We start from the raw sequence: 54953 nt of genomic DNA, 5'->3' as shown, positions 1-54953 counted from the left end.
TCGCAGTCCGGCGGAGTGCCTGCTCGCGGTCGGGGTCCGCGGCGTCGCCGTTCTGGACGCCGACGCGGTAGTCGTAGAGCGCGCGCAGGTCGTCGCTTACGGCCGTCGCCGCTTCCTGTACCTCGCCGTCGACGTCGAGATCGGCGTATTCGTCCGCCAAGTCCTTCAGGCGCTCGGTCTGCTCCGGAGTCGCCGTACCGCCGACCGTGTCCTGTGCGAAGAAGGCCTCGAGTTCGGTGTCGACGGCGGCCACGCTCTGGCACTGCAGGAGATCGGGACCACCGGTGCAGCCGGACAGGAGGAGAACGCCGAGGAGCCCGCACGAGACAGTGAACCGCTTCATGCCTGCACCGTATCGGGTGCCGGACCGCCTCCGTTCGGAGGCCGCGCAGGGGGTGTGGATAACTCCGCGGGCCGGGAGCTGATCGTTGCGAGGATGCAGGGATGGAGCAGCCCGCGTCGATCATCGCCGACCTCGTTCGGCGTCGGCTGCGGACCGAGGGTGTGGATCCGGCGATCGACCCGGAGCGGGCGCGGGAGGTTGCAAGGGCGGAGGTGCGGCGCCACGACGATCGGGCTCTCGCGCGGAGCGGCGTGCTCGTGGAGGACGAGGCGGCGTGCGTGCGGGACGTTCTCGCGGCGGTGAGTGGATTCGGCGCTCTGCAGCCCCTGCTCGACGACCCCGGCATCGAGGAGGTGTGGGTCAACGGCGATGGGGCCGTGCATACCGCGCGGGGTGGTGTGGCGGAGCGGACAGCGCTGCGGCTGGACGAGGCGACGGTGCGGGATTTGGTGGAGCGCATGCTGCAGGCGACGGGGCGGCGCGTGGACATAGGGCAGCCGTTCGTCGATGCCTCGCTGCCGGACGGTTCGCGGCTGCACGTGGCGATCGCCGATGTCGTCCGCGGGTCGTGGGTGGTCAACATCCGCAAGTTCCTTCCCGGGCACCGCTCGCTCGACGCGCTGACGGCGCAGGGCGCGCTGACTCCTGATGCCGCGCATGCCCTGGGTGAGGCGATGCGGGCAGGTGCGTCCGTGATCGTGTCCGGGGCGACCCACGCGGGAAAGACGACCATGCTCAAGGCGTTGCTCGCCGCCTGCGCGGCGGACCAGCGCATCATCACGGTGGAGGAGACGTTCGAGCTCGCGGTGGACGGCCCCGATGTGGTCGCGCTGCAGGGGCGTCAGCCGAGCCTCGAGGGCACGGGGGAGATCACGCTGCGGCGGTTGGTGAAGGAAGCGCTGCGGATGCGGCCGGACCGGCTCGTAGTGGGGGAGGTGCGTGACGCGGAAGCGCTCGACCTCGTGCTGGCGCTCAACACCGGCGTCCCCGGCGCCTGCACGGTCCACGCCAACTCCGCTGCGGAGGCGCTCGACAAGCTGTGCCTGCTGCCGCTCCTCGCCGGGCGGAACATCGACCGCGGCTTCGTCGCTCCGGCGATCGCGTCGTCGGTCGATCTCGTCGTCCACTGCGCGCGCGATGCGGCAGGCCGACGATACGTCGAGGAGATCGTCGCCCCGACGGGTGAAGTGGTCCAGGGACGGGTGCTCAGCACTCCGGTCTTCGGCGCCGCCCCACACCGGCCGCTGCGGTCGACCTCGGTCGGTTCGGGGGTCCTCGCATGACGATCCTCCTCGGCGCGACGCTTGCGGCCGGCGTGCTCCTGACCCTGTCGCCATGGCTGTGGCCGACGGGAGAGCGCTCCACCTCCACGCCGCACCGCGGACGCCTGGTGCGTCTGGCGGGTGAGGCGGGGTTCCCGTCCCTGCAGACCCGCTCCCTCGTGATCGGCATCGCCGGCGCCGCCCTCGGTGCGGCGTCCCTCGTCTGGCTCGTCACGGCGAGTGCCGCGCTCGCGGTCCTCGCCGGGATCGCCGGCGGGACTGCGCCGATCGCCTACCTGCGCGGCCGACGACTGCGGCTGCGGCGTCTGCGCCGGCAACTCTGGCCCGATGTCTGTGACCTGCTGATCGCCGCGATCCGCGTCGGCCTGTCGCTTCCGGATGCGGTGGCCACCCTCGCCGAGTCGGCGCCCCCGGCGCTCCGCCCCGCATTCGGCGTGTTCGCCCGAGACCTGCGGAGCAGCGGACGGTTCGACGCGAGTCTCGACCGGTTGAAGGTCGTCCTCGCCGATCCGCTCGGGGATCGGATCATCGAGACGCTGCGGATGGCGCGGCAGGTCGGCGGCACCGAGCTCATCGGCGTGCTGCGGGCGTTGTCCTCATCCGTCCGTGCTGACGCGGCGCTCCGCGGCGAGGTCGAGGCGCGGCAGTCGTGGATCCGGGGAGCCGCCGTCCTCGGAGCCGTGGCGCCGTGGGTCATCCTCACCCTCCTGATCCTCCGTCCGGAGGGGGCGAAGGCGTACAGCACACCGGAGGGCATCGTCGTGATCGTCGTGGGCGCGGTCGTGTCGGTCGTCGCGTTCCGCCTCATGATCCGGATCGGTCGGCTGCCCGAGCCCCGTCGGTGGTTCGGGTGAGCGGGCTCTCCGCGCTGGCCGTGGCCGTGCTGCTCGGCGGCGGCTTCGCGGCGGGGGTCCTGGCGCTTCTCTCCGGCCTGCCGCGGTGGCGCGCTGCGTCCCTCGCTTCACGGATCGCGCCGTACATCCGCGACGTCGTCGACGATGACGTGCTGCCGCGGGAGGCTCTTCCCCGGGCCGGCGCGTTGCCTGCCGGTGGATTCCGCCTGGGAACCCTCGGTGGGGAGATGATCGACCGCGTCCTCGGCGGGAGCGAGGGACTCCGACGACGACTCGCGCAGGCGGGCTCGCCCCTCGATCCCGTCGCCTTCCGTGGACGCCAGCTCGCCTCAGGTGTGGTCGCGCTCGTCTGCGGAGCGCTCGCCGTCATCGTCCTCGTGCTGATCGGTCGGTGGTCCGTTCCCGTCGGTGCCATCCCGCTCCTGGCGGGAGCGGCGGGCGCCGTCGGCTACGACATGCGACTCTCTGCGCGGGTGCGGGCACGGAAGGTGCGCCTCACCGAGGAGTTGCCGACGACCCTGGAGTTCCTGGCCCTCTGCCTCTCTGCGGGCGAGGGCTTCCTCGACGCCGTGAAGCGCGTGGCCGGCGTGGGGTCGGGGGAGCTCACGGTCGAGCTGCGTCGCGTGATCGTGGAGGTCGGGACGGGGTCGTCCCTCGCCGACGCGCTGGCCGCCATGGCGGGTCGGCTGGAGCTTCCGGGGCTGACCCGAGCCGCGGACCAGATCGTCGCCGCGCTCGAGCACGGCGCACCCCTCGCCGCGGTGCTGCGCGCACAGGCCGATGACACCAGGGAGGAGGCCAAGCGCACGCTCATCGAGCAGGCCGGACGGAAGGAGATACTCATGCTCCTGCCGTTGGTGTTCCTCATCCTCCCGTTGTCCGTCGTGTTCGCGATCTACCCTGGCCTGTTCATCCTGCGGCTCGGCATCGGATGAGTGGTCGTCGGGGGAGGCCGTGGGGGCTTACCTTTTGTCTATGGGAAGTCTCGAGTACAACAGCTCTCGTCCGCCGATCGAGGTCGACGACACCGTGCTGGCGCATCTGAAGATCGTGATCTCCACGAAGCTCCGGCGCCAGGAGAGCTTCATGATGACGTGGCCGTCGGGGAAGAAGAGCCCTGGCCGACTGTCCGCGTGGATGCACCCGGCGATCCCGCTGGTGCTCGAGTTCGACGCCGAGCCGCCGCCGGCGATCGATCCGGCCCGGGTCAGTCACATGATGGAGCGGCTGAGCGCCCGCGGTGAGCTCGTCATCGACGAGTTCACCTCCTGATCCCGCGGCGGCTCTCCGCGGCGCTCAGACGTCCCAATCCGGCAGTCCGCCGAGGTCTGAGGCGAGGCTCCCCTCGTCGGAGGCCTTGACCTGGAAGAGGAAAACCCGCGAGGTCGGGTGGACGAGCACGCTCGCCAGGCCGTCCGACGTGGCGAACGAGACGAAGGTGGGTTCAGCGCGCGCGGCGGCCTCGATCCTCTCTCGGAGGGCGGCGACATCGGTGCCGCGGGGCAGGGGATAGGTGAGCCCGTCGATCTCGACTCTGGCCCGCATCTCATCGTCAGGTCCAGGGCGCATGCGTGACAGGCTATCCCTCGTCCGGACGACCGGACCCGGGGTTGTGCGATTCGCGTGACGGGAGTACAGGGCCTCGCCGCTTCGCCCTCCGCGCGCCGATGACGATGACGATGACGGCGACGAGGATCACCACGCCGACGACGATCGCGATCAGCACCGGAATCGACGGCAGCAGGGGGTTGGGCTCCATAGGCGGGAGCCTATTGCGTTCCGGCGGTTCCGATAGGCAGTGACGCACTCCGCCCGGATGTACCGTCTCGGCATGAGCGGCCTTACCTCGAGATCCACCTCACACCGTCGATGTCGGGCGGTAACCGAGTTGCAGCGTTCGTCTCGAGCTCTTCTACCAGGGGAATGAGGACTTCCCAGAGCGCCCAATGCTGCGGTGTACCCGTTTCTCCTGGTGTCTTGTTCTTACTGCGCATATGGGCCGGAAGTGGCGTACGCCAACCGAAGCGCGACCCGGCGGAGTCTGTAACGTGCAGCGTCAACGACTCGCCGTCGGCTTCCAGATGCGTCAACTCGAGTTCCGCCGGCACCACGATCGTCCCGTGCGCCTTATCCCATTCTTCGCGGACCGCTGAGAGAAAGGTCTCTGCATTCACGTCGCTACCCATGCGTAATGCTGCCCTTCATCCCGCAACGTTAATGACCCACTGGGGGCACACCGTGACGCCCATACAGTATGCCGTGATAAGTCCCTTTTGCTTGCCGTCGCTCATGCGGGCGTTCTCGATCACCACTTTCACTGTCATCGAGCGCTTCGGCTTGCAGGAACCGATCCAGCACTCCCATTCGATCGCGTCCGTCAAGTAAATGATGGAGGTGCCTTGAGTGACGCGGCCGCCGGTCGGCCTCGGGAACTTTGTGGTCTTCTTGATCATGTTGAGGTTGACATGATGCTTGTTCTGAACCTTGGTGAGACCCCACGTGGTTCCGTTGCCCGCGCGAGCAACGACCGGCTTTGCAATGTTATCGGTCCACGTCGAGACGATCCGATAGGCCGTGTCACCCGCGGCCATCGCTGCGCGGTCTTTTGCTGACCCACTCGGCATCTTGCTCGAGTCGTAAGGGGCAGCCAATGGAGTGTCCGAGGCCTCGAGGGATTCCACCTCGGCGATCTGGGCTTCTACGTCGGTTTGCGCGGCCGTGCCAGCGCTGTCTGTCGGCACGAAGCCGAATGTAGTGATCGTCGTCCGCTCGGACTCGTCGGGTGCTTTAGCCGCTGCCGGCGCGACGCCTGTTCCCAGCATCGCGACGATAGCAACCAACGCCATCCCTGCACGCCATCCCCACATCTCCGAACCCCCATCATCGCTATATGGCTCGCACCTGCGGGCCAGCGTCACAGTAACCTCGGAGCGATGAGGTGTCTGTCCCTTTTTGGGGGACACAAGACAAAAGACACAAGATGAGCCACTATGTGGCAGTCCATGAGGATCTGTCGGCGAGCACGTCATCGCGTCCGGGCGTGGACGTGTGGCGCCTCCGTGGCTAGGCGAGCTTCGGCATGGCGCGAGATGCACGCGAACAACACGGGTGCGCTCGGTGACTTCTGGCACGATCTGGCAAGCCGGCTCCGGCTCGGACAAAGACCGCCTCGAACTGGTGTCGCCGCGTGAGGGCGCGGGTCACCCGCACGGCCCTGTGGATAATGTCCGCGCCGCGGCAGGTCTTCGATGCACACTGGCCGCATGATCTCTCGTGCGCGCTCGATGCTCCGTGCCTTCCACGACGACGAACGGGGAGATGTCCCCGGCTGGGTCCTCGTCACCCTGATGACCGCGGGCCTCGTCGTGCTCATCTGGGCGGTCGCCGGGCCTGCGCTCACCTCCCTCTTCGAGCAGGCCATCCAGCGGGTCTCGGGGCTCTGACATGCGTGCGTCTGCGGGGATGACGGATGACCGCGGATCGAACCCGGTGGAGTTCGTGCTCGTCGGCACCCTGCTCACCGCGCTGACCCTCGCTGAGCTGCAGCTGGCGTTCGCGATCTACGTGCGCAACGTCGTCCACGATGCGGCCGTCGAAGGCGCGTACTACGCGGCGCTCGCCGACACGACCGCCAAGGAGGGGGAGGAACGGGCGCGCGAGGTCATCCGTCGCGCGATCGGCCCCTCCTACGCCGACGACATCACGGTCGCCTCGACGCGGCGGGAGGGACAGGAGACCGTGGAGGTCCGGGTCCGGACGACCCTCCCGGTGGTCGGCCTCATCGGTGTCCCTGCAGCCCTGCAGGTCGAAGCCTCCGCACCGGCGGAGTCGTTCGATGCGCGATGACGCAGGATCGAGCTCGCTGGAGTTCATCACGGTCGGGGTGATCCTGCTCGTGCCGCTGCTGTACCTCGTGATCGCTGTGGGTTCGGTGCAGGAGCAGTCGCTCGGCGTCGAGGCCGCGGCGCGGCAGGCCGCACGTGCCATCGCCTCGACACCTGACGTCGCAGGGGCCGCAGTCCGCGGGGAGCAGGTGCTGGACGGGATCGTCGCGGAGTACGGCATCGATCGCGGAGCGGTCGACGTCGCGGTGTCGTGTCGCCCCCGGGCATCGGCCTGTCCGGCGGCGGGAGCGACGGTGGTCGTCACGGTCTCGACGCGCGTGCCGCTGCCGCTCGTGCCGGGAGTGCTCGGACTCGACCAGGCGACGTCCGTCCCTGTGGAAGCCGTGTCGGTGCAGAAGGTCTCGCGACGCTGGAGCGGCGGATGAGCCGGCGCAGGCGCGACGGGGACAAGGACGGAAGGGGCGACGACGAGGGGAGCGTGCTGCTCCTCGTCCTCGGCTACCTGATCCTCGCGCTCGCCGTGCTGTTCGTGTGTGTCTGCGCCACCGACCTCTACCTCACCCAGAAGCGCCTGGACGGGCTCGCGGATGCGGCCGCGCTCGCCGGGGCGGACGGCTTCACGCTGCAGGTGGAGGGGGAGGTGCCGCGTGCGACGCTCACCGACGCGGGGGTGGCCGAGCAGGCGATGCCGCTCGTCCGTGACGCGGGGCTCGAGGCGACCGTCGTCGACGCGGGCACCCCGGACGGCGTGAGCGCGCGCGTCACCGTCGCGGCGATCTGGCATCCGCCGCTGCTCTCGCCGTTCGTGCCCGAGGGGGTGCCGCTGCAGGCGACGGCGACGAGCCGCACGGCGCTGCGCTAGCGACCGGGCGCTCAGTCCTCGGACGGGTCCGGCGTGCTCGGCGGCGTCCGGGGGACGAACCGGGGGATCCAGCGGAGGAACCCGGCGGCGCCGACGAGTCCGATCAGACCCATGGCCCCGGCCGCGAACGACAGGGAGGCGACCGCGGTGATGCCCGAGACGAGGAGCGGGGCGACCGCGCCACCGGCATCGGTCAGCGTGCGCCACGACCCGAGGAACGCGGCGGGGTCGTGCTTCGGGGCGACATCCGCTCCGAGGGTGAGGAGGATGCCGCTGGACAGCCCGTTGCCGACGCCGAGGACCGCGGCGAACATACCGAACCAGAGCACCGCGGAGTCGACGTCGTGCGTGACCGACAGGGCGAGGAACCCGGCACCCATCAACACCATCGCGGGCATCGCCGCCCAGAGCCGGCCGAAGCGGTCCATCACCTGGCCGCTGGCGTAGAAGAGGGCGAAGTCGATGGCTCCGGAGACGCCGACGACGAGGGCGATGGTCGAAGCGTCGAGGCCCAGCGAGAGTCCCCACAGCGGGAGGACGACCTGCCGTGCCGACCGCACCGCCGAGAGCGAGGCCGCGGCGAGTCCGAGCCGACCGAGCACTCCGCGCTGCCGCCACATCGTCTGGAAGATCCCGACCCGCTCGATGGTCGGGATCGACCCGCTCACGGCCTCGCCGCTGTCCTCCGCGAACCGGACGGTGGTCCGCAGCGGGGCGACGGTCTTCTCCGGATCCGGTCCGAAGAGCACGAGCACGACCATCACCACGAGGCAGGCGAGGAAGAACCAGATCGCGGCAGCCTCCGTGCCGAAGAGCTGCAGGAGGCCGGCGGAGACGAACGGGCCGATGAAGATGCCCAGGCGGAAGCTGCCGCCCAGCAGGGAGAGCGAGCGGGCGCGGAACGCCAGCGGCACCCGCGTGGTCATGAACGCGTGCCGGGCCAGCCCGAAGGCGGCTGCGCACAGGCCGAGGAGGAACACCGACGCCGCGAGGACCCCGAGTGACGGCGCGAAGACCATGCCGACGGCGGCGAGGATGGCGATGACGCCCGCGATGACCATCGTGAACCGCTCGCCGATGCGCCCCACGGCCCACCCGGCCGGGAGGTTGCCGCAGAGCTGGCCGACCACGAGCGCCGAGGCGACGAGGGCCGCGAAGGCGACGTCGGCACCCATCGACGCAGCGATGACCGGGATGAGCGGGATGACCGCACCTTCGCCGAGGGAGAAGAGGACGGTCGGCAGGTACACCATCGGCCCGAACTGGCGGAGGACCGTGGATGCGCTGCTCACGTCCCTCACGCTACTCCGGTCGGCGCGAAGGGCCGGACACGCCCGTCCCCGCGCGCGCGGGCGGCACGTTAGGCTGAGGTGTCATGCTCGAACTAGATCTCTCCGCCGAAATCCAGGCGCTCAGGCACACCTTCGGCGACATCAGCGAGGTCGTCGATGTCAACCGTCTCCGCGAGGACATCGCGCGTCTCAGCGAGGAGGCCGGCGCGCCCGACCTCTGGGACGACACCGAGAACGCCCAGAAGGTCACCAGCGCCCTGAGCCACCGCCAGTCGGAGCTCGCCCGCATCACCGGCATCGCCCAGCGCCTCGACGACCTCGAGGTGCTCGTCGACCTGGCGAACGAGATGGGCGACGAGGAGTCGGCGATCGAGGCGCGCAAGGAGCTGCAGACGCTCACCGACCTCATCAACCAGCTCGAGGTGCAGACGCTGCTCGACGGCGAGTACGACGAGCGCAGCGCGATCGTCACCATCCGCTCTGGCGCCGGCGGCGACGACGCCACCGACTTCGCCGAGATGCTCATGCGCATGTACCTGCGCTGGGCGGAGCGTCACAAGTACCCCGTCAAGGTGATGGACACCTCGTACGCGGAGGGCGCCGGTATCAAGTCGGCGACCTTCGAGATCGACGCGCCCTACGCCTTCGGCACGATCTCGGTCGAGGCCGGCACGCACCGCCTCGCGCGCATCAGCCCGTTCGGATCCGCGGACAAGCGCCAGACGTCTTTCGCCGCCGTCGAGGTCATCCCGCTCATGGAGGAGGCGACCGAGGTCGACATCCCCGAGAACGACATCCGGGTCGACGTCTTCCGCTCCTCCGGCCCCGGTGGACAGTCCGTCAACACGACCGACTCCGCCGTGCGCATCACCCACCTCCCGACCGGCATCGTCGTGTCGATGCAGAACGAGAAGTCGCAGATCCAGAACCGCGCCGCGGCCATGCGGGTGCTGCAGAACCGTCTCCTGCTGCTGCAGAAGGAGCAGGAGGCCGCCAAGAAGAAGGAGCTCGCCGGCAACATCACCGCGAGCTGGGGCGACCAGATGCGCTCCTACTTCCTCTACGGCCAGCAGCTCGTCAAGGACCTCCGCACGGGCCAGGAGTCCGGCAACCCCGCCGCCGTGTTCGACGGCGACCTCGACGACTTCATCTCGGCGGGCATCCGCTGGCGCAAGCGCAAAGACGAGGACTGACCCACACGACGAAGGCCCCGGGAGCTCCCGGGGCCTTCGTCGTGTGGTGCGGAAGGATCAGCGTGCCGACGCCTCGACGGTCACGCGGGCGACCTCCTGCAGCATCTCGTCCGTGATGACGATCACGTAGGACGGGCTTTCGGCGACGTCGAACGAGACGGTGCCCTCCGCCGTCGTCCCGGCGTTCTGCTCCGTGGACTCGAGCGTCGCGTCGCCGAAGATGTCGTAGTCGCCCTCGACGCCGTCGGCCGTCTCGACGGAGAAGTAGAGCGGGTTGACGTAGGTCGTCCCGTCGAGCGTCTCCCAGGCCACGTCGATCAACAGATAGCCGCCGTTGGCGGCCTCGAAGTCCGTGCCGTTGGTCGGTCCGAACGTGGCGGAACGGATGGTGACCTCGGCCGTGCCCTCGAGCTGCGGCACGGCGACCGGCTCGCCCAGCGTGCCCTCGGCGACCTCACCCGTACCCGCGTCGCCGGTGTCGTCGGTCTCCGGCGCCGGGCTCTGGCTCGTGCCGTCGTCGTAGTCGGGAAGCGTGACCGGGCGCACGGTGTTCGCGACGGCCAGCACGAAGAAGATGCTCACGACGATCGCGACGATGCCGCCGAGCACCGACACCCCGAGGCCGGTGATCCCCGGCCACTTGGTGCCCTTCAGGAACAGGGAGATGAGCGAGACGATGAACCCGGCCGCCAGGAGGAACCAGGCGAACGGGAGCGTCAGGGGGATGAACGCGAGGATGAGGCCGAGCGCGGCGATCCCGAGACCGACGAGGCCGAGCACCGACATCTTCTTCGGGCCGTCGGTGGCCGGTGCCTGGCCCGGATAGGCGGCCTGTCCGGGGTACGCGCCCTGTCCGGGGTACGCGCCCTGTCCGCCCGGTACCTGTCCCGGGTAGCCGCCGCCACTCTGCGAGCCCGGGTACGCACCCTGCGCCGGGTATCCGCCCTGGCCCTGATACGGCTTCTGGTCGGGGGAGAACGGTGCCGCGGGGGGATAGGCCGCCGTGCCGCCGTCGGTACCGGCCGGAGGGACGATCGGTGCCGCGCCGGGGAGGTCGTGCGCGCCGCTGGCGGGCGCCGTCCAGTCCTGCGCGGGCTCGGGAGCGACGATGAAGTCGGTCGCGGGCTCGTCCGGAGCGATCTCCCGTTCGGCGGCGACGGGTTCGGGTGTGGAGGGCTCCGCTGCGGCGGTCGGTTCCTCCGCCGGGGGAGCGCCGTCGGAAGTCGCCGCGGAGGCGCTCTCCGCGGAAGTGCTGTCCGCGCCCGCGTCCTCAGCCGCCGCAGCGGTGGTGTCCTCGGGCGTCGCGGTGGTCTCCGGCGCGAAGTGTTCGGTCCACTGCTGGCCGTCCCACCAGCGCAGGCGCCCGGAACCGTCGTCGTACCAGCCGGCAGGTGTCGTCATGGGGGTCCCCTCCGTGTGTGCGCTCGCGTGGTGGACGCGAATCGACACTCCATGTATAGCAGCGGGCGCGGACCTCGGTGGGCCGACGGGGGAGGAGGAAGAGCGGCACGGCGTGCCGCGCGGCGGGGTGTCGTGCCGGGGCGACGCCCGTGCCGCGCTTAGGCTCGAATCGCCATGATTCGGTTCGAGAACGTCACGAAACGCTACCGCGGGACGTCGAAGCCCGCCCTGTCCGGTGTCGACTTCGAGGTGCAGCGCGGGGAGTTCGTCTTCCTGGTCGGCGCCTCCGGGTCCGGCAAGTCCTCCTGTCTGCGCCTCATCCTCCGCGAGGACGTGCCGACGACGGGCCGTGTCGCCGTCCTCGGCCGCGACCTGAGGGCTCTGGCGAACCGTAAGGTGCCCTACTTCCGTCGGCACATCGGCTCGGTGTTCCAGGACTTCCGCCTGCTCCCGTCCAAGACCGTCCATCAGAACGTCGCCTTCACGCTGCAGGTCACCGGCTCGTCCCGGGGCTTCATCCAGCAGGCGGTTCCCGAGGCGCTCGCCCTCGTCGGGCTCGACGGCAAGGAGAAGCGCATGCCGCACGAGCTCTCCGGCGGCGAGCAGCAGCGCGTCGCGATCGCCAGGGCGCTCGTCAACCGTCCTCAGGTGCTGCTCGCCGACGAGCCCACCGGAAACCTCGACCCGGCGACCTCCGTCGACATCATGCAGCTGCTCGCCCGGATCAACGCGGGTGGCACGACAGTGCTCATGGCGACCCACGAGGCCGGGTTCGTCGACCAGATGCGCCGCCGCGTGATCGAGCTCCGTGACGGCGAGATGGTCCGCGACGAGGTGCACGGCGGATACGGCGACACCTCGAACATCCCGCGCCTGGTGCCGGAGGAGGTCCGCGGTGCCGCGGCCGCCGCAGCCCTCACGGCCGTGCAGGAGGTGCAGCGCCAGACCGCCGACCTCTCCGTGGTCCGCGCAGCCCTGGCGGAGGAGCTGGACGCCCAGCGCCGTGCCGCCGCCGCGTCTCCCGCGGTCACCAAGCCCGCCGCCGAACCCGCTCCGCAGGTGGTCGAGCCGCCGGAGCCCTCACGGGAGCCCGGCGTGGTCGAACCACCGGACGTCGTGCAGCCGCCGGCCGCGCCGCAGCCCGCTGCCGAGCGTCTCGCGCCCGCCGGTCCGCGCACGCATCCGATCGTGATCCCGGAGGTGGACGTCGCCGAGCTCGGCGTCGCCGACCGCCTCGGGCTGTCCGACCAGGACGACGAGGAAGTGGGCCCGACCTCATGAGAATCGGCCTGATCCTGACCGAGGCCCTCGTCGGCCTGCGGCGCAACATCTCGATGGTCATCTCCGTCGTGCTCGTCACCTTCGTGTCGCTGACGTTCATCGGCGCCGCGATCCTCATGCAGTCCCAGATCGGCGTCATGCGCGGCTACTGGGCCGAGCGCGCCCAGGTGGCCGTCTACATGTGCTCCGCGGTGTCGGAGTCGGACACCTGCGTCGACGGCGCGGCGAGCGAGGAGCAGGTCGCCGCCGTGCGCGCCCAGCTCGAGGGCGACGCATTGTCGCCGCTCATCAGCTCCATGACCTTCGACACGAAGGAGGAGACCTACGCCAAGCTCGTCGAGCAGGTCGGGGAGGAGCAGGCCAGCGTGCTCTCGCCCGATCAGGCGTTCGAGGTCTTCTTCGTCACGATGAAGGACCCGGGCCAGTCGCAGGTCCTCGCCGAGGCGTTCAACGGCCAAGCCGGAGTGGAACAGGTCCAGGACCAGCTCCAATACCTCGAACCGCTGTTCTCCGCGCTCACCGTGGCGACCTACATCGCCGTCGGCATCGCCGTCCTCATGCTCATCGCCGCGACGCTTCTGATCGCCACCACCATCCGCTTGTCCGCCTATGCGCGGCGGAAGGAGATCGGGATCATGCGCCTGGTCGGCGCCTCGAACCGCTTCATCCAGACGCCGTTCGTGCTGGAGGGCGTCTTCGCCGCGTTGCTGGGCTCGGCTCTCGCGAGCGCGGCGGTCGTCGCCGGCATGCACTTCGGCGTGAACGGCTATCTCCGCGGACGGGTGCCGTTCATCACGACGTGGGTGACCATGCAGGACGCGATCCTCGTGGTGCCGGTCCTCGTCGGGATCGGCGTCGTGCTCGCGGCGCTCTCGGCCGGCTTCGCGATCCGGCGTTGGCTGCGCACCTGATACCCTGAAAGGCTGCTCGACCGATCCGCTGTCGAGCCGTCCACAGCACCACAGCACAGGAGATCATCATGCCCAGGGAACGCGGGGAGAAGGTCATCGCGACCAATCGTCGCGCGCGTCACGACTACAACATCGAGAAGTCGTACGAGGCGGGGATGGTGCTCACCGGCACCGAGGTGAAGTCGCTCCGTCAGGGGCGCGCGAACCTCAGCGACGGGTACGCGTTCGTGAAGGGCAACGAGGTCTTCCTCGATGCCGTGCACATCCCGGAGTACTCGCAGGGGCACTGGACGAACCACTCGGCCAAGCGCATCCGCAAGCTGCTCCTGCACCGGGAGGAGATCGCGAAGCTCGCTCACGCCGTCTCCGCGGGCGGGTACACGCTCATCCCGCTCAAGCTGTACTTCTCGGACGGTCGCGCCAAGGTCGAGATCGCCCTCGCGAAGGGCAAGCGCGAGTACGACAAGCGCCAGACCCTCCGTGAGCGTCAGGACACCCGCGAGGCCGAGCGCGCGATGCGCCTGCGCAACAGGGTCGGCGAGTAGCCCGAGCCGGCTCAGAGGCTCGGCGTGAAGCCGAACACCCGGCCGAGGAACGCGAGCTCCCGCTCCAGCGCGTCGACGATGGTCTCCGCGCTGCGGAACCCGTGGCCCTCGCCCGGGTACAGCACGTAGTCGTGGTCGATGCCGTTCGCCGCCAGAGCGTCGCGGATGGCCTCGGACTGGGACGGCGGCACGACGCGGTCCTCCTCGCCCTGCAGCAGCAGCACCGGAACGTCGATGCGGTCGGCGTGCGTCAGGGGCGAGCGCTCGATGTAGACGTCCTCGGCCGCGGGGAGCGGACCCACGAGGCCGTCGAGGTACGACGCCTCGAAGTCGTGGGTCTCGGCGGCGAGCAGCCGGAGATCCGCGACACCGTAGCGGCTGATGCCGGCCGCGAACGTGCCGCCCCGGACGAGTGCGGAGAGCACCGTCCAGCCGCCGGCCGAGCCCCCGCGGATGGCGATGCGGGTGGAGTCTGCCAACCCGGCGTCCGCGAGGCCGCGGGCCGCCGCGATCACGTCGTCCACGTCGACGATGCCCCACTGTCCCTGCAGACGGTCGCGGTAGGCGCGTCCATATCCCGTCGATCCGCCGTAGTTGACGTCGAGGACCCCGATGCCCCGGCTCGTGAAGAACGCGATGGAGGCGGAGGCCGCACCGGTGACATGGGCGGTCGGACCGCCGTGCACGAGCACGATGTAGGGCGGCAGCTCCCCGTCGGCGCCGCGGGGGTCTCCGGGCGCGGCGGGCGGATACGCGAACGCGTGCACGGGGCCGTGTGCCCCTTCCACGACGATCTGCTGCGCCCCCGGCATCCAGTCCTCGTCGACCGGAGCGCCACCGGTGATGGTCTCGACGGTCCCACTGTCGACATCGACGCACCAGATGCCTGAGGTCACGCGCGAGCCGTCTCCGCTGAGCAGCACGCGGGAGCCGGCGACGTCGTCCACGCTGAGGTGCCCGTCGCCCGGCACCGTGATCGCCCGGGTCTCGCCGTCCGCGGACACGAGCTGCACCTCGTCGCGTCCATTCGTGCGCACCGCCACGAGGCGCCCGTCGGCCAGGACCTGGAACCAGCGGTTGCCGAGCACCCAGAGGCCGTATCCGGTATCCGCGTCCGACGAGCTCAGCGCGCGCGAGGCGCCGAGCCGGAGGCCGTCCAGTGCGAGGTGCTGGAGCTGCCAGCGCCCTGAAGCGTCGTCGGCGAACACGAGCGCGTCGTCGCCGCGCCACTCCGGCTGCAGGGCCGCGGAGGTGGGGACGCGGGTGACGGTCCCGCCGTCCACCGCCCCGATGGCGAGGGCGGCACTCTCCCACGGCATGCTGTCCGCCTGCCACTCGACCCAGGCCACCCGGCTGCCGTCCGGCGAGAGAGCGGGGTGGGCGAAGAATCCGGTGCCCTCCGCGATCACGCGCACCGCAGCCGCTTCGTCGGCGGCCGAGCCGTCCACGGGGATCTCCACGATCGCGCGGCGGTGCGGGGCGGCCGAGAGGTCTTCGCGGACCGCAAGCAGGCGGCCGCTCTGCACGCGCAGCCCGCCGTACGACGGGCCGGCGGCGGTGAGGGGGCGCGGCTCCGCGCCGCGGTCCATGCGGTGCACACGCTGGTCGGCGCCGGAGACGAAGTACAGGGTGTCGCCGTCGACGGTCCAGGCACCGCCCCCGTACTCGTGCACGCGGGAGCGGGCGCTCCAGGGTGCCGGGAGGATCTCCGCCCCCGTCGAGCTGCGCACCGTGACGCGTCCGCCCTCGGCGGGCACGGACTCGGCCCACCACACCTCATCGCCGACGAAGCGTGCTCCGTCGATGCGGGGAGCCGCTCCGGCGACGGCGGCGGCGGTGAAGGGGGAAGCCCAGGAGCCGAACGGTGAGGACATGCGTCGAGCCTACGGGCGGTGACACACGACGTCACACTCGTGCGGCGGGCCGAGGGCGTGTTCTAGGTTTCTGGAAACGCCCGGTTGATCCCGGACGTGGAGCGACAGCCGAGCCCGGCACCCGCCCGCGAACGACGTGCTCTTCGTCGTGCGCGGACCCCGGCCCCTGTCCCCAGGAGAGAAGATGTCTTCCCCGTTCGACGCCTCCCGCGCCTCCCGCGTGCCGTTCTCCTTCGAGCTGTATCCGCCCCGCTCGGAGTCGAGCGAGGAGGCCCTGCACGAGACCGTCCGTCACCTCGCCGCGGCCGGACCCGCGTTCCTCTCGGTGACCTATGGCGCCGGCGGCTCGACCGGGGGACGCTCGCTCGACGTGCTGCGGTTCATCCGCGAGCACACCGACGTCGAGCCCCTCGCCCATCTCACGTGCGTCGGCAACACCTATGCCGGGGCCACGGCGCTCATCCGGGAGTTCCTCGACGCCGGGATCCTCCGCTTCCTCGCCCTCCGCGGCGATCCGCCCGCGGGCCGGACGGAGCCCTTCCTCGGCGACCTGGAGAGCGCGGCTCAGCTCGTGCAGCTCATCGATCGCGTCCAGGCCGAACGCGCTCCGTACCAGGAGTCCCCGGTCCCCGGCCTTCCCGGAGCCGCGCTGGTGGGCCCCCGGCAGAAGGTCGACATCGCGGTCGCGGCCTTCCCGAAGGGGCACCCGCGGGCCACGCACCGCACCCAGGACGTGGAGGCTCTGCTCGCCAAGCAGGCGGCGGGGGCGACCTTCGCCATCACCCAGCTCTTCTTCCACCCGGACGACTACCTCGCCTTCGTGGAGCGAGCTCGAGCGGGCGGCGTCACCATCCCGATCCTTCCCGGCATCATGCCGATCACCTCACCTGCCCGGCTGGCCCGGGTGCTGGAGCTCACGGGGGAGGACCTGCCGAGCGAGCTCTCGGTCGCCCTCGACGTCGAGCCCACCGCCGAGGGGCGCCGGGAGATCGGGATCTCGTGGGCCGCGCGCCTCGCCGCCGACGTCGTCGCCGGCGGCGCCCCCGGCGTCCACCTGTACGCCTTCAACCAGCACGAGACCGTCCTGACCGTCCTCGCCGAAGCCGGCATCGTCCCGGCGCTCCGGCACTAGTCCCCGCCGAAAGGAAACATCATGACCGCATTCCCCGAGGGCACCATCCTCGGCTATCCCCGCATCGGCCGCCGCCGCGAGCTCAAGAAGGCCGTCGAGGCGTTCTGGGCGGGCCGCATCGACGAGCAGGAGCTGGAGCGGACGGCAGCGGACCTGCGCGCGGCGACCCGTGAACGCCTGGCCGCCCTCGGCCTCGGTCGCACGGACTCGTCGATCCCGGAGTCCTTCTCGTTCTACGACCAGGTCCTCGACGCCGCCGCCACGGTCGGCGCCATCCCCGCGCGCTTCGACGACCTGCGGGAGGCGGACGGGACGATCGGACTCTCCGCACTGTTCACCGTCGCCCGCGGCGAGGGGGAGCGCGCGCCGCTGGAGATGACGAAGTGGTTCGATTCGAACTACCACTACCTCGTGCCGGAGATCGGCCCGGAGACGGTGTTCTCCCTCGCCAGCGACCGGCTGGTGCGCGAGGTCGCCGAGGCCGCGGCCGCCGGATTCGTCACGCGTCCCGTGGTCGTCGGACCGGTCACGCTGCTGGCGCTCGCGAAGGCGTCGGACGACGCGCCGGAGGGCTTCGAGCCGCTCTCGCGTCTGGAGGACGTGCTGCCGGTCTACGTCGATCTGCTCGCCCGCCTGCGCGCCGCGGGTGCCGAGTGGGTGCAGCTCGACGAGCCCGCGCTCGTCAGCGAGTCGCTGCCGGCCACGACCGCCCAGCTCGCCTCGGCGGCGGAGCGCGCGCTCGCGGTGCTGGGCAGCGCCGAGGAACGCCCCTCGATCCTCGTCGCGGCCCCGTATGCGAGCCTCGGCGAGACGTTCGGGACCGTGGCCGCGGCCCCCATCGAGGCGATCGCCGTCGATCTCGTGCGCGGTGCCGTCCCGGAGGCGGTGCCTGGCCTCGAGGGCAAGACCCTCGTCGGCGGTGTGATCGACGGTCACAACATCTGGCGTGGCGACCTCTCCGCGGCGTTCGACTCCCTGGCGGCGCTCCGCGCGCTCGGTGCTCCGGTGTCCGCGGCCACCTCGACCTCGCTGCTGCACGTGCCGCACGACGTGCAGGACGAGACCGCGCTCGACGAGCGCCTGGTGTCCTGGCTCGCGTTCGCGGACCAGAAGGTGCAGCAGGTCGTGACCCTCGCCCGCGGTCTGTCCGAAGGGCGCACGGCGATCGCGACCGAGCTGGACGCCGCGACCGCTGCGCTGCAGGATCGCCTGAGCGCTCCCGGCGTGCGCGACGGTGCGGTGCGTTCCCGTGCGCTGACCGACGCCGACTTCGCCCGTGCTCCGTACGCGGAGCGGGAAGAGGCGCAGAATGTCCTCGGCCTGCCGGTGCTGCCCCTGACGACGATCGGCTCCTTCCCGCAGACCGGAGACATCCGCCGCGCACGCGCGCAGTTCCTCCGCGGCGAGATCCCCGAGGACGACTACGAGGAGTTCCTCCGCCGTGAGGTCGCCGCGGTCGTCTCCCTGCAGGAGGACCTCGGCCTCGACGTCCTCGTGCACGGCGAACCCGAGCGGAACGACATGGTGCAGTACTTCGCCGAGCACCTCGACGGCTTCGCGGTCACGCAGCACGGCTGGGTGCAGTCGTACGGCTCGCGAGCCACGCGTCCGTCGATCCTCTGGGGCGATGTCTCCCGCCCGGCGCCCATCACGGTCGCCTGGTCGGCATACGCCCAGTCGCTCACCGCGAAGCACATGAAGGGGATGCTCACGGGGCCGGTCACCATCCTCGCGTGGTCCTTCGTCCGCGACGACCAGCCTCTGGGGGAGACCGCGAACCAGGTCGCGCTCGCCCTCCGCGACGAGATCGCCGATCTGGAGGCCGCGGGCATCCAGGTGATCCAGGTCGACGAGCCGGCGCTGCGCGAGCTGCTGCCGCTGAAGCAGACCGACCAGCCCACGTACCTGGACTGGTCCGTCGCCTCGTTCCGTCTGGCGACGGGCGGTGCCGCGGCGGCCACGCAGGTGCACACCCACCTCTGTTACTCGGAGTTCGGCGTCGTGATCGACGCGATCCGTGCGCTCGACGCCGACGTGACGTCGATCGAGGCGGCCCGCAGCCGCATGGAGGTCGTCGCGGACATCGCCGAGGTCGGCTTCGACCACGGCATCGGCCCCGGTGTCTACGACATCCACTCGCCGCGTGTGCCGACGGTCGAGGAGGTCGAGTCCCTGCTGCGTCGCGCGGTCGAGGAGATCCCGCTCCGTCAGCTCTGGGTGAACCCGGACTGCGGCCTGAAGACCCGCGGCTACGCCGAGACCACGGCATCGCTGCGGAACATCGTCGAGGCCACCCGCCGGGTGCGCGAGGACGTGGTGGTCACCGCCTGACACTCCTGCTCAGCGAGACGACGAAGGCCCTCCCGGTGCACCGGGAGGGCCTTCGTCGTGTGTCTCAGACGGCGCGCATGACCGCGACGACCTTGCCGAGCACGACGGCTTCGTCGCCCAGGATCGGCTCGAACGCGGAGTTGCGGGGGAGCAGCCAGGTGTGGCCGTCGCGACGACGAAGCACCTTGACGGTGGCCTCGCCGTCGAGCATGGCGGCGACGATCTCACCGTTCTCCGCGGTGTTCTGCGACCGGACCACGACCCAGTCCCCGTCGCAGATCGCGGCGTCGATCATCGACTCGCCGGAGACCTTGAGCATGAAGAGGTCGCCTTTGCCGACGAGCTGCCGGGGGAGCGGGAAGATCTCCTCCACCTGCTGATCGGCGGTGATGGGCACGCCGGCGGCGATGCGGCCGACCAGCGGGACCAGGGCGGCGTCGCCGACCGGGGTCGCCACATCCGCGGGGTTCTCCGCACCGGTGCCGGGAAGGTCGATGAGGACCTCCATGGCGCGCGTCTTGCCCGGGTCGCGCCGCAGGTAGCCGCTGAGCTCGAGCTGACCGAGCTGGTGCGTGACGCTGGACAGCGACTTGAGTCCGACGGCATCGCCGATCTCGCGCATGCTCGGCGGGTAGCCGTTCTGTGCGATGGAGCCCTGGATGACCTCGAGGATCGCCATCTGCTTCGGACTGAGGCTCTTGCGACGGCGGGTGCGCGGCGCCTCGGACTCGAGGGCTGAGGTGTCGCTCATGGTGCTCCTTCACTGCGTGATCCGACGTGCCGCTTCGAATGTCGGTGGCCCGTGGTGGGGTGTCCTTATCGAAACCGTATCCGAGAAAAGCGCGGATCTGGAAGATCTGTTCGAGCGTGTCGGGCGATTCGCGGGCCGCGGTTTCGAAGACAGCTTGACAGATGTTCGAACTCGAAGATATCTTCGGAACGTAGCTTCGCATCCACGGCTCCCGGCCGAGGCGCGGATGCGAAAGCTACGCCAACCTCCCCGGGCTCCGGCGCCGGGACAGTAAGGAGCAGACATGAGCAGCATCAGCCTCAGCACCGCGACCGCCTTCCCGGCATCGGCCCGTCCGGCCACCCGGCTGCGGATCACGGCACGCGGTCGCCGCGCTCTGCTCGCGCTCGCCTCGGTCCCGCTCGCGGCGGGCATCGCCTTCGCCGCCATCAGCGGGGGTAGTGCGATCGCCTCCGGCGCGGACGCACCGGCCGTCTCCGTCGAGACCGTCACGGTCATGCCCGGCGACACCCTCTGGTCGATCGCGAGCAGCATCGCCCCCGAGGCCGACCCACGCGAGGTCATCGGTGAGATCAGCCGCATGAATCTCCTGCGCGGCGGCGAGCTGCAGGTCGGTCAGGAGCTCGCGCTCCCGGCCCGCTACACCGACTGACGCGGAGCCCGAGTCTTCCGATCCGGTCGTCACGATGACCTCGGCTCTCCGTGCTCCTCTTAAGATGGGAAGGGTGACCTTCTCCCTCAACGATCTCCCGCTCCGCGACGATCTGCGCGGACTCACCCCGTACGGCGCGCCCCAGGCCCCGCTGCCGGTGGCTCTGAACGTGAACGAGAACACGCATCCCGTTCCCGACGAGGTCGCGAGCGACATCCTCGATGACATCGCCGTGGCGATCCGGGACGTGAACCGGTACCCGGATCGTGAGTTCACGACGCTGCGGGAGGCCTTCGCCGACTACCTGGGTCACGGCCTCACGCCGGAGCAGATCTGGGCGGGAAACGGCTCCAACGAGGTGCTGCAGCACATCTTCCAGGCTTTCGGCGGTCCGGACCGCACGGCATTCGGCTTCGGCCCGACGTACTCGATGTACCCGCTCATCGCGAAGGGCACAGGGGCGTCGTGGATCGCCGGCACCCGGCAGCCGGACTACACCGTCACCGCGGAGGAGGCGGCGGAGCAGGTCCGTGCGGCCGACCCGGACATCGTGATCCTCTGCTCGCCGAACAATCCGACGGGCACGCCGCTGGGGCTCGACGTGGTGGAGGCCGTCTACGACGCCGCCCGTGGCGTGGTGATCGTCGACGAGGCCTATCAGGAGTTCGCGCCGCGCGATGCCCCGTCTGCACTGACTCTGCTGGAGGGCCGGCCGCGGCTGGCGGTCTCCCGCACCATGAGCAAGGCCTTCGCCTTCGCCGGTGCCCGCGTCGGCTACCTCGCCGCCGACCCCGCGTTCATCGACGCGCTGCGTCTGGTGCGCCTGCCCTACCACCTGAGCGCCCTGACGCAGGCGGCGGCCGTCGCCGCGCTCCGCAATGCCGACGTCATGCTCGGGATGGTGCAGGAGATCGTGGAGCAGCGCGACCGGATCACGGCCACGCTGGAGGCCCTCGGCTACACGCCCCACCTCTCGTGGTCCAACTTCGTGCTGTTCGGCGGCGTCGCGGACCCGCAGGCCACCTGGCAGCAGCTCTACGATCGCGGCGTGCTCGTCCGTGACGTCGGCATCCCCGGTCACCTGCGGGTGAGTGCCGGTACGGAGGCGGAGACCACGGCGTTCCTGGACGCCCTGGCCTCGATAGGATCGGCATCATGACCATCCCCGCGCCCACCGCACGCACCGCGAGCCGCGTGCGCAGCACGTCGGAGTCCACCGTCGAGGTCGAGCTCAACCTGGACGGTACCGGCGCGAGCCGCATCGACACCTCGGTGCCGTTCTTCGACCACATGCTCACGGCGTTCGCGAAGCACTCGCTGACGGATCTCACCGTGCGGGCGTCCGGCGACACCCACATCGACGCGCACCACACCGTGGAAGACGTCTCGATCGTGCTCGGTCAGGCGATCCTCGCCGCGCTCGGGGACAAGTCCGGCATCTCCCGCTACGGCGACGCCCTCGTCCCCCTGGACGAGGCGCTCGCGCAGGCGGTCGTCGACATCTCCGGTCGCCCGTACCTCGTGCACGAGGGTGAACCCGCGGGCTTCGAGCACCACCTGATCGGCGGGCACTTCACCGGATCGCTCGTCCGGCACGTCTTCGAAGCCATCACCTTCAACGCCGCCCTCACCGTGCACGTCCGGGTCCTGGGCGGGCGCGACCCGCACCACATCGCCGAGGCCGAGTTCAAGGCGTTCGCGCGGGCGTTCCGTCAGGCGAAGGCGCTGGATCCCCTCGTCGACGGCATCCCGTCCACCAAGGGAGCCTTGTGAGCGCCGCGCCCCGGGTCGCCGTCTTCGACTACGAATCCGGCAACGTCCACTCCGCGGTCAAGGCGCTCGTCGCCGCGGGAGCCGACGCCGTCCTCACGCGCGACCGCACCGAGGCGCTCGAGGCCGACGGGTTCGTCGTGCCCGGCGTCGGAGCCTTCCAGGCCGTGCGGGACGCCCTGCAGGCTCACGGCGGTGACGAGATCATCGGCCGTCGTCTCGCGGGCGGTCGACCGGTGCTGGGTATCTGCGTCGGCATGCAGGTGCTCTTCGAGCACGGCGTCGAGCGCGGGCACGACGCCGCGGGCCTCGGCGAGTGGCCGGGCGCCGTGACGGAGCTCAACGCCCCTGTCCTGCCGCACATGGGCTGGAACACCGTGGAACCGGGGGAGGACACCGTCCTGTTCCGCGGGATCGAGCAGGAGCGCTTCTACTTCGTGCACTCCTATGCGGCGCAGTCCTGGGAGCTCGATGTGATCCCGCCGTTCCCCCAGCCCGTGCTCACCTGGGCGACCTACGGCGGTCCCTTCCTCGCGGCCGTGGAGAACGGCCCGCTCTCGGCGACGCAGTTCCACCCCGAGAAGTCCGGAGACGCCGGCATCCAGCTGCTCCGGAACTGGGTGCAGAGCCTCTGATCCGGGGCCGCGTCGGCGCCGGGCGTCATGCGGTTTGTCCCGCGCCCCGCGGCGGACTACCCTCGTCTCTCGTGCCCTCTCGGGCCGCAGACCCACCCGAACCAAGGACCCCATGAACGACTTCGCGCAGTCCCCCTCGCTCACGCTCCTCCCCGCGGTCGACGTCGCCGGCGGCAAGGCGGTCCGTCTGACCCAGGGGGAGGCGGGCACGGAGACGAGCTACGGCGACCCGCTCGACGCCGCGGGGGAGTGGGTCTCGCAGGGGGCCTCCTGGATCCACCTCGTCGACCTCGACGCGGCGTTCGGACGCGGCAGCAACGCCCCGATCCTGCGCAAGGTCATCAAGCAGTTCAAGAACGTCAACGTCGAGCTCTCCGGCGGCATCCGGGACGACGCGAGCCTGGAGGCGGCTCTGGAGAGCGGCGCCGCCCGCATCAACCTCGGCACCGCCGCCCTGGAGAACCCGGAGTGGGCCGCCGACGTGATCAGCCGCTTCGGCGAGGCGATCGCCGTCGGCCTCGACGTGCGCGGCACGACGCTCGCGGCGCGGGGCTGGACGAAGGAGGGCGGCGACCTCTGGGAGGTGCTCGAGCGCCTCGAGGACGCCGGCTGCAGCCGCTACGTCGTCACCGACGTGACCAAGGACGGTACGCTGCGCGGTCCGAACCTGGAGCTCCTGCGCGAGGTCACCTCGCGCACCCCGAAGCCGGTCGTCGCGTCGGGCGGCATCTCGAACCTCGACGACATCGCCGCCCTGCGCGACCTCGTGCCGCTGGGCGTCGAGGGCGCCATCGTCGGCAAGGCCCTGTACGCGGGCGCCTTCACGCTGGCGGAGGCCCTGGATGTCGCCGGAGACTGACCCCCACGCCTGCGGGCCGGAGTCGCACAACCGGGCCGACTCGGCCGGGGTCCCCTGGGAGGGGCGCAGCTTCGAGTCGAATCCGCACGCCGCGGACGACGGCTCGGCGGACCCTGCTCTTCTCGCCGCCCTGCTCCGCTTCCGCGCGGGGGAGGGGAGTCAGACGGAGGTCGTCGACGCGTTCCGCTCCGCGCGGGTGCTCATCCCGCTGATCGCCGAGAAGGGTGAGGAGGGTGTGGCCCCCAGCGGCCTCGCGGTGGACAAGACGCAGGAGCTGTCGATCGTCACCGTCGCCGCACCGGACGGGCGCCGCGTCCAGCCGGTGTTCTCGTCGGTCGAGACGATGCAGCGCTGGGACCCGTCGGCGCGACCCATCCCTGTCGAGGCCGTCCGCGCCGCGCTGGCCGCATCGTCGGAGGACACCGACCTCATCGTGCTCGACCCGACCTCGGACACGGAGTTCGTGATCCGGCGACCCGCCGTCTGGGCCGTGGCGCAGGGGCACGCGTGGGAACCGAGCTTCCTCTCGCCGGAGGTGGTCACCGCGCTCCGGGAGAGCATCGCCCATGAACTCGCCGTGATCGACGTCGCGGTCGCGCCCGGTGACCCGGATGCGCGGCTGCGCGGGCCGGAGCTCATCGTGGTGCTGGAGCTCGTCGACGGCCTGGAGCGCGAGGTCCTGGATGCGGTGCTCGCGCGCCTCGCCCAGCGGTGGGCGGCGGATGACCGCATCGCCGTCCTCGCCGACTCGCTGACGGTCAAGCTCCGCCGCAGCGTCTGAGGGGGCGCCGACCGGATCAGGTGACGGGGCCGGTCCACTTCTCGCCGGGGCCCTTGCCGATCGGGTCCGGGATGGTCGAGGCCTCGCGGAAGGCGAGCTGCAGCGAACGGAGGCCGTCACGCAACGAGCGGGCGTGCATGTCGCTGATCTCGGGGGCGCCGGCGGTGATGAGTCCCGCCAGCGCGTTGATGAGCTTGCGCGCCTCGTCCAGGTCGAGCTGAGCCGCGGCCTCCGGGTCGTCCGCCAGGCCGAGCTTGACGGCGGCAGCACTCATGAGGTGCACGGCGGCGGTGGTGATCACCTCGACGGCCGGGACGTCGGCGATGTCGCGGACGGCCGAGGAGGCCGCTTCTTCCTGCCGAGCCCATCGCTCCTCGCGCTCGCGGGCCGCCTCGTCCGATGCCTGGTTCGTCACTTCGCCTTGCTTTCTGTTAGACTTTGGCGGGCTCCGGAGCGTCATGCTCCGGAACGAAAGAGGATTCACTTCCCACCCGCGCTTGCCGTTCCAGGCTACCGGGTCTTGCGCTCCGCCGGCTCCGCTCGTCACGAGGGGGCCGGTAGACAGGGTGCGGAGCCGGCGTCTGAGAGCCGGCGGGTGGGGGACGACTCCGATTTCGCCCGAGATGCAGACAGCATCACGGTGGCCGAATCACATCGTCTAAGGAGCTCCGCATCAGCGATCCCCGTACCAATGAGCGCATCCGCGTCCCCGAGGTCCGCCTCGTCGGCCCCGCGGGTGAGCAGATCGGCGTTGTCCGCATCGAGGCAGCGCTGCGTCTCGCACAGGAAGCCGATCTCGACCTCGTCGAGGTCGCCCCGAACTCGAAGCCGCCCGTCGTCAAGATCATGGACTACGGCAAGTTCAAGTACGAGGCCGCGCAGAAGGAAAAGGAAGCGCGTCGCAACCAGGCGAACACGATCCTCAAGGAAGTCCGCTTCCGTCTGAAGATCGAGGCGCACGACTACACGACGAAGCTCAAGCGCGCCGAGGGCTTCCTCAAGGCCGGTGACAAGGTCAAGGCCATGATCCTCTTCCGCGGTCGCGAGCAGTCGCGTCCCGAGCAGGGTGTGCGTCTGCTGCGCAAGTTCGCCGAGGACGTCGCCGAGTTCGGCACCGTCGAGTCGAACCCGACCATCGACGGCCGCAACATGGTCATGGTCGTCGCGCCGCACAAGAGCAAGTCCGAGGCGAAGCAGGAGCAGAACGCCGTGCGCGCCGCGAACAAGCAGGCCGCGCGCGATGCGAAGAACGACGCGGACGCTTCCGCGGACGCCCCGGCGGAGTAGATCCGCCCCCAGAACTCCCGCACCGCGGGTTGACACCGTCGCCTGAGAAGGCGCCATACGAAGGAAGAGAAGATGCCGAAGCAGAAGACCCACTCGGGTGCTAAGAAGCGCTTCAAGATCACCGGCAGCGGCAAGCTGAAGAAGCAGCAGGCCGGGATGCGCCACAACCTCGAGCACAAGTCGAGCCGTCGCACCCGCCGTCTGAACCAGGACCAGGTGCTCGCGAAGGCGGACTTCAAGGTCGCGAAGAAGCTTCTCGGTCGCTGACGCGCCGAACGCACGATAGGAACACAGGAAAATGGCAAGAGTCAAGCGGGCGGTCAACGCCCACAAGAAGCGTCGGGTCATCCTCGAGCGCGCCTCCGGCTACCGCGGTCAGCGTTCGCGCCTCTACCGGAAGGCCAAGGAGCAGGTCATCCACTCCCTGGTCTACTCGTACCGGGACCGTCGCAAGCGCAAGGGCGACTTCCGTCGTCTCTGGATCCAGCGCATCAACGCCGCTGCCCGCCAGAACGGCATGACGTACAACCGCTTCATCCAGGGCCTCAACCTCGCGGGTGTCACGGTCGACCGTCGTATGCTCGCCGACCTCGCGGTGAACGATGCCGCGACGTTCACGACGCTGGTCGAGACGGCGAAGAAGGCTCTGCCCTCCGACGTCAACGCGCCGAAGTCGGTCGCGTAAGCATCTCGCTTCCGAACGGGCGTCTTCCTCCGGGAAGGCGCCCGTTCCGCGTATCCGGGCGGTGGCGGGCTGACCGTAGACTGAGTCCGTGCTGGAGAACCCCCGTTCCCCCCGAGTCCGTGCCGTCGCCAAGCTGACCAAGCGCAGCGCGCGTACCGCGACCGGGCTGTTCCTGTTGGAAGGTCCGCAGTCCGTCCGTGAGGCGCTGACGTACCGTCCGGAGGCGATCATCGAGCTGTTCGCGACCCCCCACGGGTGGGAGAGGCACGCGGACATCCGTGCCGCGGCGGCGGAGGCGGACGTCGAGGCCGAGTACGTGAGCGAGGACGTGCTCAACGCGATGGCCGACACGGTGACGCCGCAGGGGCTGGTCGCCGTCGTCCGGCAGACGCCGACCTCCGTGCGCGACATCTTCGATGCCGCACCGCGTCTGGTCGCCATCTGCGAGGAGGTGCGCGACCCCGGCAACCTCGGCACCATCATCCGGGCCGCCGACGCCGCCGGCGCCGACGCCGTCGTGCTCACGGGCCGCACGGTCGATCCTTACAACCCCAAGGTCGTGCGGGCGACGACGGGCTCGCTCTTCCACCTTCCGGTCTCCGTGGGTGGGGACCTCGACGAGGTCGTGCGACGTGCGCACGATGCGGGCCTGCAGATCCTCGCGGCCGACGTGAAGGGGGATGACCTCCTCGCAGCCCGCGCCGACGGTGTGCTCGGCGAGCCGACCGCCTGGCTGTTCGGCAATGAGGCGCGCGGACTCGAGGACGATGCGCTGACACGGGCCGACCGGGTCCTGCGGCTGCCGATCTTCGGACGTGCGGAGTCGCTCAACCTGGCCACCGCGGCGAGCGTGTGCCTGTACGAGAGCGCGTTCGCCCAACGCGCCGCCGCCACCGGCTGACCGGCGACGGACGGAACGCAGGATGCGGATTCTCATCGTCGAGGACGACGAGCGGGTGGCGGGGGCCTTGCAGGCCTTCCTCGCGCGCTCGGGCTATGCCACCGTGCACGCCGCCGACGGGGCGACCGCGCTGGAGCACCTCGACGCCGACACCGAGGTGGTGCTGCTGGACCTCGGGCTGCCGGACGTCGACGGGATCGACCTCTGCCGTCGCATCCGGGGGCGGTCCGACGTCCCGATCGTGATCGTCACCGCGCGCAACCAGGTCGCCGAGCGCATCAAGGGGCTGCGGGCCGGGGCCGATGACTTCGTGGTGAAGCCGTACGACGTGCACGAACTCCTGGCGCGGATCGAGGCGGTCACCCGGCGATCACGGCCGCTGCGCACGGAACCGGATACCCGGGTGCTGCTGCACGACGGGGCGGTGCAGATCGACCTCGTGGCGCGGGAGGTGCAGGTCGGCGGGGTGCCGCTGGCGCTCACCCGCAAGGAGTTCGACATCGTGGGCGTGCTCGCCCGGTATCCGGGTGTGGCGGTGCCGAAGGAGCGCCTCATCCGCGAGGTCTGGAACACCGATTGGCGCGGCTTCGGCCACTCGCTCGAGGTGCACGTGGCGGCCATCCGGAAGAAGAGCGGGGACCGCGCGTTCATCGAGACGGTGCGCGGCGTCGGCTATCGGCTCGCGGGGTCCTGAGGCGTGCGCCGCCGCCTGACCGTGGTCTTCCTCGTGCCGTTGATCGTCGTGCTCGTCGCGCTGGGCGGCGTGACCGGGTGGAGCGCGGCGCGCAGCGTCCAGCAGTCGTTCTACGCGGAGCAGCTCGGCGACCTCGGCTACTTCGCGACGAGCGCCAGGCAGGCGCTCCGCTCCGGGAGCCCGGCGGTGATGGACGCCGAAGTCCGCCGCTTCCAGGAGGTGTACGGGATCGAGGTGACCGTGTTCGATCTCACCGGCAGCCCGTGGGCGGCGGGGGATCACGGCGACACGGTCCTGTCGGAGGAGGACGCGCAGCGGGTGCGGCTGGCGCTCTCCGGACGCCGCGCCGAACAGCCGACCTCCTCCGCATGGGTCGTGTCCGACGCGGCGCTCGTGGAGCCGGTGTTCGACGACGGCGACGTGATCGGCGCCGTGCTCGTGAGCGGAGGAACGGAGACGCCGCAGACCGTCATACTGCGCCAGACGCTCGTGCTCGGCGTGATCGTCGTGCTGCTCAGCGCGCTCGGCATCCTCCTGGTCGCCGGGCTCGCGCGCTGGGTGCTCTCCCCGGTGCGCCGCCTCGACGAGACGATGGCGGCGATCGAGCGGGGGGAGATGGACGCCCGGGTGGCCGAGGGCACCGGGCCGCCCGAGCTGCGGCGCATGACGCGGGTGTTCAACGGCATGGCCGATGAGATCGAGCGCGTCATGACCCGGCAGCAGGAGTTCGCGCTGAACGCCTCGCACGAGCTGCGGAATCCGCTCAACGCGCTGCTGCTGCGCGTCGAGCACCTCGCGACGGGTCTGGGACGCGAGTGGGACCACGACGTCGAGGAGACGAGGGAGGAGGGCCGGCGGATGACCCGCATCCTGGAGACCCTCCTCGGACTCGCCCGCGGCGGTCGCACCGACTCCACGATGTCCGCGGTCGATCTGGCCGCTGTCGCAGCCCGCCGGGTGGAGGCCTGGCAGGAGGTGGCGGCGCAGCGGGCCATCGGGCTGCGCCCCACGGGGGAGCCGTCGGTCATGACGATCACCGACCGCACCATCGTGGAGAGCGCGCTCGATGCCGCGATCGACAACGCGGTGAAGTACTCGCCGGAGGGCTCGTCCATCGAGGTCGGCGCGCGGCGCGTGGGCGGCGAATGCCACCTCACCGTGCGCGACCACGGCCCTGGTCTGTCTCCGGAGGACGCCTCGTCGGCGGCGGACCGCTTCTGGCGGAGCGCGGACAGCGGCGACATGCCGGGGACCGGGCTCGGGCTCGCGATCGCGACCGACCTCCTCGCGACGGTCGGGGGCGAGCTGCGGGTGCGCGGCGCCGATGGCGGCGGGCTCCTCGTGGCCCTCGTTCTCCCCGCGGAGGCGGCGGCATGAGCGGGCGGGGACGGCGTGTCATGGCCGGGATGCTCGCGCTCGTGACGGCGGTCGCGTTGAGCGCCTGCAGTCCGCGTTCCGAGGGATGGACGGACACCGTCGCCGTGATCGCCGCGGGCAGCCCCACCGGGGTCTACCACGACTACGGCAGTCGCCTGGCGGCCGAGCTGTCGCGCGAGCTGGACGTCGACCTCACGGCGGAGGAGACCGCCGGATCGGTCGACAACCTGCTGCGGGTGAGTGCGGGGGAGGCGCTCCTTGGCTTCGCGCAGGGCGATGCGGCGGCCGACGCCGTGGCCGGGACGGGAGCCTTCGCCGAGCCACTGGACGTGCAGGCGGTCGCCCGCCTGTACGACGAGTATCTGCAGATCGTCGTGCGCGACGACTCGGCCCTCGACGACCTCGCGGACCTCGCCGGGGGGACGATCTCCCTCGGGGCCGAGAACTCGGGGGTGAACGTGATCGCGACCCGGGTGCTGCACGCCGCCGGCGTGGCCGCGGATACGATCGACGATCCGCAGCTCGACCTCGGCGGGTCCATCGCCGCCATGGAGCGCGGGGAGATCGACGGCTTCTTCTGGGTGGGCGGACTGCCGACGCCCGGCATCACCGATCTGGCCGAGACCGTCGACGTCCGTCTGCTCCCGGTCGAGCAGGACTGGGTCAATGCGGTCAACGAGCGGTACTCCCATGCGTATCGGCCCGCCGACGTGCCCGCGGGCACCTACGGCCTCGATGCCTCCGTGATGACGTTGGCGGTGCCGAACTACCTCGTCACCGCCGGAAGCACCCCGCCCGGCGTCGTCCATGATCTCGTCGCGGGCCTGTTCGCGGCGCGCACCACGTTGGCCGCCGACGTCCCGGCGGCAGCGTTGCTGGACCGGCGGTCCGCGATCTTCACCGGGCCGGTGCCCCTGCACCCCGGTGCGGAGGAGTACTACCGCGGCCTGCGCCGGTGACGGGCGCCCCCTCAAGAAATCCTCAAGATCCCTGACAGGCGTCGGCGCGCTCTGCCAAGGTGAGGTCGATCGCACACGATCGGACACCTGCTGCCTGCTGTCGCTGGGAGCGTGGCAGCAGGGCGATCCCGCGGCCCGAGGGGGCGGGCCGTGGGGCGCCCCTGCGAGGATGCATTGGCGCTGCGATCAGGTGATTACGAACGTGTAAACCTCACCGTGGTGCCTGGAACCGCGCGCATCGCGTGGCTAGTTTGGAGAAATGATGACCTCTGAAACCCCGCTCGTCGTCGTCGAGAACGTCCAGAAGCACTACGGCGAGTTCCAGGCGCTCAGCGACATCGACCTGACCGTCAACGCGGGGGAGGTCGTCGTCGTGATCGGCCCCTCCGGCTCGGGCAAGTCGACGCTCTGCCGCACGATCAACCGCCTGGAGACCATCACCAGCGGCTCCATCCGCATCGACGGCAAGGAGCTGCCCGCGGAGGGCAAGGCTCTCGCGCACCTGCGGGCCGACGTCGGCATGGTCTTCCAGTCCTTCAACCTCTTCGCGCACCTCACGATCCTCGAGAACGTGACGCTCGGCCCGATCAAGGTCCGTGGCCTGAAGAAGTCCGACGCCGAGGCCGAGGCGATGATGCTCCTCAAGCGGGTCGGCGTCGCGCAGCAGGCGAACAAGCTCCCTGCGCAGCTCTCCGGCGGCCAGCAGCAGCGCGTCGCGATCGCACGGGCCCTGGCCATGCAGCCGAAGGTCATGCTCTTCGACGAGCCCACGAGCGCGCTCGACCCCGAGATGATCAACGAGGTCCTCGACGTCATGGTCGAGCTCGCCCAGGAGGGCATGACCATGATCGTCGTCACCCACGAGATGGGCTTCGCCCGCAAGGCGGCCGACCGCGTCGTCTTCATGGCGGACGGCCGGATCGTCGAGGAGGCCACGCCCGAGGAGTTCTTCACGAACCCGAAGAGCGACCGCGCCAAGGACTTCCTCTCGAAGCTCCTCACGCACTGACTTCCCAGACCCAGCACCCACAGCACAGCACACGAAGGAGACGCACATGCGACGCACACGGACACTGGCCGGATTCGGGATCGCCACGGTGGCGCTGCTCGCGCTCACGGCCTGCAACAGCGGCACGCCGTCGAGCACCGGCACGTCGGGCAGCGACGAGGGCGACGCCTCGAGCAGCACGCCCTGGACCATCGAGGAGGATGTCACGATCGAGGGGAGCCCCACGTTCGACCGCATCTCCTCGTCGGGCACCGTCAAGGTGGGCGTCAAGGAGGACCAGCCCGGTCTCGGCTACCTCGACCCGGTGACGAACGAGCGCACCGGCTTCGACGTCGACATCGCCCGCTGGATGGCGGCATCCCTCGGTGTCGACCCGGAGAAGATCGAGTTCCAGGCGATCGCCTCCGCGAACCGCGAGCAGGCCATCGTCAACGGCGACATCGACTACTACGTCGGCACCTACTCGATCACGGACAAGCGCAAGGAGCAGATCGCCTTCGCCGGTCCCTACTTCGTCACCGGCCAGGGCCTCCTCGTCGCGGCCGACAGTGACATCGCGAGCGTCGACGACCTCGACTCCTCCACGACGGTCTGCTCGGCGACGGGTTCGACGCCGATCCAGAACATCAAGGAGAACTACCCCGAGGTGAAGACGAAGGAGTACGACACGTACTCCAAGTGCGTCGAGGACCTCAAGAACGGCCAGGTCGACGCCGTCACGACCGACGAGGCGATCCTCATCGGCTACGCGGCCCAGGACCCCGACAACCTCAAGGTCGTCGGCGAGCCGTTCAGCGAGGAGCGCTACGGCATCGGTGTGGCGAAGGGCGACGACGCGCTCGTCGAGTACTTCAACACCCAGCTCACCGACGGTGGTGACATCTGGCAGCAGATCTTCGACAACAACCTCGGCGCCTCCGGTGTGAAGGCCGAGCAGCCCGAGGTCGACCCGGTCGGTTGATCTCGCGGGGGCGGTCGGTCCGACCGGCCGCCCCCGTCCTCCTCGGCGTCGACCTGACGCGGAAACGAACCGAAAGGCACAGCAGTGGGAGTGATCTCGGACCACCTCGACCTCTGGGGTGAAGCGCTGTGGGGAACCATCGCGCTGTTCCTCGGCGGTGGCCTCATCGCCGTGGTGCTCGGACTCATCGTCGGAGCGGCCCGCGTGTCCCCGGTCCCGATCGCGCGCGGCGTCGGCGCCGTGTACGTGAACTGGATCCGGAACACCCCGCTCACGCTGGTGATGTTCTTCTTCGCGTTCTGCCTTCCGATCCTGCTCGGGGAGCGGGTCAACTCCCTGCTGCTCGCCACGATCGCGCTCGGCATCTACACGGCCACCTACGTCGCTGAGGCGATCCGCGCCGGCATCAACACGGTGCCGGTCGGACAGGCGGAGGCGGCACGGGCCATCGGCCTCAACTTCGGCCAGGTCATGCGCTTCGTCGTGCTGCCCCAGGCCACGCGGTCCGTGGTCCCGCCGCTCATGAGCGTGCTCATCGCCCTCATGAAGAACACCACGGTGGCCGCCGGCTTCTCGGTGGTCAACCTCGGCACGATCCGAGCGGCACTCAGCGAGCGGGGCGAGAACGCCCTCGTCGTGCTGCTCTGGGTCATGGTCATCTTCGTCGTGCTCGTGCTGCTCCTGAGCTGGGTGCAGCGCGTACTCGAGAACAAGTGGAGGATCGCGCGATGAGTTCCGTCCTGTTCGACGTCCCCGGGCCTCGCGCCGTCGCCCGCAACCGGATCATCGGCGCCGTCACGATCCTCGTCGTCCTCGCCGTGCTCGGCTGGGTGGTCTGGCGCCTGTACGCCACCGGCCAGTTCTCCGCGGAGAAGTGGAACATCTTCACGTACTCGGCGGTCTGGGTGCGCTTCGGGGAGGGGCTGCTCAGCACGCTCTCCGCCTTCGCGGTCGCCGGTGTCGGTTCGATCGTGCTGGGCTTCGTCCTCGGCATCGGCCGCCTCTCCGAGCACGCCTGGGTGCGGGAACCGGTGCGGTGGATCATCGAGATCATGCGGGCGATCCCCGTCCTGATCCTCATGATGCTCCTGTACTACGGCCTCCCGGTGATCGGTATCCGGATGCCCCCGTACTACGCGGTCGTCATCGCGCTCATCGTCTACAACGGCTCCGTGCTGGCGGAGGTGCTCCGCGCCGGGATCGAGTCGCTGCCGCGCGGGCAGAAGGAAGCCGGCTACGCGATCGGCCTGCGCAAGACCGGGGTCATGTACTTCATCCTGATCCCGCAGGCCGTCCGGGCGATGATGCCCGTGATCATCGCGCAGCTCGTGGTGGCACTGAAGGACACCGCGCTCGGCTTCATCATCACGTACCAGGAGCTGCTCTACGTCATCAACCAGATCGGCAACCAGGCGCCCTACGGGTCGCCGCTGATCCCCGCCGCGATCGTCGGCGGCTCGATGTACGTCGCGGTCTGTCTGGTGCTCTCCTACGTCGCCTACCGCCTGCAGCGCCGCGCCAAGCGCTCGGCCAAGGCCGGTCCCGTGGAGCCGGACCCCCGCCAGCACGACGGCGAGACGAACACGTCGCTCATCGTGATGCAGCGGGGTCTCGGTAAGCACGACAGCAACAACTCCGGCGGACTGGCGGTGTGAGCCACGACCGGCGCGGGACGCCTGTCCCGCGCCGGTAGACTCGACTCCCGTGTCAGAGTCTCCGGAAATCACCCCCGAAGCGGTCGAAGCCGCTGTCGCCGACGCCCTCGCGGCGATCGAGGCGGCCGCCGACACCGCCGCGCTGAAAGCCGCCCGTGCGGCGCACGTCGCGGAGGGATCGCCGCTCGCGGTCCTGAACGCCTCGATGCGCCAGGTCGCCCCCGAGAACAAGGCCGCGTTCGGCAAGCTCGTCGGTCAGGGCCGCGGTCGTGTGAACCAGGCGCTCGCGGCGAAGGAGGCCGAGCTGGCCGCCGCCGAGGTCGCCGCGCGTCTGGAGGCCGAGCGCGTCGACATCACCGCCGTCCCGTCGCGGACGCGCGTGGGCGCCCGCCACCCGCTGGCCCTCCTGCAGGACCACGTCGAGGACATCTTCGTCGGCATGGGGTGGGAGATCGCGGAGGGGCCGGAGCTCGAGCACGAGTGGTTCAACTTCGACGCCCTGAACTTCGACGTCGATCACCCCGCCCGTCAGGAGCAGGACACCTTCTACGTCGACCCGACGTCGCGCCACCTCGTCATGCGTACGCACACGAGCCCCGTGCAGGTGCGGTCGATGCTCGACCGCGAGGTCCCGATCTACGTGCTGTGCCCGGGCCGCGTGTACCGCACCGACGAGTTCGACGCCACGCACCTCCCGGTCTTCACGCAGTTCGAGGGCCTGGTCGTCGACAAGGGCATCACGATGGCGCACCTCAAAGGCACGCTCGACCACTTCGCGAAGCAGCTCTTCGGTCCGGAGGCCAAGACCCGCTTCCGCACGAACTACTTCCCCTTCACCGAGCCCTCCGCCGAGCTCGACCTGTGGCACCCGACCTTCAAGGGTGGCGCGCGCTGGATCGAGTGGGGCGGCTGCGGCATGGTCAACCCGAACGTGCTGCGCGCGGCCGGGATCGACCCGGAGGTGTACAGCGGCTTCGCGTTCGGCATGGGCATCGAGCGGGGCCTGATGTTCCGCAGCGATGTGCAGGACATGCGCGACATGGCCGAGGGTGATGTCCGTTTCAGCGAGCAGTTCGGGATGGTGGTGTGATGCGCGTCCCGCTTTCGTGGCTGCGTGAGTACGTCGATCTGGCAGCGGATGCCACGCCCGAGGACGTCCTCGCGGCACTGGTGACCGTCGGCTTCGAAGAGGAGGACGTGCACCGGTTCGACATCACGGGTCCCGTGGTGGTCGGCCAGGTCGTCTCCCTCGAGCCGGAACCCCAGTCGAACGGCAAGACGATCAACTGGTGCCAGGTGGACGTCGGCCCCGAGCACGGCGGCGTCCGTGGGATCGTCTGCGGCGCGCACAACTTCGTCGTCGGAGACAAGGTCGTCGTGACCCTGCCCGGCGCTGTCCTCCCCGGCCCGTTCCCCATCGCCGCCCGCAAGACCTACGGCCACGTGTCCGACGGCATGATCGCCTCGGCGCGCGAGCTGGGGCTCGGCGACGAGCACAACGGCATCGTCGTGCTGAGCGACCTCGGCATCGATGCGCCCGTGGGCACGGACGCGATCGCGCTGCTGGGCCTCGACGACGTCGCGGTGGAGATCAATGTCACGCCGGACCGCGGCTACGCGTTCTCGGTGCGCGGTGTCGCCCGTGAGTACTCCCACGCCACGGGGGCGGCGTTCCGCGACCCGGCCGAGCGTGACTTCGCCGAGCTGCAGCCCGGCTCCGGACACACCGCCGTGGTGGACGACCAGGCGCCGGTGCGGGGCAAGGTCGGCGCGAGCGAGTTCGTCACCCGGGTCGTGCGCGACGTCGATCCGTCGCGGCCGACTCCGCCGTGGATGATCGCGCGCCTCAGCCTCGCCGGCATGCGGTCGCTGGGTGTGCTCATCGACATCACGAACTACGTCATGCTCGAGCTCGGGCAGCCGCTGCACGGCTACGACCTGGACAAGCTCACGGGCGGCATCACCGTCCGGCGCGCGACGCCGGGGGAGAAGATGACCACGCTCGACGGCGTGGAGCGGAAGCTGCACGTCGAAGACCTCCTCATCACCGACGACTCCGGTCCCATCGGCCTCGCCGGCGTCATGGGCGGCGGCACCACCGAGATGAGCGACACCACGCGGAACGTCCTCATCGAGGCGGCGACCTTCGACGCGACGACCATCGCCCGCACGGCCCGTCGGCACAAGCTCCCGAGCGAGGCGTCCAAGCGCTTCGAGCGCGGCGTCGACCCGCTGATCCCCTTCGTCGCGGCCCGGCGTGCAGCCGACCTCATGGTCGAGCTCGCCGGCGGCACGCTCACGGAGGAGGGCGGAGCGCTCTTCGCCGAGGTCTTCGTCGCCGAGATCGAGCTCCCGCGCGGCTTCGTGCAGGGGCTGATCGGCGTCGACTACACCGACGACGAGATCACCGGCGCGCTGACGACGATCGGGGCCGAGGTCAGCCCTTCGACAGGCTCAGGGACCCAGGCCGAAGGCTCAGGGACCCAGGGTGACTCCGGGTGGACGGTCATCCCGCCGACCTGGCGCCCCGACCTCACCGACAAGTGGACACTCGCCGAGGAGGTCGCCCGCATCCACGGGCTCGACCGCATCCCCTCCGTGCTGCCGACGCCGCCGTCCGGCCGCGGTCTCACGGCACATCAGCAGGGGCGTCGCCGCGTGGTGAACGCTCTCGCCGCCGCAGGATTCGTCGAGACCCCGGCGTTCCCGTTCACGACCGAGGCGCAGAACGATCTGCACGGCTCCGCGTCCGGTGAGCACCTGCCCAGCATCCGCCTCGCGAACCCGCTCGACGGGCAGGTGCCGTTCCTGCGGCGCTCGCTCATCCCCGGTCTGCTGCAGACCGCGCACCGCAACATCTCGCGCGGGCTCACCGACCTCGCGCTGTTCGAGACGGGCGCCGTGTTCGTCCCGGAGCCGGGCGTGGAGTACGGCACCGCCGAGGTCCCGCCGCTCGGCGTCCGGCCGTCGGATGAGGTACTCGCCGCGCTCGACGCCTCCATCCCGCCGCAGGAGCGCCACGTCGCGGTGCTGCTGACCGGCAACGTGTCGCCGCGCCAGCCGGGTCGTGCCGCCGAGGCCGCCGGGCTCGTCGAGGCGCTCGACGCGGTCCGCGTGATCGGGGCCGCGGCGGGCATCGAGATCGACGTCGTGCAGACGCAGCGCGCCGCGCTCCACCCCGGACGCACCGGTGCGCTCGTCGCCGCCGGCGAGGAGGTCGGCTACGTCGGCGAGCTGCATCCCGCCGTCGCCGAGGAGGCTGACCTGCCGGGTCGCGCCACCGTGCTGGAGCTGGACCTCGACCGGCTGCTCACGCTCGCCGGAGGACGCATCGTGGCGGCATCGCTCTCCACGTTCCCGGCCGCGACGCAGGACGTCTCGTTCACACTCCCGGCCGAGGTGCCGGCGGGCGAGGTCCGCGCGGCTCTCGCGGAGGGCGCGGGTGCCCTGCTGGAGTCCGTCCGGCTCGTGGACGACTACCGCGGCGAGGGTGTGCCCGAGGGATCGAAGTCGCTGACGTTCGCCCTGCGCTTCCGCGCCGACGACCGCACGCTGACCGCCGCGGAGGCCTCCGCGGCGAAGATGGCGGGCGTCGCCGTGGCCGCGGAGCGCTTCGGCGCCGCCCTCCGCGACTGACCGCGATGCCGCGCGGCTTCCTCGGGAGGCCGCGCGGCATCAGGCGCTCGCGCGGCATCAGGCGACAGCAGTGCCGGTGGCCTGTGCTTGCGTGATGGCCTGTGCTCGCGTGGTGGGCTGCGCTCGCGTGACGCCTGTACTCGCGTGACGGCCTGTCCTGCCGCTCCGCTCTGAGCGGAGGCCCTTCCCCCGAGTCGTCGATCCTGATGACATGGGCACATGACGGATGTTCTGATCCTCGGGGGAACCGGATGGCTGTCGGGGCGCATCGCCGCGCATGCGCTCGGGGCGGGGGCGACCGTGACCTGCCTGGCCCGCGGCGGACGCCCGGCGCCGCCGGGAGCGACCCTCGTTCTCGCGGACCGCGATGAGGAGGCCGCCTACGACGTCGTGTCGCGCACGGACTGGGACCACGTCGTCGACGTCTCCTCCCGCGCCGATCATGTCTCCGGGGCGGTCCGTGCGCTCGGCGACCGTGCCGCTCGGTGGACGTACATCTCGTCGATGTCGGTGTACCGCGACGACGAGACGGTCGGGACCGACGAGTCGGCATCGCGGCACCCGGCGGCGCAGGCCGGTGAGGACGACGACTACGCGCGACAGAAGGTCGCGGCGGAGGATGCCGTGCAGGAGGGCGTCGGCGATCGCGCACTCCTCGTCCGGCCCGGCCTCATCGTCGGCGACGGCGACCCGAGCGATCGCTTCGGCTACTGGGCGGCGGCGTTCCTCCGGGCCCTGGATGAGCCGGTGCTGCTTCCACCGCTCGAAGGGCGCACGACGCAGGTCATCGACGTCGAGGACGTCGCCGCGTTCGTCGTGTCCGCCACCGTCACCGGTGCCGTGAACGCGATCGGCGACGTGCGCGACCTGGAGGACGTGCTCCGGACGGTGCGCGCGGCCACGGGGCACGCCGGGTCGGTCGTCGTCGGCACGGAGGAGCGCCTCGTCGCCGAAGGCGTCGCGTACTGGGCGGGGCCGCGCTCGCTGCCGCTGTGGCTGCCGCCCGACATGCGCGGATTCATGACCCGCTCGAATGCGCGGTACCGGCGCAGCGGGGGCCCGCTCCGCCCCCTCGACGAGACGGCGGAGCATGTCGTAGCGGACGAGCGCGAACGGGGCGTGGACCGGGAGCGCCGCGCCGGACTCACGCGGACGGAGGAGCGGGCGCTGCTCGACGCCCTCGCTCGCTAGACTGCGAGGCAGTGACACGGGGTGCCGCATCCGCGGCTGAGATCACACCCGTCGAACCTGATCTAGTTCGTACTAGCGAAGGGATGTCGCCGATGAGCGATCCTGTGCGTCCGCAATCCGTCCTCGACCTCGCCGTCACGGCGGGAAGGCTGCGGGAGGAGGTCCGGGCCACGCCGCCGTTGACGCACTGCATCACGAACGCCGTCGTGACGGGGTTCACCGCCAACGTGCTGCTGGCGCTCGGGGCGTCACCGGCCATGGTCGACATCGTCGGCGAGGCCGAGCCGTTCGCCGCTGCCGCGTCGGGGCTTCTCATCAACCTCGGGACGCCGACCCCGGAGCAGCGGGAGGCGAGCAGGGAGGCCGTGGTGGGAGCGCTCGCCGCCGGCACGCCGTGGGTGCTCGATCCCGTTGCGATCGGCGCCCTCCCGGTGCGGACGGCGCTCGCGCACGAGCTCGCCGCGCTGCGCCCCACCGCCATCCGCGGCAACGCGTCGGAGATCCTCGCGCTGGCCGGACACAGCAGTGGCGGCCGCGGTGTCGACGCGACGGACGGGACCGAGGCGGCGGCTGCGGCGGCCCGCGAGCTCGCCCACCGGTACGGTTCCGTGGTCGCCGTCTCGGGCCCGGTCGACCTCCTCACCGACGGGGAGCGGGTGATCCGCATCGCCAACGGGCATGACCTCCTCACACGGGTGACCGGCGGCGGGTGTGCCCTGGGCGCGGTGATGGCGGCGTTCCTCGGGGTGGCCCGTGGCTCCGCGACAGATGCGCTGACGGCGGTGGCCGCGGCGACCCTCGTCTACACGGTCGCAGCCGAGCAGGCGGCGGAGATCTCCCGCGGACCGGGCAGCTTCGCCGTCGCACTGCTCGACGCCCTGTCCGCCGTGACCCCGGCGGATCTCCGCGCCCGCGCCCGCGTCGAGGAGGAGGCCCGATGACCGTCGACCTGTCCCTGTACCTCGTCACCGATCGGTCGCTGTGCGGCGCTCGCGGGGTGGTCGCGACCGTCCGCGAAGCGGTGGCCGGCGGTGTCCGCATCGTGCAGCTGCGCGACAAGAAGGCGACGGACGAGGAGACCGTCGAGCAGCTCCTCGCCCTGTCCGCGGCCATCGACGGTCGCGCGCTGCTCGTCGTGAACGATCGCCTCGATGCGGCCGTCGAGGCCCGTCGTCGCGGTGCCAGGGTGGACGGGGTGCACCTCGGCCAGGCGGATGCCTCGGTGCTCCGCGCGCGCGAGCTTCTCGGCCCGGAGGCGTTGATCGGGCTCACGGCGAACACCTCCGCGCACCTCGACGAGGTCGCCGCCCTGCCGCCGGGCACGGTGGACTACCTCGGGGTCGGCGTCATCCGCCCCACGCGCACGAAGCCCGACCATCCGGTGCCGCTCGGCGTCGACGGCTTCGCCGCATTCGTCGCGCGCAGTCCGCTGCCGTGCGTCGCGATCGGTGGGGTGGACCTGGAGGACGCGGCGGCGTTGCGTGAGGCCGGCGCGTCCGGGATCGCGGTGGTCTCGGCGCTGTGCGCGGCAGAGGACCCCCGGGCCGCCGCCGCGGCCTTCCGGCGACACTGGTTCGCACGGGCGGTGCCGCACGTGCTCAGCATCGCCGGCAGCGATCCGTCCGGAGGTGCGGGCATCCAGGCCGATCTCAAGGCGATCGCCGCGAACGGGGGCTACGGCATGGCAGCCCTCACAGCCCTGACCGCGCAGAACACGCAGGGCGTCCGCGCCGTGCATGTCCCTCCCGCGGAGTTCCTGCGGGCGCAGCTCGACGCTGTCGCCGACGACATCCGCATCGACGCCGTGAAGATCGGCATGCTCGCGGACGGGGAGGTGATCCGCACGGTCGCCGCCTGGCTCCGGACGACGCAGCCCCCGATCGTCGTGCTGGACCCCGTCATGATCGCCACCTCGGGAGACCGACTGCTCGATCCCGACGCAGAGCGCGAGCTGCGGGGCCTGCTCTCCCTGGCGACCGTGGTCACCCCGAACCTCGCCGAACTCGCCGTCCTCGCGGGGCGCGAGGTGGCGGGCTGGGCGGACGCGCTCGCCGCGGCGCAGGAGCTGTCGGCCGATACGGGGACCGCGGTGCTGGTGAAGGGCGGGCATCTGCCCGGGGACGAGGCACCGGACGCCCTGATCGACACGGCAGCCGGTACGCACGTGGAGTTCCCCGGGGCGCGCATCATGACGGAGAACACCCACGGCACCGGCTGCTCGCTGTCCGCGGCTCTGGCCACACGACTGGCGCGGGGCGACGATCCCGCGACCGCGGTCCGCGCCGCGCGCGCCTGGTTGCGGGAGTCCCTCCGCGCGGCGGACGACCTGGAGATCGGGCGAGGACACGGCCCGATCCATCCCTTCGCGGGACTCTGGGCACGCGGCGGGGTCGAGACCCGGTCGACGCCGGAGGAGGTGGCCGTGGCCTGGTGGGATGAGACTGCCGCGATCCGCCGCGACATCGATGCGCTGCCCTTTGTGCGTGCGCTCGCCGACGGGACGCTCGACCGCGATGCCTTCGTCTTCTACCTCGCGCAGGACGCCCTGTACCTTCGCGAGTACGCCAGGGTGCTCGCGGAGGCGTCGCGCCTCGCCCCGACCCCCGACGAGCAGGCGTTCTGGGCCGAGGCCGCGCACGGTGCGATCCGCGGAGAGCTGGAGCTGCACGCGTCGTGGCTGACACCGGAGACCGGGGTGAGCGGCGCCACCTTCGCCACCGAGCCGGCCCCGGCGACGATCGCCTACCTCGACCATCTGCGCGCGGTCGCGTTCGGCGGCGACTACGCCGCGCTGATCGCGGCAGTGCTGCCGTGCTTCTGGCTCTACACCGACCTGGGGGAGCGACTCCATGCCGGGGCGTTCGGCGCGGCGCCCCGCGACCCCGGGCATCCCTACGCGTCGTGGCTCGCGACCTACGCGGATCCGGCCTTCGCGGAGGCCACGCGGCAGGCCGTCGCGCATGTCGCCGCTGCGGCCGCGAGGACCGACGACATCGGCCGGGAACGGATGCGGCGCGCCTTCCTCACCTCGAGCGCACACGAACGCGCCTTCTTCGCCGCACCGGTCGCGCGCGCTGTCGTGTGACGCCCGGGATTTGCGGTGCCGGACGCGCCCGCGCTATCGTCGCCGCATGCCTTCGGTCGCCACCGCTCCTTCGACGCTCGTCCCGAGCGTCATCGCCGTGCGCCGACGTCGCGGCCGCCGATTCTAGGCGACCCCGCCCTTCTGCCTGCGTCCGCGCGGCGGTCGAGTGCCGGTGTCGCCGCCTCCGGCCCCGCCCCCGGTCCCGAGATCGTCGAGGACCCGACCGTTAAGGTAGAAGCATGACGTATTCCGTCGCCGTCTCCGGCGCCTCCGGCTACGCAGGCGGCGAGATCCTGCGCCTCCTGGCCGCACACCCCGACGTCGAGATCCGCACCGTCACGGCGCACTCGAACGCCGGACAGCCCCTCGTCGCCCATCAGCCGCACCTCCGCTCGCTCGCCCACCTCACGCTGCAGGACACCACGCCGGAGATCCTCGCCGGACACGACATCGTGTTCCTCGCCCTCCCGCACGGCCAGTCCGGACAGTACACGGACGCCCTCGGCGACACCCCGCTCGTGATCGACGCGGGGGCCGACCACCGGCTCACCTCCTCGACGGAGTGGGACGCCTTCTACGGCGGGGCGTTCCACGAGCCCTGGACGTACGGCGTGCCCGAGCTCGTCGTCGGAGGGGGCAAGCAGCGCGAGGCGCTCCGCGGCGCGACCCGGATCGCCGCACCCGGCTGCAACGCCTCCACGGTGAGCCTCAGCCTCGCCCCCGGTGTCGCGGCCGGCGTGATCGACCCGGGCGACATCGTCTCCGTCCTGGCCGTCGGCCCGTCCGGGGCGGGCAAGAGCCTGAAGACGAACCTCCTCGCCTCCGAGATCCTCGGCTCCGCGAACCCGTATGCGGTGGGCGGCACGCACCGCCACATCCCGGAGATCCGACAGGCGCTCGCCGCCGCCCGCCCTTCGACAGGCTCAGGCCCCTCGACAGGCTCAGGCCCTTCGACAGGCTCAGGGACCCAGGACATCCGGATCTCCTTCACCCCGGTCCTCGTGCCGATGTCGCGCGGCATCCTCGCCACCTCCACGGCGCCGATCGTCGACGGCGTGAGCGACGCCGAGATCCGCCAGGCGTGGGAGAGCGCCTACGGCGACGAGACCTTCGTGCAGCTGCTCCCGGAGGGCAGCTTCCCGCGCACCGCCGACGTGCTCGGGGCGAACACGGCCCTCCTCGGTCTCGCGATCGACCGCGCCGCGAACCGCGTGACGGTGGTCACCGCCGTCGACAACCTCGTCAAGGGCACCGCCGGAGCTGCCGTCCAGTCCATGAACATCGCGCTGGGGCTTCCCGAGACCCGCGCCCTCTCAGTGAACGGAGTCGCCCCGTGAGCGTCACCGCCCCCGCAGGATTCGAGGCGGCCGGAGTCGCCGCCGGACTCAAGTCCACCGGCAAGCCCGATGTCGCCGTCGTCGTCAACCGCGGCCCCCGGAAGGTCGGGGCCGCCGTCTTCACGAGCAACCGCGCCAAGGCCAACCCCATCATCTGGTCCCAGCAGGCCGTCGCGGACCGCGTGGTCGAGGCCGTCGTCCTCAACTCCGGCGGGGCGAACTGCTTCACCGGCAGCTTCGGGTTCCAGACGACCCACCAGACCGCGGAGAAGGCGGCCGAGATGCTCGGCATCAGCGCGGGCGACGTGCTCGTCTGCTCCACGGGGCTCATCGGGACGGGCGACGAGGTCTTCCGCGAGAAGGTCCTCGCAGGCACCGCGCAGGCGATCACCGAGCTGAGCTCGGACGGCGGGGAGAGCGCCGCGCACGCCATCATGACCACGGACACGGTTGCGAAGACCGCTGTGGTGACCCGCGACGGCTGGACGATCGGCGGCATGGCGAAGGGCGCGGGCATGCTCGCCCCGGGTCTGGCGACGATGCTCGTGGTGCTCACCACCGACGCCGTGCTCGAACCGCTCCAGGCCGACGAGGCGCTGCGTCGGGCGACGGGACGCACGTTCGACCGCCTCGACTCGGACGGCTGCATGTCGACCAACGACCAGGTGACGCTGCTCGCCAACGGCGCCTCCGAGGTCGCCCCCGATCTCGACGACTTCGCCGAGGCGCTCACCACGCTCTGCCAGGAGCTCGCGGTCAAGCTGCAGGGCGACGCGGAGGGCGCGAGCCACGACATCACGATCGAGGTGCAGCACGCCGTCTCCGAGCAGGATGCCGTCGAGGTCGGCCGCTCGGTGGCCCGCAACAGCCTGTTCAAGGCCGCCATCTTCGGCAACGACCCGAACTGGGGACGCGTGCTCGCGGCGATCGGCACCACGGCCGCGCAGTTCGACCCGTACGACGTCGACGTGTGGATGAACGGCGTCCGCGTGTGCACCGCCGGTGGCCCGGACCGCCCGCGCGAGGAGGTCGACCTGACGCCGCGAGCGACGCACCTGATGATCGACCTCAAGGTCGGGGAGGCCACCGCCACGGTCCTCACGAACGACCTCACCCACGACTACGTGCACGAGAACAGCGCCTACGCCTCATGACCGACATCCAGGACACCACGCCGGACATCGCGGCCCAGAAGGCGACCACCCTCATCGAGTCGCTGCCGTGGCTGAGGAAGTTCCGCGACCAGATCGTCGTCGTCAAGTACGGCGGCAACGCGATGGTCTCGGACGAGCTGCAAGAAGCCTTCGCTCAGGACATCGCGTACCTCCGCTACGTCGGCGTGCAGCCGGTGGTCGTGCACGGCGGTGGGCCGCAGATCTCCGACATGCTCCAGCGCCTGGAGATCCCCAGCGAGTTCAAGGGCGGATATCGCGTCACCAACACCGAGGCCATCGGCGTCGTGCGGATGGTGCTCACGGGCCAGGTGAACCCGCAGCTCGTGTCGAAGATCAACTCGCACGGCCCCATCGCCACCGGCCTCAGCGGTGAGGACGCCGGGCTCTTCGGCGGCCGCCGCCGCGGTGTCATGATCGACGGCGAGGAGGTGGACCTCGGCCGCGTGGGCGACGTGGTCCAGGTCGACCCGACGCCGGTGCTCGATCATCTCGCCGCAGGGCGGATCCCGGTCGTGTCGAGCATCGCGCCCGACCTCGACCACCCGGGGCAGTCGCTCAACGTCAACGCGGATGCCGCGGCTGCTGCGCTCGCCGTGGCCCTCGGTGCGCGCAAGCTCGTCATCCTCACCGACGTGCCGGGGCTGTACGCCGACTGGCCCAACCGGGACTCGCTCGTGTCGCATCTGACGTCGGGCGCTCTCGTGGAGATGCTGCCGCGCCTGGAATCGGGCATGATCCCGAAAATGCGCGCATGCCTCGATGCGGTCGAGGGTGGCGTCGACGCGGCCGCGATCATCGACGGACGGGTCCCGCACTCGGTGCTCGTCGAACTGTTCACCAGCAAGGGAATCGGGACCGAAGTGGTCCTGGGAGAGAAAGGGGCGACGGCATGACCGTCTGGCAGGACGACGCGGCACGTGATCTCGTGCTCAACGCGGGGGAGCGCCTCGCGCTGCTGACCCGCGGTGAGGGCTCGTACCTGTGGGACGCCGAAGACCGACGCTACCTCGACTTCCTCGCCGGCATCGCGGTGACCTCGCTCGGGCACGCGCACCCGGTGTTCGTCGATGCGGTGTCGCGGCAGGCCGCCACCCTCGCGCACGTCTCCAACTACTTCGCGACCCCACCGCAGCTCGCGCTCGCGGCCCGGCTCAAGCGCCTCGCCGGCGCGGGGATCGACGGTCGGGTCTTCTTCTCGAACTCGGGTGCCGAGGCCAACGAGGCCGCGTTCAAGCTCGCCCGTCTGCACGGCGGCGCGGAGCGTCCCCGCATCCTGGCGCTGGAGAACGGCTTCCACGGCCGCACGATGGGCTCGCTCGCGCTCACGGCCAAGGAGTCCATGCGCGCGCCGTTCGCTCCGATGCCCGGAGGGGTCGAGCACATCCCGGCCACGATCGATGCGCTGGAGGCCGCGATGGATGACCGGGTCGCCGCCGTCATCGTGGAGCCGATCCAGGGTGAGGCCGGCGTCGTCGAGCTCCCCGAGGGCTACCTCGCCGCCGCGCGCTCGCTGACCCTCGCACACGGAGCCCTGCTCATCGTCGACGAGATCCAGACAGGGGCAGGACGGACCGGCGCCTGGTTCGGGTTCAGCCACGAGGGCATCACGCCCGACGCCATCACGCTCGCGAAGGGCATCGGCGGCGGGTTCCCGATCGGCGCCCTCGTCACCTACGGCGCCGCGAGTGCCCTGTTCACGCCCGGCTCGCACGGCTCCACCTTCGGCGGGAACCCGCTCGCGACGGCCGTGGCGGACGCGGTGCTGGCCGAGATCGAGCGCGCCGACCTCGTCGACAACGCCGCGCGCCGCGGAGCCGAGCTGCGGGAGATCATCCTGGGCATCGACTCCCCGCTGATCGAGGGCGTCCGCGGCCGCGGACTCCTCGTCGGCGTCGCGCTCACCCAGCCCGTGGCGGGTGCGGTGGTCGCCGCCGCCCAGGACCGCGGTCTCATCGTCAACGCCGCCAACCCCGAGACCGTGCGCGTCGCGCCGGCACTCACCATCGGCGACGCGGAGCTGGCGGAGTTCCGCGAGCTGTTCACCGCCGCTCTCTCCGACGTCCACTCCTCCGCCACCGGAAAGGTCCCCGCATGACCCGCCACCTGCTGCGCGACGACGATCTGACGCCCGCCGAGCAGGCGGAGATCCTCGATCTCGCCCTCGAGCTCAAGAAGGACCGCTGGGCGGACAAGAGCCTCGCCGGCCCGCAGACCGTCGCCGTGATCTTCGACAAGTCGTCCACCCGGACGCGCGTCTCGTTCGCCGTGGGCATCGCCGACCTCGGCGGCACCCCGCTCATCATCTCCACCGCGAGCAGCCAGCTCGGCGGGAAGGAGACGCCGTCCGACACGGCGCGCGTCCTCGAGCGCCAGGTCGCCGCGATCGTGTGGCGCACGTACGCGCAATCGGGCTTGGAAGAGATGGCCGCCGGCACGCGGGTCCCCGTGGTCAACGCGCTGTCCGACGACTTCCACCCGTGCCAGCTCCTCGCCGACCTGCTGACGATCCGCGAGCACAAGGGCGATCTGAAGGGCCTCACGCTGACGTTCTTCGGCGACGGCCAGAGCAACATGGCGCACTCCTACGCGCTCGCCGGCGTCACGGCGGGCATGCACGTGCGCATCGCGTCGCCGGAGGACTACGCGCCGCGCGCCGACGTGATCGAGGCGGCCGACCGCCGCGCCGGGGAGACCGGCGGATCGATCACGCTCTTCACCGATCCGGTCGAGGCGGCCGCGGGCGCTGACGTCGTCGTCACCGACACCTGGGTGTCGATGGGTAAGGAGGAGGAGAAGCTCGCGCGGATCCGCGACCTCGGCGGCTACAAGGTCACGCCGGAGACGATGGAGCTCGCGCACGACGACGCGATCTTCATCCACTGCCTCCCCGCCGACCGCGGCTACGAGGTCGACTCCGCCGTCATCGACGGTCCGCAGAGCGTGGTCTGGGACGAGGCGGAGAACCGTCTGCACGCCCAGAAGGCCCTGCTGGTCTGGCTCCTCGGGAAGAAGGACGCGTGATGGCCGGCTCGCACGAAGGCACCAACGAGGGCGCGCTCTGGGGCGCGCGGTTCGCCACCGGTCCGTCGCCGGAGCTCGTCGAGCTGAGCCGTTCGACGCACTTCGACTGGATCCTCGCGCCGTACGACATCGCGGGTTCCCACGCGCATGCCACGGCGCTGGCCGCGGCGGGGTACCTCGAACCGGATGAGGCCGCCCGCATGCACGAAGGCCTCGACGCCGTGGCGCGCAAGGTCGCCGACGGCACCCTGCAGCCGCTGCCCACCGACGAGGACGTGCACGGTGCGCTCGAGCAGGCGCTGATCGCCGAGCTCGGTCCGGAGCTGGGCGGACGCCTCCGCGCCGGACGCAGCCGGAACGACCAGATCGCCACTCTCGTGCGGATGTACCTGATCGATCACGCCCGGGTGATCGCCCGTGACCTGCTGCGCGTGATCGATGCGCTCGTGGCGCAGGCCGAGGCACACCCCGACGCGATCCTGCCCGGACGCACGCACCTTCAGCACGCGCAGCCGGTGCTGCTCGCCCATCACCTCCAGGCTCACGCGTGGCCGCTGGTGCGCGAGCTCGAACGTCTCGTCGACTGGCGCCGGCGTGCCGGTGTCTCGCCGTACGGCGGGGGAGCGCTGGCGGGATCGACGCTGGGCCTCGACCCCGCTCTCGTGGCGACGGAGCTCGGTCTCGACCGGCCGGCGGAGAACTCCCTCGACGGGACCGCCGCGCGGGACGTCGTCGCGGAGTTCGCGTTCATCGCGGCGATGACGGGCGTCGACCTCTCCCGACTCTCCGAGGAGATCATCCTCTGGAACACCCGCGAGTTCGGCTTCGTCACCCTCGACGACGGCTACTCCACCGGATCCAGCATCATGCCGCAGAAGAAGAACCCGGACATCGCCGAGCTCGCGCGCGGCAAGTCCGGGCGTCTCATCGGCAACCTGTCCGGCCTGCTGGCGACGCTCAAGGGCCTGCCGCTCGCCTACAACCGCGATCTGCAGGAGGACAAGGAGCCGGTCTTCGACTCCGTGCAGACGCTCGAGGTCGTGCTGCCGGCGTTCGCGGGGATGGTCGCGACGCTGCGCTTCCACACGGAGCGCATGGCCGAGCTCGCCCCCCAGGGGTTCTCGCTGGCGACCGACGTCGCCGAGTGGCTGGTGAAGCGGCGGGTGCCGTTCCGCGATGCCCACGAGATCTCCGGAGCACTCGTGCGCGCCTGCGAGGAACAGGGGATCGGGCTGGAGGACGCCTCCGACGAGCTGCTGCGGTCGGTGTCGCCCCACCTCGTCCCCGCGGTGCGCGAGGTGCTCACGATCGAGGGATCCGTCGCGTCGCGCACGGGCGTCGGCGGCACCGCGCCCGAGCGGGTGGCCGAGCAGCGCGCGGATCTCGTCGCCCGCGCGCAGGCCGCCGCGCACGCGCTCGGCCTGTAGTCGTTCCGGCGGCGACCGCGCCTCAGTGCAGGTCGCCGTCGGCGGCCGAGCGCTCCCACCGGGTGAACCGGACGGTCAGGCCCGCCCGGGTGGGTGCTGCGAGGAACGGTCCTGCGGAGACGGCCGTGTCACCGGCGAAGGGAGCCACCCTGACGAGTCGCCACGGTCCGTCGTCCGCGCGGGCCCGCACGATCATCGCGTCTTCCCAGCGGCTGACCCGGACGGTGATCTCGCTCTCGCGCCAGTCGTCGACGTAGCCGACCGACCAGTCCGAGCGGCCGGCGGTCACGACGGCGCCCAGGCCGAGGTGGCCGTCGGCGAACTCGACTCCCGCCTTGATCCAGTGCTCGTCATCGGCGCGGACGAAGAGGCCCGCCTGGTCGAACTGCCCCTCCCACGGCGCGCGGAAGGCGACCTCGATCGCTTCACCGACCTCCAGCGGGGCGAGCAGTGCATGCTCGGAGTCGTGCACGAAGCCGTACGCGGTGTGACGCCAGGCATCGCTGCCCTCGATCGCGGTGGCGTCGAGATGCCCGTCGATGCGCGTCAGCGCGGGGGCGTGGGTCCAGGTGCCATCGGTCCAGTCGATGATGCGTGAATCAGGCATATTTCCTATCTATAGCCATATGAGGCATAAACCTCGGATATTCGTGTTACGGTTATCCCATGGTCATCGCCGTGATCGCCGACATCGTGGGTTCCCGAGAGCTCGGGGACCGGAGCGCCGCACAGCGTGCACTCGACGAGACCATCGCGCAGGTCGAACGCGACCGTCCGCTGGCGGTCCAGCCGCTCACGCCCACGGTAGGGGACGAGCAGCAGGGCGTCTACCGCGAGCTTCCCGACGCGCTCCTCTCCCTCCTCATGGTCCAGCTCCGGCTCCCTGAGGGCCTCGCGTTCCGCTTCGGCGTCGGCATCGGCGAGGTCCGACCGGTGGCGTCTGTGCACGGTGAGCTGGCCGACGGCCCTGGGTGGTATGCGGCGCGCGCCGCGATCGAGACCGTGCACGCCCGCGAACAGCGCGCCGTGCCGCGCACGCGCACCTGGATTGTCGGAGCCCCGGGCCAGGATGAGGTCATGGAGACCGTGATCGCCGCGTCCAACGCGTATGTCCTCGCGCGCGACGAGCTCGTCGGGGCGATGAGCACGCGCGAGCGCCACCTCACGTACGGGCGCCTGGTCGGCCGGTCCCAGCAGGAGCTCGCCGCCCAGGAGGGCATCTCCCAGCCGAGCGTGTCCAAATCGCTGCGGAGCGCGGGAGCCGCCGCTGTCATCGAGGGTGTGGCCGCGCTCCGGGGGGAGACCGCATGATCCTCGCGGGCTTCGTCCTCCTGGCCATCGGCGCGACCGACCTCGTCCGCCAGTTCGTGCCTCGGCGGTGGGTCGGCTACGTCGTGGCCGCGGCTGTGGTCCTCCTCCTCGGCATCGGCGGAGACGCGCTGCTGCCGGCCCTCCTCGGACTCGGTGCCGGAGCGCTGTGGGCCTGGAGCATGCCGGACGAGGGGCCGTCCCGTGCCGGGTTCTGGCCGGCCGTCGCGCTGGCGGCCCTCAGCATCGGCGCCGTGGTCTGGGGCGGATCGAGGAATGCCGCCGGTCTCATCGGCGAGCTCTGGACGCTCCGCTCGCAGTTCGGCGAGGTGCCGTTCGATCTGGCCGTGCTCGCTCTCGGCGCCGGTGTCTTCCTGCTCGAATCCGCCAACCTCGTCGTCCGCGCGGCTCTGGACGGCGAGCACACCTGGCGCCCCGCGGAGGTGGCGGAGCCGGTGCCTCCGGTCATCGCATCCGCACCGACCGACCAGCCTGCGGCCGATGCCCCTGCGGTGTCCGCCGTGATCCCCGCCGATCCGCGCCACGGCTTCAAGGGCGGGCGGCTCATCGGCCCGCTCGAACGCGTCCTCGTGATGATCCTCACCCTGGCCGTGGCGTACCCCGTGCTCGCGGCCATGCTCGCCGCCAAGGGCATCGTCCGCTTCCCGGAGATCTCCCGCGACGGGGAGACCGGGGCCCGCGCGGAGTACTTCCTCGTCGGCAGCCTCGTGAGCTGGGTCATCGGCCTCGGCGCCGCGTTCCTCGTGTGGTGGGCCGCGCACAGCTGACACCCCTCCGCGCGACGCAGCGGGGCGGTCGTCCGCTGCTAGCCTGGAGCGCGTGTCAACTCCCGCTCTGACGACCGCGCCGCAGGCGATCGACCCCACGTTCGAGAACGTGTGGGACGAGATCGTGTGGCGTGGCCTCGTCCACGTGTCCACCGACCAGGAGGCGCTACGCGCCCTGCTCGCGGGAGATCCCGTCACGTATTACTGCGGCTTCGACCCGACGGCGCCCAGCCTGCACCTCGGGCACCTCGTCCAGCTGCTCCTGCTCCGCCGCCTCCAGCTCGCCGGGCACAAGCCGCTCGGTCTCGTCGGTGGGTCCACCGGTCTGATCGGCGACCCCCGGCCCACCGCGGAGCGCACGCTCAACACCCGCGAGACGGTGGCGGAATGGGTCGACCGTCTGCGCGGACAGGTCGAGCGCTACCTCAGCTTCGAAGGGGACAACGCCGCCCGCATGGTGAACAACCTCGACTGGACGGCGCCGCTCTCCGCGATCGATTTCCTCCGCGAGATCGGCAAGCACTACCGCGTCGGCACCATGCTGAAGAAGGACGCGGTGGCCGCACGCCTGAACTCCGACGCCGGGATCAGCTACACCGAGTTCAGCTACCAGATCCTCCAGGGGCTCGACTTCCTCGAGCTCTACCGGCAGTACGACTGCGTGCTGCAGACGGGCGGCTCCGATCAGTGGGGCAACCTCACCAGCGGCACCGACCTCATCCACCGGGTCGAAGGGACGTCCGTCCACGCGATCGGCACCCCGCTGATCACCAACAGCGACGGCACCAAGTTCGGCAAGAGCGAGGGCAACGCGATCTGGATCGACGCGGAGCTCACGAGCCCGTACGCGTTCTACCAGTTCTGGCTCAGCACGGCGGATGCCGACGTGATCGAGCGCCTCAAGGTGTTCACGTTCCTGACCAGGGCCGAGATCGAGGAGTACGCGGAGCTCGTGGCGACCGAGCCGTTCCGCCGTGCCGCCCAGAAGCGCCTCGCGCTCGAGGTCGTCGCGACGGTGCACGGCGTCGAGGCGACGGCGGCCGTGATCGCGGCGTCCGAGGCGCTGTTCGGGCAGGGCGACCTGACGACTCTCGACCCGGCGACCTTGCGCACGGCGCTCGACGAGCTTCCGCATGCGACGGTCGCAGCCGGAACTCCGGTCGTCGACGCCCTCGTCGCCACCGGTCTCGTGTCGAGCCTGTCGGAGGCGCGCCGCGCCATCGCGCAGGGCGGCGTCTCCCTCGATGGGGAGCGGGTGGAGGACGACTCCGCGACCGTGCAGGGCACCCTGCCCGGCGGTGTCTCGGTGCTGCGTCGCGGGAAGAAGACCCTCGCCGGCGTCTTCCTGGGCTGACCCCGGCCTCGTATGCCGTTCACTCCGAGCCACGCGATCGTCGCGCTGCCGTTCGTGCGCACGCCGCTCGTCCCCGCGGCGATCGCGATCGGAGCGATGACGCCGGACATCTCGCTGTTCCTGCGCAACGTCGGCCTCAACTACGGCTTCCTGCACGATCCGGTCAACCTCGTGTGGACGACGCTGCTCGCTCTCGGGCTGTTCCTCCTCTGGCGCGTCCTGCTGCGCCCGGCGACCCTGGAACTGCTGCCGGGATGGGTGTCCGTGCGACTACCCGCCGGCTGGGGGGTGACCGGATACCGGGCGGCGATCGAGGCGCTGAGTCGCGATGACCGCCCGCGGTACGCGGGCTGGCGACCGCTGTATCCGTTCCTGCTCGTGTTCTCGACGATGCTGGGCGTGCTCTCGCATATCCTCTGGGATGCGTTCACGCACGACTCGCGGTGGGGCGTGGATCTGCTGCCCGCGCTCGCGGACTCCTGGGGTCCCTTCGACGGCTACAAGTGGCTCCAGTACGGCTCGAGTGCCCTCGGCCTGCTGGGCCTGGCGATCTGGGCTGCACTGCGGCTGCGCCGCGCGACGCCTCGAGCGGACGCGCGCCGAGTCCTTCCGACGTTCATGCGGGTCGCGTGGTGGCTCTCGCTGCCGGTGATCCTCGTGATCGCGTGGGTCGGCGGTCTGCTCGCGTTCGGACCGCTGTCCGCCGAGTTCACGGTGCAGCATCTCGCATATCGGGTGCTGCCGCCCGCCTGCGCGGTGTGGGGCGTGCTGACCCTGGTCCTCTGCGTCGTCCTGGCGGTGCGGCGGCCGCGCGCTGCGGTCTGATCCCGCGCCTCACCAGTGCGGCGCGTCCGTGCCCCACCCGTGCGGGGCATCGAACGCCAGGCCGGGGAGTGCCGGGGCGGCCGTCACGATCGTTTCCCCGTCGACGTCGAAGCGGGCCAGGTGACCGGATGCGTCCACCTCGGGGAGCGCCGACGCGCGGGGCGTCCGCGGCATCCCGAGCAAATCGGCGGCGATCCGACGCAAGGAGGTCCGCACGACTCGCGAGTGCCCGTCGCGGTGGCGGAGCAGTTGCGTGAGGGCGGCGGCGAGGAGGTAGCCGGCGCTGTGGTCCAATGCCTGAGCCGGAAGAGCGCCCGGCCGACCGCCGTCGCCCTCGATCAGTGCGATGCCGCTCTCCGCCTGGACCAGGCTGTCGAAGCCGGCGCGCTCGGGGTGAGACGTGCCCCAGGCGCTGAGCTGGGCGACGAGCAGGCCCGGATACCGTGCGGCGAGCGCGTCGGGGGAGAGGCCCAGGCGCTCCAGGGCCGCAGGACGATAGCCGAGCACGACGGCATCCGCGGTCTCCAGGAGGTCGTGCAGCGCAGCGCCTCGGGCATCGAGCAGCGCGGTGCGCTTGCCGTGACCGGTGTCGAGATGCTGCCACGGAAGCTCGGGGAGGTGCGGCGGGTCGATGCGGAGCACGTCCGCGCCGAGGAGCGCGAGGGTCCGGGTGCACACCGGACCGGCGATCACCCGCGTGAGGTCGAGGACGCGGACGCCGGCGAGGGGAGCCTGCCCCGCCGCACCGGGCGACGGGAGACGTCGGTCCTTCCCCCGTCGTCGGCCGATCGCCTCCGTGATCGCGACGTCCACGACGGGCGTCCGCCGCAGAGCCTCATCGGCCGCGCGGTCCTCAGGGCGGACGGCCACGGCGAGACCTCCGGCTTCGGAGATCCGGCGGACGGCCTCCGCGGTGTGCAGCGTCTCCAGCGTGCGGGCCACGGCCTCCGCTCCTGCCCTGTCGTCCAGGTCCAGCGCGGTGCGAAGCGCGCGCGCGTGGTGCGGGTAGTTGCCGTGTGTCCGGACCCATCCATCCGCGCTCGCCCAGAACCCGGAGAGGGGCGCCCACACGGGAGGGGGAGTGCCGCCCACCTCCAGATACCTGTCGCTCCGGTAGGCGACGGCGACGCGGACGGGGTCGACGCGCGTGAGATCGATACCCGCGGCGAGGGCCACTGCTGCGACGCTGACGAGAGCGAGATCGCCGGTCGCCGTGCGCGACGAGAGCGGGACGCCCCCGAGGGCACGGAGGCCCGAGTCCGTCGGGGCCTGCGACGCGTCCCCGCCCGCCTCGATCACGACGCGGGCGAGCAGCTCAGCGGCGGAGGTGGGACGACCGGAGACCATGGCGAGATGCTACTCCCGGCCGCGAAGTGGCCGGAAACCCTGGCTGATCCGGGGGAATCAGGCGCATGAGGGCCTGCGACACGCCCGGGGGAGTGCGCCCGATTTGCCAGACCCCCGGAATCCACGTAACTTATTACTTGTTCGCCCCACAGGGAAGCGGAGAAGCCCAGAGCTTCACCCCCCTCAAGCGGAGAACCACTCCCGATCCTCTCTCACTTGAGAGATCAGACGCTTGCGTCTAGGATGGGAGATCCACCCCTTCTGCGGCTGTCACCGGCTGCGCAGCGGATCCGAGATCCGCACGGCGCGCCGATTTGACAAGCGGGTCGGGATGGC

57 protein-coding genes and 1 riboswitch (1 of these 58 running past the window's edge) are annotated in these 54953 nt (G+C 70.9%); of the genes, 46 read left to right on the top strand and 11 right to left on the bottom strand.

Annotation, left to right across the window (positions count from 1 at the left end):
* Positions 1-343, bottom strand: the 5' portion of a protein-coding gene (locus AB0N68_RS00285; RefSeq protein WP_313366585.1) for a hypothetical protein. 50 nt of this gene lie to the left of the window's left edge; only the first 343 of its 393 coding nucleotides appear in the window; its start codon is at positions 341-343; its stop codon lies beyond the left edge, outside the window.
* A 101-nt stretch (positions 344-444) separates the two neighbouring features.
* Between AB0N68_RS00285 and AB0N68_RS00280 the strand changes: the two genes are divergently transcribed.
* From AB0N68_RS00280 to AB0N68_RS00265, 4 genes are read left to right on the top strand one after another with little or no spacing between them, the layout of a single operon-like run.
* On the top strand, positions 445-1626 hold the full coding sequence (locus AB0N68_RS00280; RefSeq protein WP_292795656.1) for a TadA family conjugal transfer-associated ATPase: 1182 nt from the start codon (positions 445-447) through the stop codon (positions 1624-1626).
* Complete coding sequence (locus AB0N68_RS00275) at positions 1623-2480, top strand: type II secretion system F family protein (RefSeq protein WP_259954194.1); 858 nt, start codon at positions 1623-1625, stop codon at positions 2478-2480. Before AB0N68_RS00280 ends, AB0N68_RS00275 begins: the two co-directional genes overlap by 4 nt.
* Positions 2477-3415, top strand: coding sequence for a type II secretion system F family protein (locus AB0N68_RS00270; protein ID WP_292795651.1), 939 nt, complete (start codon positions 2477-2479; stop codon positions 3413-3415). The genes AB0N68_RS00275 and AB0N68_RS00270 overlap by 4 nt, the downstream gene beginning before the upstream one ends.
* A 40-nt stretch (positions 3416-3455) precedes the next feature.
* Positions 3456-3752 carry a DUF7882 family protein gene (locus AB0N68_RS00265; RefSeq protein WP_292795648.1) on the top strand — a complete coding sequence of 99 codons (297 nt, stop codon included), beginning with the start codon at positions 3456-3458 and terminating at the stop codon, positions 3750-3752.
* Positions 3753-3776: 24 nt separating this feature from the next.
* Here AB0N68_RS00265 and AB0N68_RS00260 read toward each other — a convergent pair whose 3' ends face one another.
* The 3 genes from AB0N68_RS00260 to AB0N68_RS00250 form a co-directional block, all read right to left on the bottom strand.
* Positions 3777-4049: a hypothetical protein gene (locus AB0N68_RS00260; protein ID WP_187661901.1), complete on the bottom strand. Its 273-nt coding sequence runs from the start codon at positions 4047-4049 to the stop codon at positions 3777-3779.
* A gap of 10 nt (positions 4050-4059) precedes the next feature.
* Positions 4060-4239, bottom strand: a complete 180-nt coding sequence (locus tag AB0N68_RS00255) for a hypothetical protein (protein ID WP_280568798.1) — start codon at positions 4237-4239, stop codon at positions 4060-4062.
* A 442-nt stretch (positions 4240-4681) separates the two neighbouring features.
* Entirely contained in the window at positions 4682-5326 is a 645-nt protein-coding gene (locus tag AB0N68_RS00250) for a hypothetical protein (RefSeq protein ID WP_292795644.1), read from the bottom strand.
* Positions 5327-5743: 417 nt separating this feature from the next.
* On the opposite strand from AB0N68_RS00250, the gene AB0N68_RS00245 reads away from it, so the two are divergent.
* From AB0N68_RS00245 to AB0N68_RS00230, 4 genes are read left to right on the top strand one after another with little or no spacing between them, the layout of a single operon-like run.
* Positions 5744-5923: a hypothetical protein gene (locus AB0N68_RS00245; RefSeq protein WP_075245484.1), complete on the top strand. Its 180-nt coding sequence runs from the start codon at positions 5744-5746 to the stop codon at positions 5921-5923.
* A gap of 19 nt (positions 5924-5942) precedes the next feature.
* Complete coding sequence (locus tag AB0N68_RS00240) at positions 5943-6326, top strand: TadE/TadG family type IV pilus assembly protein (RefSeq protein ID WP_292795636.1); 384 nt, start codon at positions 5943-5945, stop codon at positions 6324-6326.
* A complete protein-coding gene (locus tag AB0N68_RS00235) occupies positions 6316-6750 on the top strand; it encodes a TadE family protein (RefSeq protein ID WP_292795634.1) in 435 nt (144 codons plus the stop codon). The genes AB0N68_RS00240 and AB0N68_RS00235 overlap by 11 nt, the downstream gene beginning before the upstream one ends.
* Positions 6747-7187, top strand: a complete 441-nt coding sequence (locus tag AB0N68_RS00230) for a pilus assembly protein TadG-related protein (protein WP_292795631.1) — start codon at positions 6747-6749, stop codon at positions 7185-7187. Before AB0N68_RS00235 ends, AB0N68_RS00230 begins: the two co-directional genes overlap by 4 nt.
* Positions 7188-7198: 11 nt before the next feature.
* Here AB0N68_RS00230 and AB0N68_RS00225 read toward each other — a convergent pair whose 3' ends face one another.
* Positions 7199-8440 carry an MFS transporter gene (locus AB0N68_RS00225; RefSeq protein WP_268776887.1) on the bottom strand — a complete coding sequence of 414 codons (1242 nt, stop codon included), beginning with the start codon at positions 8438-8440 and terminating at the stop codon, positions 7199-7201.
* 122 nt (positions 8441-8562) lie between these two features.
* Between AB0N68_RS00225 and prfB the strand changes: the two genes are divergently transcribed.
* Positions 8563-9672 (top strand): peptide chain release factor 2, encoded by a 1110-nt coding sequence (gene prfB, locus AB0N68_RS00220; RefSeq protein WP_187661893.1) that lies wholly within the window; start codon positions 8563-8565, stop codon positions 9670-9672.
* Positions 9673-9729: 57 nt separating this feature from the next.
* On the opposite strand, the gene AB0N68_RS00215 is transcribed toward prfB, so the two are convergent.
* The gene (locus AB0N68_RS00215; RefSeq protein ID WP_292795626.1) at positions 9730-11073 is read right to left on the bottom strand and encodes a DUF2510 domain-containing protein; all 1344 of its coding nucleotides are present in this window, start codon (positions 11071-11073) and stop codon (positions 9730-9732) included.
* 174 nt (positions 11074-11247) lie between these two features.
* Between AB0N68_RS00215 and ftsE the strand changes: the two genes are divergently transcribed.
* The 3 genes from ftsE (at position 11248) to smpB (ending at position 13810) form a co-directional block, all read left to right on the top strand.
* Complete coding sequence (ftsE, locus tag AB0N68_RS00210; protein WP_292795623.1) at positions 11248-12354, top strand: cell division ATP-binding protein FtsE; 1107 nt, start codon at positions 11248-11250, stop codon at positions 12352-12354.
* Positions 12351-13265 (top strand): permease-like cell division protein FtsX, encoded by a 915-nt coding sequence (gene ftsX, locus AB0N68_RS00205; protein ID WP_363331913.1) that lies wholly within the window; start codon positions 12351-12353, stop codon positions 13263-13265. Before ftsE ends, ftsX begins: the two co-directional genes overlap by 4 nt.
* 68 nt (positions 13266-13333) lie before the next feature.
* Positions 13334-13810 carry an SsrA-binding protein SmpB gene (gene smpB / locus AB0N68_RS00200; protein ID WP_050722832.1) on the top strand — a complete coding sequence of 159 codons (477 nt, stop codon included), beginning with the start codon at positions 13334-13336 and terminating at the stop codon, positions 13808-13810.
* Positions 13811-13821: 11 nt separating this feature from the next.
* Here smpB and AB0N68_RS00195 read toward each other — a convergent pair whose 3' ends face one another.
* Positions 13822-15684, bottom strand: coding sequence for a dipeptidyl-peptidase 5 (locus tag AB0N68_RS00195; protein ID WP_292795614.1), 1863 nt, complete (start codon positions 15682-15684; stop codon positions 13822-13824).
* Positions 15685-15868: 184 nt separating this feature from the next.
* On the opposite strand from AB0N68_RS00195, the gene AB0N68_RS00190 reads away from it, so the two are divergent.
* A complete protein-coding gene (locus AB0N68_RS00190; protein WP_292795611.1) occupies positions 15869-16816 on the top strand; it encodes a methylenetetrahydrofolate reductase in 948 nt (315 codons plus the stop codon).
* A gap of 21 nt (positions 16817-16837) precedes the next feature.
* On the top strand, positions 16838-19147 hold the full coding sequence (gene metE, locus AB0N68_RS00185; RefSeq protein WP_292795608.1) for a 5-methyltetrahydropteroyltriglutamate--homocysteine S-methyltransferase: 2310 nt from the start codon (positions 16838-16840) through the stop codon (positions 19145-19147).
* A 64-nt stretch (positions 19148-19211) separates the two neighbouring features.
* Here metE and lexA read toward each other — a convergent pair whose 3' ends face one another.
* Positions 19212-19898, bottom strand: coding sequence for a transcriptional repressor LexA (lexA, locus tag AB0N68_RS00180; RefSeq protein ID WP_259954186.1), 687 nt, complete (start codon positions 19896-19898; stop codon positions 19212-19214).
* Between the two features lie 283 nt (positions 19899-20181).
* Between lexA and AB0N68_RS00175 the strand changes: the two genes are divergently transcribed.
* The 6 genes from AB0N68_RS00175 to AB0N68_RS00150 all read left to right on the top strand — a co-directional run bounded on the left by AB0N68_RS00175 (position 20182) and on the right by AB0N68_RS00150 (position 24595).
* Complete coding sequence (locus tag AB0N68_RS00175; RefSeq protein ID WP_187661886.1) at positions 20182-20550, top strand: LysM peptidoglycan-binding domain-containing protein; 369 nt, start codon at positions 20182-20184, stop codon at positions 20548-20550.
* Between the two features lie 64 nt (positions 20551-20614).
* Positions 20615-21709: a histidinol-phosphate transaminase gene (locus AB0N68_RS00170; RefSeq protein ID WP_370428498.1), complete on the top strand. Its 1095-nt coding sequence runs from the start codon at positions 20615-20617 to the stop codon at positions 21707-21709.
* Complete coding sequence (hisB, locus tag AB0N68_RS00165; RefSeq protein WP_060922523.1) at positions 21706-22323, top strand: imidazoleglycerol-phosphate dehydratase HisB; 618 nt, start codon at positions 21706-21708, stop codon at positions 22321-22323. The genes AB0N68_RS00170 and hisB overlap by 4 nt, the downstream gene beginning before the upstream one ends.
* A complete protein-coding gene (gene hisH, locus AB0N68_RS00160) occupies positions 22320-22955 on the top strand; it encodes an imidazole glycerol phosphate synthase subunit HisH (RefSeq protein ID WP_259954184.1) in 636 nt (211 codons plus the stop codon). Before hisB ends, hisH begins: the two co-directional genes overlap by 4 nt.
* Positions 22956-23067: 112 nt before the next feature.
* Positions 23068-23814: a bifunctional 1-(5-phosphoribosyl)-5-((5-phosphoribosylamino)methylideneamino)imidazole-4-carboxamide isomerase/phosphoribosylanthranilate isomerase PriA gene (gene priA / locus AB0N68_RS00155; RefSeq protein WP_025105284.1), complete on the top strand. Its 747-nt coding sequence runs from the start codon at positions 23068-23070 to the stop codon at positions 23812-23814.
* Positions 23798-24595, top strand: a complete 798-nt coding sequence (locus AB0N68_RS00150; protein ID WP_292795600.1) for an SseB family protein — start codon at positions 23798-23800, stop codon at positions 24593-24595. The genes priA and AB0N68_RS00150 overlap by 17 nt, the downstream gene beginning before the upstream one ends.
* 16 nt (positions 24596-24611) lie before the next feature.
* Here the strand turns inward: AB0N68_RS00150 and AB0N68_RS00145 are convergent, their stop codons facing one another.
* On the bottom strand, positions 24612-25010 hold the full coding sequence (locus tag AB0N68_RS00145; RefSeq protein WP_060922526.1) for a DUF1844 domain-containing protein: 399 nt from the start codon (positions 25008-25010) through the stop codon (positions 24612-24614).
* A 233-nt stretch (positions 25011-25243) separates the two neighbouring features.
* Between AB0N68_RS00145 and infC the strand changes: the two genes are divergently transcribed.
* From infC to argH, 22 genes are all read left to right on the top strand, one after another.
* Complete coding sequence (gene infC, locus AB0N68_RS00140; protein WP_370428515.1) at positions 25244-25882, top strand: translation initiation factor IF-3; 639 nt, start codon at positions 25244-25246, stop codon at positions 25880-25882.
* 72 nt (positions 25883-25954) lie between these two features.
* Positions 25955-26149: a 50S ribosomal protein L35 gene (gene rpmI / locus AB0N68_RS00135; RefSeq protein WP_025105280.1), complete on the top strand. Its 195-nt coding sequence runs from the start codon at positions 25955-25957 to the stop codon at positions 26147-26149.
* 31 nt (positions 26150-26180) lie between these two features.
* Positions 26181-26567, top strand: coding sequence for a 50S ribosomal protein L20 (gene rplT / locus AB0N68_RS00130; RefSeq protein ID WP_187661881.1), 387 nt, complete (start codon positions 26181-26183; stop codon positions 26565-26567).
* 88 nt (positions 26568-26655) lie between these two features.
* Positions 26656-27468 carry a TrmH family RNA methyltransferase gene (locus AB0N68_RS00125; protein ID WP_292795595.1) on the top strand — a complete coding sequence of 271 codons (813 nt, stop codon included), beginning with the start codon at positions 26656-26658 and terminating at the stop codon, positions 27466-27468.
* 22 nt (positions 27469-27490) lie between these two features.
* Entirely contained in the window at positions 27491-28162 is a 672-nt protein-coding gene (locus AB0N68_RS00120) for a response regulator transcription factor (RefSeq protein ID WP_268776862.1), read from the top strand.
* 3 nt (positions 28163-28165) lie between these two features.
* Positions 28166-29539 carry a sensor histidine kinase gene (locus tag AB0N68_RS00115; RefSeq protein ID WP_292795589.1) on the top strand — a complete coding sequence of 458 codons (1374 nt, stop codon included), beginning with the start codon at positions 28166-28168 and terminating at the stop codon, positions 29537-29539.
* The gene (locus AB0N68_RS00110; protein WP_292795585.1) at positions 29536-30498 is read left to right on the top strand and encodes a TAXI family TRAP transporter solute-binding subunit; all 963 of its coding nucleotides are present in this window, start codon (positions 29536-29538) and stop codon (positions 30496-30498) included. Before AB0N68_RS00115 ends, AB0N68_RS00110 begins: the two co-directional genes overlap by 4 nt.
* Positions 30499-30760: 262 nt before the next feature.
* Positions 30761-31507 carry an amino acid ABC transporter ATP-binding protein gene (locus AB0N68_RS00105; protein ID WP_060922536.1) on the top strand — a complete coding sequence of 249 codons (747 nt, stop codon included), beginning with the start codon at positions 30761-30763 and terminating at the stop codon, positions 31505-31507.
* 46 nt (positions 31508-31553) lie between these two features.
* Complete coding sequence (locus AB0N68_RS00100) at positions 31554-32468, top strand: glutamate ABC transporter substrate-binding protein (protein ID WP_259954177.1); 915 nt, start codon at positions 31554-31556, stop codon at positions 32466-32468.
* 84 nt (positions 32469-32552) lie between these two features.
* Complete coding sequence (locus AB0N68_RS00095; RefSeq protein ID WP_062636670.1) at positions 32553-33200, top strand: amino acid ABC transporter permease; 648 nt, start codon at positions 32553-32555, stop codon at positions 33198-33200.
* Positions 33197-34123 carry an amino acid ABC transporter permease gene (locus tag AB0N68_RS00090; protein WP_268776865.1) on the top strand — a complete coding sequence of 309 codons (927 nt, stop codon included), beginning with the start codon at positions 33197-33199 and terminating at the stop codon, positions 34121-34123. The genes AB0N68_RS00095 and AB0N68_RS00090 overlap by 4 nt, the downstream gene beginning before the upstream one ends.
* A gap of 49 nt (positions 34124-34172) precedes the next feature.
* On the top strand, positions 34173-35213 hold the full coding sequence (gene pheS / locus AB0N68_RS00085; protein ID WP_259955181.1) for a phenylalanine--tRNA ligase subunit alpha: 1041 nt from the start codon (positions 34173-34175) through the stop codon (positions 35211-35213).
* Complete coding sequence (gene pheT / locus AB0N68_RS00080; protein ID WP_313366586.1) at positions 35213-37759, top strand: phenylalanine--tRNA ligase subunit beta; 2547 nt, start codon at positions 35213-35215, stop codon at positions 37757-37759. The genes pheS and pheT overlap by 1 nt, the downstream gene beginning before the upstream one ends.
* Positions 37760-37978: 219 nt before the next feature.
* A complete protein-coding gene (locus AB0N68_RS00075) occupies positions 37979-38950 on the top strand; it encodes an NAD-dependent epimerase/dehydratase family protein (protein ID WP_259955177.1) in 972 nt (323 codons plus the stop codon).
* A gap of 7 nt (positions 38951-38957) precedes the next feature.
* Positions 38958-39051: riboswitch (TPP riboswitch) on the top strand.
* A complete protein-coding gene (thiM, locus tag AB0N68_RS00070) occupies positions 39043-39891 on the top strand; it encodes a hydroxyethylthiazole kinase (protein ID WP_259955176.1) in 849 nt (282 codons plus the stop codon). It overlaps the preceding riboswitch by 9 nt.
* Entirely contained in the window at positions 39888-42035 is a 2148-nt protein-coding gene (locus tag AB0N68_RS00065) for a bifunctional hydroxymethylpyrimidine kinase/phosphomethylpyrimidine kinase (RefSeq protein WP_259955175.1), read from the top strand. Before thiM ends, AB0N68_RS00065 begins: the two co-directional genes overlap by 4 nt.
* Before the next feature lie 239 nt (positions 42036-42274).
* Positions 42275-43372 carry an N-acetyl-gamma-glutamyl-phosphate reductase gene (argC, locus tag AB0N68_RS00060; protein WP_292795888.1) on the top strand — a complete coding sequence of 366 codons (1098 nt, stop codon included), beginning with the start codon at positions 42275-42277 and terminating at the stop codon, positions 43370-43372.
* On the top strand, positions 43369-44526 hold the full coding sequence (gene argJ, locus AB0N68_RS00055) for a bifunctional glutamate N-acetyltransferase/amino-acid acetyltransferase ArgJ (RefSeq protein WP_292795891.1): 1158 nt from the start codon (positions 43369-43371) through the stop codon (positions 44524-44526). Before argC ends, argJ begins: the two co-directional genes overlap by 4 nt.
* Positions 44523-45440: an acetylglutamate kinase gene (gene argB / locus AB0N68_RS00050; RefSeq protein WP_268776873.1), complete on the top strand. Its 918-nt coding sequence runs from the start codon at positions 44523-44525 to the stop codon at positions 45438-45440. The genes argJ and argB overlap by 4 nt, the downstream gene beginning before the upstream one ends.
* Positions 45437-46642 (top strand): acetylornithine transaminase, encoded by a 1206-nt coding sequence (locus AB0N68_RS00045; RefSeq protein WP_187661866.1) that lies wholly within the window; start codon positions 45437-45439, stop codon positions 46640-46642. Before argB ends, AB0N68_RS00045 begins: the two co-directional genes overlap by 4 nt.
* Positions 46639-47568: an ornithine carbamoyltransferase gene (argF, locus tag AB0N68_RS00040; protein ID WP_187661865.1), complete on the top strand. Its 930-nt coding sequence runs from the start codon at positions 46639-46641 to the stop codon at positions 47566-47568. The genes AB0N68_RS00045 and argF overlap by 4 nt, the downstream gene beginning before the upstream one ends.
* A complete protein-coding gene (gene argH / locus AB0N68_RS00035) occupies positions 47568-48995 on the top strand; it encodes an argininosuccinate lyase (protein WP_268776875.1) in 1428 nt (475 codons plus the stop codon). The genes argF and argH overlap by 1 nt, the downstream gene beginning before the upstream one ends.
* Positions 48996-49017: 22 nt before the next feature.
* On the opposite strand, the gene AB0N68_RS00030 is transcribed toward argH, so the two are convergent.
* Complete coding sequence (locus tag AB0N68_RS00030) at positions 49018-49602, bottom strand: DUF1349 domain-containing protein (RefSeq protein WP_268776876.1); 585 nt, start codon at positions 49600-49602, stop codon at positions 49018-49020.
* 59 nt (positions 49603-49661) lie between these two features.
* Between AB0N68_RS00030 and AB0N68_RS00025 the strand changes: the two genes are divergently transcribed.
* From AB0N68_RS00025 to AB0N68_RS00010, 4 genes are read left to right on the top strand one after another with little or no spacing between them, the layout of a single operon-like run.
* A complete protein-coding gene (locus tag AB0N68_RS00025; protein WP_187661862.1) occupies positions 49662-50306 on the top strand; it encodes a SatD family protein in 645 nt (214 codons plus the stop codon).
* The gene (locus tag AB0N68_RS00020; RefSeq protein WP_280570166.1) at positions 50303-51091 is read left to right on the top strand and encodes a hypothetical protein; all 789 of its coding nucleotides are present in this window, start codon (positions 50303-50305) and stop codon (positions 51089-51091) included. Before AB0N68_RS00025 ends, AB0N68_RS00020 begins: the two co-directional genes overlap by 4 nt.
* Before the next feature lie 52 nt (positions 51092-51143).
* Positions 51144-52445 (top strand): tyrosine--tRNA ligase, encoded by a 1302-nt coding sequence (tyrS, locus tag AB0N68_RS00015; RefSeq protein WP_268776878.1) that lies wholly within the window; start codon positions 51144-51146, stop codon positions 52443-52445.
* 12 nt (positions 52446-52457) lie between these two features.
* Complete coding sequence (locus tag AB0N68_RS00010) at positions 52458-53270, top strand: DUF4184 family protein (RefSeq protein WP_268776879.1); 813 nt, start codon at positions 52458-52460, stop codon at positions 53268-53270.
* Between the two features lie 9 nt (positions 53271-53279).
* Here AB0N68_RS00010 and AB0N68_RS00005 read toward each other — a convergent pair whose 3' ends face one another.
* Positions 53280-54617 carry a CoA transferase gene (locus tag AB0N68_RS00005; RefSeq protein WP_280570174.1) on the bottom strand — a complete coding sequence of 446 codons (1338 nt, stop codon included), beginning with the start codon at positions 54615-54617 and terminating at the stop codon, positions 53280-53282.
* Positions 54618-54953: the final 336 nt, after the last annotated feature.

It is taken from the genome of Microbacterium meiriae, assembly GCF_040685015.1.
Classification (GTDB): Bacteria; Actinomycetota; Actinomycetes; order Actinomycetales; family Microbacteriaceae; genus Microbacterium; species Microbacterium meiriae.
Note: the sequence above shows the minus strand (reverse complement) of the source record. Positions and strands in the feature narration are given on the sequence as shown.

Coding starts and splice junctions, on each gene's coding strand:
- AB0N68_RS00250 (WP_292795644.1), bottom strand. CDS start 5,326: ATGGCGTTGGTTGCTATCGTCGCGATGCTGGGAACAGGCGTCGCGCCG.
- argF (WP_187661865.1), top strand. CDS start 46,639: ATGACCCGCCACCTGCTGCGCGACGACGATCTGACGCCCGCCGAGCAG.
- AB0N68_RS00030 (WP_268776876.1), bottom strand. CDS start 49,602: ATGCCTGATTCACGCATCATCGACTGGACCGATGGCACCTGGACCCAC.
- argH (WP_268776875.1), top strand. CDS start 47,568: ATGGCCGGCTCGCACGAAGGCACCAACGAGGGCGCGCTCTGGGGCGCG.
- rpmI (WP_025105280.1), top strand. CDS start 25,955: ATGCCGAAGCAGAAGACCCACTCGGGTGCTAAGAAGCGCTTCAAGATC.
- AB0N68_RS00005 (WP_280570174.1), bottom strand. CDS start 54,617: ATGGTCTCCGGTCGTCCCACCTCCGCCGCTGAGCTGCTCGCCCGCGTC.
- hisB (WP_060922523.1), top strand. CDS start 21,706: ATGACCATCCCCGCGCCCACCGCACGCACCGCGAGCCGCGTGCGCAGC.
- AB0N68_RS00245 (WP_075245484.1), top strand. CDS start 5,744: ATGATCTCTCGTGCGCGCTCGATGCTCCGTGCCTTCCACGACGACGAA.
- pheT (WP_313366586.1), top strand. CDS start 35,213: ATGCGCGTCCCGCTTTCGTGGCTGCGTGAGTACGTCGATCTGGCAGCG.
- AB0N68_RS00020 (WP_280570166.1), top strand. CDS start 50,303: ATGATCCTCGCGGGCTTCGTCCTCCTGGCCATCGGCGCGACCGACCTC.
- prfB (WP_187661893.1), top strand. CDS start 8,563: ATGCTCGAACTAGATCTCTCCGCCGAAATCCAGGCGCTCAGGCACACC.
- AB0N68_RS00150 (WP_292795600.1), top strand. CDS start 23,798: ATGTCGCCGGAGACTGACCCCCACGCCTGCGGGCCGGAGTCGCACAAC.
- AB0N68_RS00075 (WP_259955177.1), top strand. CDS start 37,979: ATGACGGATGTTCTGATCCTCGGGGGAACCGGATGGCTGTCGGGGCGC.
- AB0N68_RS00025 (WP_187661862.1), top strand. CDS start 49,662: ATGGTCATCGCCGTGATCGCCGACATCGTGGGTTCCCGAGAGCTCGGG.
- AB0N68_RS00265 (WP_292795648.1), top strand. CDS start 3,456: ATGGGAAGTCTCGAGTACAACAGCTCTCGTCCGCCGATCGAGGTCGAC.
- AB0N68_RS00065 (WP_259955175.1), top strand. CDS start 39,888: ATGACCGTCGACCTGTCCCTGTACCTCGTCACCGATCGGTCGCTGTGC.
- AB0N68_RS00105 (WP_060922536.1), top strand. CDS start 30,761: ATGACCTCTGAAACCCCGCTCGTCGTCGTCGAGAACGTCCAGAAGCAC.
- AB0N68_RS00230 (WP_292795631.1), top strand. CDS start 6,747: ATGAGCCGGCGCAGGCGCGACGGGGACAAGGACGGAAGGGGCGACGAC.
- AB0N68_RS00225 (WP_268776887.1), bottom strand. CDS start 8,440: ATGGTGTACCTGCCGACCGTCCTCTTCTCCCTCGGCGAAGGTGCGGTC.
- AB0N68_RS00235 (WP_292795634.1), top strand. CDS start 6,316: ATGCGCGATGACGCAGGATCGAGCTCGCTGGAGTTCATCACGGTCGGG.
- ftsE (WP_292795623.1), top strand. CDS start 11,248: ATGATTCGGTTCGAGAACGTCACGAAACGCTACCGCGGGACGTCGAAG.
- AB0N68_RS00170 (WP_370428498.1), top strand. CDS start 20,615: ATGGGAAGGGTGACCTTCTCCCTCAACGATCTCCCGCTCCGCGACGAT.
- AB0N68_RS00190 (WP_292795611.1), top strand. CDS start 15,869: ATGTCTTCCCCGTTCGACGCCTCCCGCGCCTCCCGCGTGCCGTTCTCC.
- lexA (WP_259954186.1), bottom strand. CDS start 19,898: ATGAGCGACACCTCAGCCCTCGAGTCCGAGGCGCCGCGCACCCGCCGT.
- AB0N68_RS00255 (WP_280568798.1), bottom strand. CDS start 4,239: ATGGAGCCCAACCCCCTGCTGCCGTCGATTCCGGTGCTGATCGCGATC.
- AB0N68_RS00240 (WP_292795636.1), top strand. CDS start 5,943: ATGACGGATGACCGCGGATCGAACCCGGTGGAGTTCGTGCTCGTCGGC.
- AB0N68_RS00195 (WP_292795614.1), bottom strand. CDS start 15,684: ATGTCCTCACCGTTCGGCTCCTGGGCTTCCCCCTTCACCGCCGCCGCC.
- thiM (WP_259955176.1), top strand. CDS start 39,043: ATGAGCGATCCTGTGCGTCCGCAATCCGTCCTCGACCTCGCCGTCACG.
- smpB (WP_050722832.1), top strand. CDS start 13,334: ATGCCCAGGGAACGCGGGGAGAAGGTCATCGCGACCAATCGTCGCGCG.
- AB0N68_RS00100 (WP_259954177.1), top strand. CDS start 31,554: ATGCGACGCACACGGACACTGGCCGGATTCGGGATCGCCACGGTGGCG.
- AB0N68_RS00175 (WP_187661886.1), top strand. CDS start 20,182: ATGAGCAGCATCAGCCTCAGCACCGCGACCGCCTTCCCGGCATCGGCC.
- AB0N68_RS00110 (WP_292795585.1), top strand. CDS start 29,536: ATGAGCGGGCGGGGACGGCGTGTCATGGCCGGGATGCTCGCGCTCGTG.
- AB0N68_RS00045 (WP_187661866.1), top strand. CDS start 45,437: ATGACCGTCTGGCAGGACGACGCGGCACGTGATCTCGTGCTCAACGCG.
- AB0N68_RS00280 (WP_292795656.1), top strand. CDS start 445: ATGGAGCAGCCCGCGTCGATCATCGCCGACCTCGTTCGGCGTCGGCTG.
- AB0N68_RS00215 (WP_292795626.1), bottom strand. CDS start 11,073: ATGACGACACCTGCCGGCTGGTACGACGACGGTTCCGGGCGCCTGCGC.
- AB0N68_RS00010 (WP_268776879.1), top strand. CDS start 52,458: ATGCCGTTCACTCCGAGCCACGCGATCGTCGCGCTGCCGTTCGTGCGC.
- AB0N68_RS00090 (WP_268776865.1), top strand. CDS start 33,197: ATGAGTTCCGTCCTGTTCGACGTCCCCGGGCCTCGCGCCGTCGCCCGC.
- rplT (WP_187661881.1), top strand. CDS start 26,181: ATGGCAAGAGTCAAGCGGGCGGTCAACGCCCACAAGAAGCGTCGGGTC.
- ftsX (WP_363331913.1), top strand. CDS start 12,351: ATGAGAATCGGCCTGATCCTGACCGAGGCCCTCGTCGGCCTGCGGCGC.
- AB0N68_RS00260 (WP_187661901.1), bottom strand. CDS start 4,049: ATGCGCCCTGGACCTGACGATGAGATGCGGGCCAGAGTCGAGATCGAC.
- argC (WP_292795888.1), top strand. CDS start 42,275: ATGACGTATTCCGTCGCCGTCTCCGGCGCCTCCGGCTACGCAGGCGGC.
- AB0N68_RS00275 (WP_259954194.1), top strand. CDS start 1,623: ATGACGATCCTCCTCGGCGCGACGCTTGCGGCCGGCGTGCTCCTGACC.
- priA (WP_025105284.1), top strand. CDS start 23,068: ATGAACGACTTCGCGCAGTCCCCCTCGCTCACGCTCCTCCCCGCGGTC.
- argB (WP_268776873.1), top strand. CDS start 44,523: ATGACCGACATCCAGGACACCACGCCGGACATCGCGGCCCAGAAGGCG.
- AB0N68_RS00120 (WP_268776862.1), top strand. CDS start 27,491: ATGCGGATTCTCATCGTCGAGGACGACGAGCGGGTGGCGGGGGCCTTG.
- metE (WP_292795608.1), top strand. CDS start 16,838: ATGACCGCATTCCCCGAGGGCACCATCCTCGGCTATCCCCGCATCGGC.